We start from the raw sequence: 57,640 nt of genomic DNA on the forward strand, positions 1-57,640 counted from the left end.
TCGGCGATGTTGTCGTTGACGTAACGGGCTTCGCGGGGGTCGATCTCCGTCGCCTCGTGCAACGCGGCGCCGATGCCCCAGATCATGCCGCCCATGTACTGGCTATGCGCCGTCAGCGGATTGACGATGGTGCCGGAGGCGAAGGCCCCGACGGCGCGTGGCACCCGCACCTCCCGCGTCCTCGCATGCACCCGGACCTCGACGAATTGCGCGCCGAAGGCATAGGTGATCGCGTCTTCACGCCCATGGCCGCGCGACATCGCCATCTGGCCCTGGTAGATCTTGCCCATGGCGTCGGGCGGTACGCCCTTCGGGAGGTTCTCGGCATAGACTTCCAGCACGCCGCTGGCGGCGCGGCCCAATGCCTTCTGGATCTCCTCGCTCTGCCCCGCCGGGCCGCGCAGCATGCCCGCCGATAGCACCAGCGAAGCAGGGTCCAGCCCAGCCATGGGGCCGTCATTGCTGAGCACCGCCGCCTCCGCCAGCCGGGCGCGGATGCCCTCGCATGCCTTTGCCACGGCATGGCTGATGCCGGCCGTGTGGCTGGAGCCGGCGGCCAGGCCGGCGGCCGGCAGGTCTGTATCCCCCATCTCGACCACCACCTGGCCAAGCTCCAGCCCCAGCCGGTCCGCGGCGGTGATGGCGACGACGGTGTAGGCGCCGGTGCCGATGTCGTGCGCGGCGATCTGCACCCGGGCGCGGCCCTCCGGCGAGAGCGTCACGCGGGCCGCGGCGGGGCCGATATTGGCCGGGTAGGCCGCCGTGGCGCAGCCCCAGCCGACCAGCCACTCCCCATCCCGCATCGTGCCGGGGCGCGCGTCGCGCCGCTGCCAGCCAAATCGCGCCGCACCCTCGTCGTAGCAGCGCATCAGGCAGCGTGAACTGTAGGGCTTGCCAGTGGCAGGGTCGGTCTGCGTGTCGTTGATCCGGCGCAGTTCGATCGGGTCCATGTTCAGCGCCGCTGCCAGTTCGTCCATCGCCGATTCCAGCGGGAACATGTAGGGCGTATCGGGCGGCGCGCGCATGAAGCCCGGCGTGTTGCGGTCGGCATGGACCAGGTTCACTTTGGTCAGGATGTTCGGGCAGGCATAGATGCGCGCCGTCGTCTCCGTACCCGACACGTTGTATTGTGAGGGGCGGGACGTCACTTCCCAACCTTCATGGCGGAATGAGGTCAGTTTCCCGTCCGGCGTGGCGCCGAGCTGGATGTGGTGCCGCGTCTCCGCCCGGTAGGTTGCAATGGTGAAGCCCTGGTCGCGCGTTGGCACCAGCTTCACGGGCCGGTTCAACCGCCGTGCCGCGATGGCGATCCAGGCCGTGCGGGCGGTGATGCCGCCCTTGGAGCCGAAGGCGCCGCCAACGAAGCGCGACACGACATGGATATCGCCCGGCTCCATCCGCAGTTGCTTGGCCAGGCTGCCACGCAAGCCGTAGACGAACTGGCTCGGCTCGTAGACCGTCAACTTGCCGTCGCGCCATTCGCAGGTGGTAGTAAACAGCTCGATCGCATTGTGGTGCTGCGTGGGCGTGCCGTAGCGTGCGTCGATCGTCACCTCCGCTGCGGCGAAGGCGGCTTCGGCATCGCCGACCTGGTAGTCCTTGTGCTCGCCGGCCTCGCGTACCTCCTCCTCCGCGCCCGGGCTATCGAAGCTGGCGGAGGCCTGCTGAACCTCATAGTCCACGCGCACTTTATGGGCGGCTTCACGCGCGGCCTCAAAGCTCTCAGCCACGACGATGCCAATGATCTGGCCGTCATGGCAGATCTGGTCAGATTCCAGCGTGGGCGTGGTGCTGCCACCGGACATTGGCTGCGGCTTCTCCGCCTCGCCCCCGACATTGTCGTGCGTCAGGATATCAAGCAGGCCGGGAACGGCCCGTGCCTCCTGCAAGTCGAAGCCCCGGATGCGCCCGCGTGCGATGGCACTGGTGACCAGAAAGGCCCAGGCCGGATTGGCCACCACCTCGTCCGACGGGTAACGGGCCCGGCCGGTCACCTTGGCGCGGCCGTCGATGCGGATGGCCGGCTGGCCAAACAGCTTGCCGTCAGGCATTGGGCTGGATCTCCATCGTCGCGGCCTGCAGCAAGGCACGCATCAGGGTGCGGCGGCCGAGCTCCGGTTTGAAGGCGTTCTCGCCATGGGTCACGGCATCGCGGAAGGCGGCTTCGGCCGCGGCGTGCGCCAGGGCTTCATCCAGGCGCTGGCCCTGCAATACGGCTTCCGCCGCATGCGACCGCCAGGGCTTCGTCGCGACGCCACCCAGACCGATGCGGGCCTGTTGGATTGTGCCATCCACAACCGCCAGCGCCACGGCGGCCGAAGCCTGCGCGAAGTCATAGGATTCGCGGTCCCGGATCTTGAGGTAGAGCGAACGGCGCGTCCACGGCCCGGCAGGGACGTGGAAGCCGAGGATGAGCTCGCCGGGGTGCAGGTTCGTCTCCTGGTGCGGCGTATCGCCAGGCAGGCGGTGCAATTCCTCAAAAAGGATGCGTCGCGTCGTACCCTCCGGCGATAGCAGCGTCACTTCGGCGCCCAGGGCCGCCAGGGCATTGGCGAAGTCGCCCGGATAGTGGGCGATGCAATGCGCGCTGGTGCCCAGCACGGCGAGGCGGCGGTTGACGCCATCCATCGCCGCGCAGCCGGTGCCCGGGTCGCGCTTGTTGCAGGCGTGCCAGCTTGGGTCGCGGAAGTAGTTGCAACGGGTCCGCTGCAACACGTTGCCGCCCAGCGTCGCCATGTTGCGCAGCTGCTGGCTGGCGGCGAGTTGCAGGGATTGGGCGATGACGGGGTAGTCACGCAGCACGTCCGGGTGCTCGGCCGCTTCCGCCATGCGGACCAGAGCGCCCAGATGCAGTCCATCCGCGTCGACGGAAATGCTCGCATGGTCCGCCCGCAGCGGGCCGATATCGACCAGTGCCACCGGCTTCGCCACACCAATCTTCATCAGGTCCAGCAGGTTGGTGCCGCCTGCGAGATACTGCGCTGATGCGCCGCGGTTGGCCGTCATACGCAGCGCGGCACTGCTGTCGCCAGCCTGTTCATAAGCGAAAGGGCGCATCTCAGCGCCCTTTCATCAACGGCTTGGCCTGTTGCACCGCCGCGACGATCTTCGGGTAGGCGGCGCAGCGGCATAGATTACCGCTCATGTACTCACGGATCTCATCCGCCGAGTTGGCGTGGCCTTCCTTCACGCAGGCGATCGCGGAGATGATCTGCCCCGGCGTGCAGTAGCCGCATTGATAGGCATCCTGTTCCAGGAAGGCCTGTTGCATCGGGTGCAGCGGGTCATGCTCGCCCGCCAGGCCCTCGATCGTGGTCACTTCGGCACCCTGTGCCGCCACGGCCAGGGTGAGGCAGGAGAGGACGCGCCGCCCATCCATCAACACCGTGCAGGCGCCGCATTGGCCGAGGTCGCAGCCCTTCTTGCTGCCGGTCAGGTCCAACCGCTCGCGCAGCGCATCCAGCAAAGTGGTGCGCACGTCCACGGCCAGGCGGTGCTGGCCGCCGTTCACTGTCAGCATGATGTCCGTAGCCATGCCATTGCCTCCGCAATTGGGTTAGTAACGCCGGCCGGTCAGCCGCCGGGCCGCAACTCGACCTTGACCCAGCCGTGGCGGCGCTGGTCGAACTGCTTGTAGGCCTCGATGACATCAGTCATCGGTTCGATCTGCGTGATGATGGAGGTCGGGTCGACGCTGCCGGTGTTCACCATGTCCACAAGGCGCGGGATGTAGCTGCGGTGGTTGCAGTTTCCCATCTTCACCGTCAGGTTCTTGTTCATCGCGGCGCCAATCGGGAAGAACTGGTCGGTCTGCGGATAGACGCCGATGATGCCGAGCGAACCTGCCTTCGCCAGGGTCTGCACCGCCCAGGTGATGGCCTGGGACGGGCCGTCCCCCGGCTTCCACAACGTACCCTGCGGCTTGGCATCCGGCGCGATCTTGCTGACCTGCTGGTCGAACTCCCTGGCCTGTTCGCCGCTGACGGCGGCGGGACCTTGCTTTGGCCGCTCTGAATCGATGCCCACGGCGTCGACGGCACGGTCCGGGCCGATGCCGCGAGTTAGTTCCTTGATGACCTCGACGGGATCTTCCTCGTTGAAGTTGATCGTCTCGGCGCCCAGTTCACGGGCCTTGTCCAACCGGTCGGCGTGGCCGTCGATGGCGATGACGCGGTGTGCGCCCATCTGGAAGGCGCTGATGATGGCAAACAACCCAACAGGCCCGCAGCCCCAGACGGCGACAACATCGCCTTCCGTGACCTCGGCAAGGTCGGCGCCGAAATAGCCGGTGGGATAGATGTCGGAGAGCAGGATCGCCTGGTCGTCCGTCACGTCGCCGGGCAGGCGGATCAGGTTGTGGTGGGCGAAGGGAATGCGCGCGTATTCCGCCTGCAGCCCGTCGAACGGCCCTGTCGGCTCCGGCCCGCCAAAGAAGGCGGTACCGGCCGTCGGGCCGTTGGGGTTGGCGTCATCGCACTGGGCGGAGTAGCCGGAGCGGCAGTAGGAGCAATTGCCGCAGCCAATGGTGGATGGCACCACCACGCGGTCGCCACGGCGCAGGTTGCGGATGCCGCGCCCGACTTCCTCGACAATGCCGACGCCTTCATGGCCCAGAATGGTGCCGGGCTTCATGCCGGGGAAGGTGCCACGGATCATATGCAGATCCGTTCCGCAGATCGCACTGGAAGTCAGGCGGATGATGGCGTCGGTCGCGTGCTGGATCTTGGGTTCCGACACGGTGTCGAGCCGGATATCACCGATCCCGTGGAAGACGACGGCCTTCATGCGACATTCCCTCTGCTCAATCTGCCGAGGATTAATCGTCGTGGCGCGTGATGGCTGCGTGGAGGACGGTCAGAATTTTGTGCTTAACCATAAGGTTAGGCATAACTCGATCGGATTTCTGGCTGTCCGATGCTGGAGACTTCGCACATATGGCAAAGCTGCTGTTCTATGCAAGATAGTGGTAATCCATCAGCCAAAACATCAGCTCGGCCATCCGCCCGTCAGGCCGTAGCCGGCTGCTGATCCGCCATCAGTGTGCGAATACACTCGGCATCGGCGCTGGTGACGGGGTTATAGACGATCATACCAAGGTCAGGCCGGCCGTCGATCGCGAAGCCAGAATATTCCAGCGTGATCACGCCCATGGCCGGGTGGTGCAGGCGCTTGATGCCTTCGCCGTGGTAGCGCACATCGTGCTCCCGCCAGAAGGCCGCGAAATCGGCGCTGGTGCGGCAGAGTTCCTCGGCCAGCCGGTCAATCTCGGCCACCGCGCCAGCGCGCGCCGCATCGGCGCGGAAGGCGCCGACCACGTGCCGGGCCATCGCCTGCCAATCCTCCTGCGCCGCGCGGATGCGGGGTTTCTGGAACACCAGCCGCAGGATATTGCGCTCCGCCGGCGGCAGGGCACCGTAGTCGGTCAGCACCGCCGCGGCGGCACGGTTCCAGGCCAGCACGTCCCAGGTGGCGGTCTTGATGATGGCGGGGCTGACCTCCAGCGTATCCAGCAGCCGTTGCAGGCGCGGTGTCACGCCCTGGGCGGCGCGGTAGCGCACCTGTGGCGGGTGGCCCAGCCCCAGCATGAAGAGATGCTCGCGCTCGGTCTCCGTCAACATCAGGCCGTGGGCCAGGCGGTCGAGCACATCGGCCGAGGGCGCGCCCCCACGTCCCTGTTCCAGCCAGGTGTACCAGGCGGGGCTGATATTGGCCCGCTGCGCCACCTCCTCCCGCCGTAGCCCGGGTGTGCGCCGCCGGGGGCCGGAAAGGCCAAGGGACGCCGGGTCCAGCCGCGCGCGCCGGTCCTTCAGATAGGCGCCCAGTCTGTTGTCGGGCTGTGCGGGCATGCGGATCCTGTTAGTGCTTATCATAGGATGCGGTCACGTCTTCACCCCGTCACCGCCGGCATCGATACCACCGTCCAAGCCATCACGGAGATATCGATCATGCGCGTTTTCCTCACCGGCGCCACCGGCTTCATCGGTTCCGCCATCATTCCGGAACTCATGGGCGCCGGGCACCAGGTGCTGGGCCTCACGCGGTCCGATGCCGGGGCGCTGGCCCTGGCCGCCGCCGGCGCCGAGGCGCACCGGGGCGATATCCAGGACCTGGAAAGCCTGCGCCAGGGCGCCGCCGCGTGCGACGGCGTCATCCACACCGCCTTCGACCACGACTTCGCCCATTTCGCCCATAACTGCCAGAAGGACGGGCGGGCGATCGAGGCCTTGGGCGACGCCCTGGTGGGTTCGGACCGGCCGCTCGTCATCACCTCCAGCACCGCCATGGGTGCGCCGGCGCCGGGCGAGCGGGCGCTGGAAACGCATTTCGACCCCGGCCACCCCAATCCACGCGTCGCGTCCGAACTGGCGGGGCAGGCGGCGGCGGCGCGGGGCGTCAATATCTCGGTGGTACGGCTGTCGCAGATCCATGACGTGGCAAAGCAAGGCCTCGTCACCAGCATGATCGAACTGGCCGGCCGGACAGGCGTCTCGGCGTATGGGGCGGGGGATCGCAATGGCTGGTCGGCCGCGCATATCTCGGATACGGCGCGGCTGTACCGGCTGGTGCTGGAGGCAGGCACGCCGGGCGCCCGCTACCACGCCACCGCCGAGGAGACGATCCCGTTCCGGGACATCGCCGCCGCCGTGGGCCGCCGCATCGGCGTCCCGGTCGTGGAACTGCCGGCGGCGGAGGTGGCGGGCCATTTCGGCTGGCTGGCCACGTTCGTCAGCAAGGACCTGTCGGCCTCCAGCGCCTGGACCCAGGCGGCGCTGGGCTGGTCCCCGCGCGGCCCCGGATTGCTGGCGGATATCGACAGCAAGCAGCGCCAGGAAGCTGACCGTTCCTTAGCGCTTCGCGGGGAAGGGTCCGGCACCGCATTGCCCAAGCGTGATGCCTTCGGCCAGGCCCAAGGCCGCCCAGGCAGGAATTTCTCCGATTCATCCAGATGCGCGCGAATAAACTGCCTCGCCACCTGGTCTTTGAAGCATCTTCGGCCTGGCCATGGACGGTGAGACGGATGCGAATGGGGCGGCTGAGGCGGGAGAGGCGCGTCCCGGGTCCGACGTGGCCGGGTGGATGGCTTCCACAGGAGCGGGTGGGCCGCGCGGGAAGGCACTGGCCTGAACCGCTGGGGGCGTGGCTTCGGCCTGCACAGGCGGATGAGGCCCAGGCGTGAAATGGCGCGGCCGGCCCCAACCCGGACGGCGCGAGGATGCCGCACGGCCGGAATTCGAGGACGTCGTGCTCACGCATCTGGACGCCGCTTACGGCCTCGCCCGCTGGCTGGTGCGAGACCCCAATCTGGCGGAGGACGTCGTGCAGGAAGCGGTGCTGCGGGGCATCAACTACTTTGCCTCCTTCCGGGGGGAGGATGGCCGCGCCTGGCTCATGCGGATCGTCCGCAACACGGCTTACACGATGCTTGCCGCCCGCCAGCAGGCGGGGCGGATCGAGGCCGGGGATTCCGACGCGGTGCTGGACGTGCCGGACCCGGATGACGGGCCGGAACTCGCCCTGTCCCGCCAGGATGACGCGGCGCGGCTGGAGCGTGCCCTGGCGGCACTGCCGATTGAATTAAGGGAATGTCTTGTTCTCAAGGAGATTGAAGAACTTTCGTATAAGGAAATCGCTCATATCACCGGGGTACCCATCGGCACCGTCATGTCCCGTCTCTGGCGGGCGCGCCGGGCGCTGATGGTGGCGGAAGGAGCGGCCGACGATGAGCAGTAATCATTGCCAGGAGATGCGGCTGCTCCTGCAAGCGGACGTCGATGGCGAATTGCAGGCGGCCGAGGCCGCGCGCGTCGCCGCCCATCTCGACTCCTGCCCGGATTGTTCACGCCTGCAGCAGCAATTGCTGGCGCTCTCCGCCACCCTGCGGGACACGCTGCCGAAGCACAGTGCACCGGAGCATCTGCGCCAGGCGGTGCGGGCGCGCCTGCGAGGCGCCCCAGGGCGTCAGGCGGCGGCGCGGCGCTGGCCGGTCGGCATTGCCTCCGCCCTGGTGGGCATCGCGGCCAGCCTGGCCTTGTTCGCCGTGTTGCCGATGCGGGGGGCGGATGGCATGCAGGACTGGGTGGTGGCCGCGCATGTGCGCGCGTTGCAGCCGCAGCACCTGCTCGATGTCGCCTCGACGGACCGGCATACGGTCAAGCCGTGGTTCGCCGGGCGCCTGTCCTTCTCCCCTCCGGTGCGGGACCTGGCGGCAGACGGCTTCCCGCTGATCGGCGCGCGGCTAGACTCCCTGCCGGGCAGCGAGGCGGCGGTACTGGTCTACCGGCGGCGGGAACACGTCATCAACCTGTTCATCTGGCCGGCGACGGCGGAGGGCGAGACGGCCGAAGGCAGCCGCGACGGCTACAACTTCGTCCACTGGGCGGCGGACGGCATGACGTTCTGGGCGGTCTCCGACCTCAATGCGCAGGAGCTGCTGGAATTCGCTGGCCGCGTGCGTTGAGGGCGGCGGAATTTTTCATGCAAAGCCAGTGAAACACCGCCCGGACCGCGAATAAACCGCCGCCCGGGATGGTCTTTGATGAGCCGCTACGAGGAGGGGCTCATGTCGAAGGCATCGAGGCATTCCGGGCTGGGGAGGTACGCCCCGGGACCGGGCGCCGCCCCGGCTGGCCGCATCCAGGAGCACCGCCGGTGAGCGCGACGTTGACCGCGCTGATGATCGGCATCGGGGTCGGCCTGACCGTCGCGGCGCCCATCGGGCCCGCCGCCATGCTGTGCATCGAGCGGACGCTCTCCGCCGGCGTCACGCGCGGCATCGCCACCGGCTGCGGGGTGGCCACCGTGCACCTCGTCTACGGCGCCCTGGCGGTGGCCGGCAGCATCGGCCTGGCACAGGCCTGGCTGCAGACGGCGCTGGTCCCGTTCGCGTCCGGCCTCATCCTGCTGTGGTTCGCCGCCCGCGTGCTCCGGCGTACCACCGTCATGGCCGTCGGCTCCGGCGTGCCGCCGACGCTGGTTTCCTCCTATTGCGGCGCGGTCGGGTTCGGCTTCCTCAACCCGACGACTCCGGTGCTGTTCGCCGCCATGGCGCCGACGCTGATCGGCCAGGGGCCGGCCACGCTGGCACCGGCATTGATCACCGGCGTCTTCGTCGGCTCGCTGGCATGGTGGTGCGTGCTGAGCGGCGGCATCTCCCTGCTGCGCAGCCGGATGACGAGCCGCGCGCTCGGCCTGCTGAACAAGGGCGCCGGCATGGCACTCGCCGGCCTGGCGGTGGCCATGCTGGTCCGTGCCTGGAACGGCTGAGCCGGCTTAGCGCGCGCGCCGGCGGGGCTCCGGCGCGCGCAGCCGCTCCAGGATGATGCCGGCGCCGTAGCGCATGTCCTGCACCACCAGGTCGCCGGCCTCGTAGGGGGAGCGACGGCGCAGCGCGTCGATGATCTGACCGTGCAGCGCGGAATCGGACGCGCGGTACAGCATCCCGGCATATTGCCGGCTGACCAGCGGGCCGGTGAGCAGCCACAGGCTCTCGATGGTCCGCACCAGCACCTCGTTGCCGGAGGAGCGGTAGATGCGGAAGTGGAGGGCGCGGTTGCAATCCATCGCCGTCTTCCACGCGTGGGCCTGCTCCGCCTCGGTGAACTGGGCGTCCAGCGCCTCCAGCTCCGCCAGCATCTCCTCGGTCACGTGCATGGTGGCCAGCACGGTGGCCATGCGTTCCAGCGGCACGCGCACCTCCAGGATGCGCATGTAGTGCTCGGGCGAAAGGATGGTGACGCGTGGCTGGTGGCCGGGCTTCAGCTCCAGCGCCCCCTCCCGCACCAGTTGCATGATGGCTTCGCGCACCGGGGTGGGGGAGGTCTGGCTGAGCTGCGACAGCTTGCGGATGTTCAGCTTGTCGCCCGGCTCATAGTGGCCGGACATCAGGGCGACGCGCAGCTGGGTGTAGATCTTCTCCGACAGGCTGCTGCGTTCGATGAGGTCCGGCTCGGGCAGTTCATCGGACATGGGCGGCCTCCGGTCGGGTCTGGGCGGATGGTAGCAGGTTTCGGCGGCGGGCCAGATGGCCGGTCGGCAGGCTCAGCCGGCGCTGTCCCCCAGCCGCCGCAGGTACTCCACCAGGTCGCGCCCGCCTTCCAACAGGTCGGCCCGCAGGGCGGCGCGGGAGGCGGCGGCATCGTGGGCGCGCAGCGCGTCCAGGATATCCAGGTGCCGGTGGCGGCCGGGGTAGGACGGCGGCGCGTGCGGGTAGTGGAAGGCGTGCACCGGGCCGTTGCGCAGCCAGATATTGTCGATGATCGCCATGAGCTGCGGCATGCCGGCGGCGGCGTAGAGGCCGCGATGGAACGCCCAGTTGGCCCTGTTCGCCTCCACCCCGTCGCCTGCCGCCTCGGCGGCGACCAGGCGCTCATGCGCCTCCGCCAGCGCGGCGATGCCGGCTGCGTCGATGCGGCCGGCGGCCGTCTCCGCCGCCAGCCCCTCCAGCTCCAGCCGGATAGTCCGCAGCTCCAGGTAACTGTCGTGGTCGAGGCCGGAGACGGTGATGGAGCGCGCGGCCTCGATCCGCACGGCGCCGGTCCGGGCCAGCTGCATGATTGCCTCCCGGATCGGCGTTTCCGAGACGCCCATGGTGGCCGCCAGGTCCCGTACCTTCAGCCGCTGGCCGGGGTGGAGGCGGCCTTCGAAGAGGGCTGCCTCCAGCTCCGCATAGACCCGCATGGTGAGGCTTGAACGCTTGACCGGCATCACTTCAGGCGTGGCCGCCACCATTCCGCTCCATAACCAGTGTCAGAGGGCGGCTCCTTAGCACGCCGGGCTGCCGCGCCAAGCCGTGTAGGCCGTCACGGCTGCGCCTCCGCCCCGCCCCACAGGCCGGCGATGCGGGCGGCGGCGTCCATCTGCCCCTCCAACATGGCGCGGCCGGCGATCACGCGGCAGCCGCGTGCCTGCGCCGCCGCCATCAGCGGCGTGACGGAGGGGGTCATGATGACCTCCGCCACGATGCAGTCCGGGGTCAGCGCCTCGGTCGGCAAGGGCAGCGCGTCGCCTGGCTGCATGCCGAGGGAGGTGGTATTGACCACCAGCCCGAAGCCCGCCGGATTGGCCGGCCCGGCCTCGCAAGTGCAGGCGGGGTAGGCGGCCTGCACCGCCGCCGCCAGCTCCGCCGCCTTCTCCACCGACCGGTTGGCGATGCGCAGATGCCGCACCCCGGCTGCGGCCAGGGCGAAGGCGATGGCCCGCCCCGCACCCCCGGCACCCACCTGCAGCACGGACAAGCCCGCCGGGTCGACGCCGCCCTGGCGCAGGCCGGCGATGAAGCCGATGCCGTCGATATTGTCGCCATGCAGCCGGCCATCGGCGCCGCGGCCGACGAAGTTGACGGCGCCGACGGCGCGCGCCCGCTCCGTCACCGCATCCAGCAGCGGCACCACCGCGATCTTGTGCGGAATGGTGACGCCGAAGCCCGCCACATTATGCAGCCGACGCAAGCCTTGCAGCACCGTCTCCAGCTCCGGCGGCCGTACATGCAGCGGAGCGACCACCGCATCCACGCCTTGCCGCTGGAAGAAGTCGGTCAGCAGGGCCGAGCCCCGGACGTGCTCGACCGGATCGGCGAGGATGAACAGGATGCGCGTCTGCCCGGTGACGGTCGCGGTCCGCAGTGTCTGGTCCAATGCGCCGTTCCTCAAACCGCCAGGGGCGGGCGGTGCTGCGCCCAGGGTGCCGCGGCCTCGAACGCCGCCGACATCTGCAGCACGCCGAGGTCGTCGAAGCGCCGGCCGACGATCTGCAGGCCCACCGGCAGCCCGGCGCTGGTGAAGCCGCAGGGAATGGAGGCCGCCGGGTTCTGGGAAAGGTTGAACGGGTAGGAGAATTCCGCCCAGCTCATCCAGTCCCACGGATGTTGCGGCCAGTGCGGCGGCTGCAGCAGCTCCGCCGGGAAGGCGGCGACCGAGACGGCCGGGGTCAGCAGGAAGTCCCAGTCCTCGAAGAAATGATGGATCTCGGCGCAGTAGGCGTACTTCACCAGCCGCATCGTCTGGTACTCGGCCAGGGTGATGTGCTGCCCGGCCTCGATGCAGGCGATGAAGCCAGGGTCCATCTGGTCCCGCATCTCCGGCACGCGGTCGGCGTAGCGGCTGAAATGGGCGGGCCAGAAGAAGCGCGCCAGGTCCGGCCCACGCGGGCCCCAGGGGGTGGCGGGCTGTTCCACCGGCAGGTCCAGCGCCGTCTCGAAGCGGGCGACGGCCTGGCGGACCAGCTCGGCCACTTCCGGGTCCACGCGGGCATGGCCCAGGTCGGGGCTGTAGGCGATGCGCGGCCGGCCCGGCCGCTGCCCCAGCAGGCGCGGATAGTCGGCCGGCTGCGCCTCCAGGCTGGACTGGTCGTCCGGGTGCGGGCCGCTCATCACCTTCAACATCAGCGCCGCATCGGCGACGGTCCGGGTCAGCGGCCCCAGATGCACGGTGTAGTCGCTGGCCGCCATCGGCGATTGCGGGATGCGGCCGTAGCTGGGCTTCAGCCCGTAGACGCCGCAGAAATGCGCCGGCATGCGGACGGAGCCGGCGCCGTCGCTGCCCTGGTGCAGCGGCCCATAGCCCGCCGCCGCGCCGACGCCCGCGCCGGCCGAGGACGCGCCGGCGTTGTAGCCGTGCTTCCACGGATTATGCGTGATGCCGGTGAGGGGGCTCTGGCTCACCCCCTTCCAGCCGAATTCGGGCGAGGTGGTCTTGCCGAGGATGATGGCCCCCGCCTGCCGCAGGCGGGAGACCGTCACGTTATCCGCTGCCGGCACATGGCCGCGGCGCAGCGCCGTGCCGTGCTCCATCGGCATCCCGGCCACCGCCTCATGATCCTTGATGGTGACGGGGATGCCGTGCAGGGGGCCGAGAGTCGCCCCCTTCATCACCGCCGCGTCGGCGGCCTCGGCGGCGGCGAGCGCCTCCTCGGCCGCCAGGTAGGCGAAGGCGTTCAGCTGCGGCTCCAGCGCCTCGATACGCCGCAGCACGGCGCGTGTGGCCTCGCTGGGGGAGACACGCTTCGCGCGGATGGCGTCCGACAGCTCGGTCGCCGGCATGAAGCAGAGATCGGTATCATCCATGGTGCGGCATTAGGCCTGTTTGCGGAGATTGTGGAACAGCGGCATACCCTTGAGGACGCCGCTGAGGGATTTGCGATAGGCCGTGGTCTGGTAGAACAGGCCAAGCGGGATGTAGGGGATGTCCTCGAAAGCCTGTTGCTGGATCTCGCGGCAGATCCGCTTCTGCTCCGCCTCGTCATCGCTGGCGATCCAGGCCTCGCGCAGTTCCTCGATGCGCGGGCTGCGCGGCCAGCCGAACAGCGCGGCATCGCCGGCGCCACGCAGGTAGGAATGCGCGGCGGGGGTGCGGCAGCCGAAGCCGGCGGCGTAGTTGCAGTTGATGCTCCAGCCGCCCTGCTCCAGCGGCGCGCGCGAATTCAGCTTCTGCGACACCGTCGCCCAGTCCAATGACTGGTAGTCGAGGTTCATTCCCAGCTTGCGGAAGATGTCGCCCGCCACTTCGCTCATCGCGTTCAGCACGGGGAAGTCAGCGGGCGCGGCCAGCACCACGCGCTCGCCCTTGTAGCCGGCCTCCTTCAGCGCGGCGCGGGCTTTGTCGAGATCACGGGGGCCGGTCAGCGCCGCCATGCCGACATCGTTGGCCATCGGCGAATCCGGCTGGAAGAAGCCGATCTTGTCCTTCCACATGGTGGCGTCGGTACCGGCCACGGCGGTCATGAAATCCGCCTGGTTGATGGCGCCCAGCACCGCGCGGCGGATGGCGGGATTATCGAAGGGCGGATGCAGGTGGTTGAAGCGCATCACGCACATCAGTCCGGCGGTATCCATCACCTCCACATTGATGTTGCGGTTGCGCTTCAGCAGGTCAATGAAATCGCCCGGCGGCTGTTCCCACCAGTCGATCTCGCCGGACTGCAACGCGGCTGCCGCCGTCGCCGCATCCGGGATGGTGTGCCATTCCACGCGATCCACATGCGCCGCCTTACCGCCGGCCCAGAAGCTGGCGGCACCCTGGCGCGGGCGATAGCCGTCCCAGCGCTCGTACACCGCGCGCGCGCCCGGCACCCGTTCCGACGCCAGGAAGCGGAAGGGGCCGGAGCCGACGACTTCCGGCACCTGGTCCGTGATCGGCGTGGCGGCGTGCCGTTCCTGCATGATCACCGGCAGTTGCGGCGCCGGCTTGCCCAGGACGTCCGGCAACAGGCGGAACGGCTTCTTCAATTGGAAGCGCACCGCCTTGTCGGACGAGGGCGTCAGGGATTCGACCTGCGCGAACAGCGTGCGCGCATAAGTATCGCGCTGCCCCCAGCGGTTGAGGCTGGCGACGACATCCTGCGGTGTGACCTTCTTGCCATCCTGGAAGGACAGGCCGTCCCGCAGCGTCAGCACCCATTCCAGCTTGTTGTCGCTGACGACGAAGCCTTCCAGCATCTGCGGCAGCGGCCTGTACTCGTCATCCACGCCGAACAGCGTGTCGTACACCATGGCGGCGTGGTTGCGGGTGACGTAGGCGTTGCTCTGGATCGGGTCGATCGAGGCGAGGTCCGCCTGCGGCGAGAAGCGCAGCACGGATTTCGGGTCGGCCGCGCGGGCCAGGCGTGGGGCGGCGAGGGCGGCTGCCGCCACGCCGAGCATCAGGTCACGACGTTGCATCGGTGGTCCTCCAGGTGGGTGTGAACAGCATCCCTGCGTCTTTTTTTCTTGGCTCAGAGCGAGGCGACGGCGGCGAAGCCGTGTTCGGCCGCGGCGAGTGCCGTATCGATATCGGCTTCGGTATGCGCGGCGGAGAGGAACATGTTATGGCGCGGATGAAAGTAGACGCCATGCGCCAGCATGGCGACGCAGAACGCATCGCCCTTGCGGCTGCCGATATCGTCGTCGAACAGCACCAATGGCATCTGCGGTGGGCCGCTCTGCCGCAGCGCGATGCCATGCCGTTGCGCGCCCGCCGCCAGCCCGTCCCGCAGCCGCTGGCCAAGGCGGGCAAGCTGGCCCGGCACGTCGTCCCGCAGCACCACGCCCAGCGTTGCCAGCGCCGCCGCCATCGGCACCGCGCCGCACCAGAAGGAGCCGGTGACGAACAGGCGTGAGGCAGCCTCCCGCAGCCACTCCGCCCCCGTGACGGCGGAGATGGGGTAGCCGTTGCCGATGGCCTTGCTCCAGGCGCTGAGGTCGGGCCGGACGCCCAGGGTTTCCCAGCTGCCGCCCGCATGCAGGCGGAAGCCGGCGCGCACCTCGTCCAGGATCAGCGCGGCGCCCTTGGCATCGCAGGCATCGCGCACGGCACGGGCGAAGGCGGGGGAAGGCAGTTCCTGGTCCTGCGCCAGGTCGTGGCGGAACGCCGAGGCGATGATGCCGGCCAGGTCGTCGCCCGCCTCGGCCACCGCCTGCGCCAGGCTGTCCAGGTCATTGAACCGGTAATGCACCAGATGCGCCCGGTCCTCGCTGGTCACGCCGACCAGGGAGGGGGAGCACCAGGGCACGGCGCCATGATAGGCGCCGCGCGCGACCAGCAGCTTGCGCCGGCCGGTGGCGGCGCGCGCGAGGGTGGCGCAGGTGGTGGTGGCATCCGTGCCGTTCTTCTGGAACATCGCCCAGGCGGCGGCGGGCAGGGTTTCCACCAGCCGTTCGGCCAGTTCCACCATGACGGGGGCTGGCCCGTTCAGGCAGTCGCCCATGCGGCGCTGGCGCTCGGCCGCTTCCTCCACCTCCTGGTTCTGGTGGCCAAGCAGGTTGGGGCCCCAACTGCACATGAAGTCCAGGTAGCGATGGCCATCCACGTCCCACAGATGCGCGCCTTCGCCACGGGCGAAGAATTGCGGGTAGCCTTCCGGCAGCTTGGCGGCGTGCAGATGGCCCCACATGCCGGAGGGAACCACCCGCAGCGCCCGTTGGCGGAGGGCGGTGTCTTCGGAGTTGATCAAATGGTCCAACGCAGGCTTCCCTTTGCCGTCAGACGATATATCATCGACCATATCGGTAGCTTGCAAGGGTTTTCGTCATGGCTTCCAGCTTGATCCTCGCGGCCCTCGCGGATGACTTTACCGGCGCGGTCGAACTCGCGGCCATGCTGCGCAGCGGCGGCGCCCGGACCCGACTGGTCGTGGGGCCCGCAGCAATACCAGAGAATATCGGCGACGATCAGGCGCTGGTCGTGGCCCTGCGCAGCCGGGTAGCGCCACCCGGGGAAGCTGTGGCGGCGGCCGAGGAAGCGGTGGAGCACCTGCGTCCTCACCAGCCCCGCATGCTGTTTTTGAAATACTGCGCGAGCTTCGACAGCCTGGACACCGGCAATATCGGCAACGTCGCCGAAGTGCTGCACCGGCAGGGTGCGCCCGCGCCGGTGCTGTTCTGCCCCAGCTTCCCGGAAGCCGGACGCACCGTGTTCCGCTCCCACCTGTTCGTCCATGACCAGTTGCTGGCGGAATCGCCCAAGCGGCTGGACCCGCTGACGCCGATGACGCAATCCGACCTGCGGCGCATCCTGGCACCGCAGACCTCCCTCGGCGTCGGGGCGCTGCCTTATGAACGGGTGCTGGAGGGGCCGGACGCCATCCGCCGCCATGCCCTGGCCGAGCAGGCGGCGGGCCGGCCCTTCATCATCGCCGATGCCATCACCGAAGCCGATCTGCGCAGCCTGGCGGCGGCAGCGTGCGAGTGGCCGGTGCTGACCGGCGGGTCCTCCATCGCGGCCTGGCTGCCGCAGGCGTGGGTGACAAAGGGTTGGATGCAGGCGAACCGGCCGCCCTCCCTGCCGCCCATCCACGGCCCGGCCGCCGTGCTGGCAGGGAGTTGCGCCGACCGCACGCGGGAACAGGTGGTGGAATTCGCCCGCCGGCACCCGGTGCTGCAACTGGACCCGCTGGCGCCGGAAGCGGAGAGCCTGGCCCACGCCCTGGCCTGGGCGGCGCCGCGGCTGGAGCAGGGGCCGATCTGCATCACCACCTCCGCCGACCCGGAGCGGGTGGCGGCAGCACAGGCGGCGTTGGGCGCCATTCCCGCCGGCCGCCGGGCGGAGGCGCTGTTGGCCGCGCTGGCGGAAGCGCTGGTGCGGCAGGGCGTGCGGCGCCTGCTGGTCGCGGGCGGCGAGACCTCGGGCGCCGTGGTCGGTGCGCTGGGCATCCGCGACCTGCAGGTGGCGCCGTACCGGGAGATCGGCGTCGGCATCTGCCACGCAGCGGGGGCGGTGCCGCTGGCACTGTGCCTGAAATCCGGCAAGCTGGGCGCCGTCGACATGTTCCAGCGCACTCTTGAGGAAATGGAGACGTCCCTGTGAGCAACGAGCACGCCGAGACCCTGGCCTGGCTATATGGCGAGTTGGCGCGGCTGAACCTGAACTACGGCAGCACCGGCAATGTCAGTTGCCGCCAGGGCGACCACCTGCTGATCAGCCCGACCGGCGCCACGGCGGCGTCGCTGCGGCCGGAGCAGATGGTGCGGGTGAAGCTGGGCGGCAAGCCGGAGACCGGGACGTCGCCATCGAGCGAATGGGCCATGCATGCCGCTGTGTATGAAAGCTGCCCGGATGCCGAATGGGTGGTGCACACCCACGCCGATGCCTGCACCGCCCTGGCCTGCCTGGGCGAGCCGCTGCCGGCCTTCCACTACATCGTGCTGGGTTTTGGTGGGCATGAGGTGCCCTGCGCGCCCTACGCCACCTTCGGTACCCCGGCGCTGGCGGATTCCGTGCGGCGGACGCTGCCCGGCTACAAGGCCTGCCTGCTGGAGAACCACGGCATGATCTGCCATGGCCGGGACGCGGCCGGCGCGCTGGCCGCCGCCGTGCGGCTGGAGACGCTGGCGCGGCAATACATGCTGGCCCGCGCCGCTGGCCGTCCCCGCCTGCTGACGGAGCCGGAGATCGCCGACGCCCGTCTGCGCTACCGCAGCTACGGCCAGCCTGTCTCAGCCTGAGCCGAGGGGCGGGGCGGACACGCAGGCCTGAAGAGGTGGCGGGCCGCATTTGGGCCGCCGCCGCGCGCCCTCCGGCGTTAGGCCTGAACCACACCAGTGTTCAGGAGGCTGAGACATGGCCATCACGCAGGACAATTCAGGGCCGATGCCGGTGCCGGGCACTCGCGTCGTCATCACCGGCGCTTCCAGCGGCATCGGCGCGGCGACGGCGCTGGCCTTTGCCCGGCAGGGCTGCCGCCTGGTACTCGGCGCCCGGGGCGAGGAGGGGCTGGAGGATATCGCCCGCCGCTGCCGCGAGGCCGGTGGCATGGCGGAGGCCCGGCCGGTCGACGTGACCGATGCCGCCGCCGTCGCCAGCTTCGCCGCCGAGGCGCGTGGCATCCTGGGCGGGATCGATGTGTGGTTCAGCAATGTCGGCATCGGCGTCGTCGGCAAGTATCAGGACGTGCCGATGGCGGACCACCGCCGCGTCATCGAGGCCAACCTGATCGGCCACATGAACGACGCGCATGCGGTGCTGCCGATCTTCCTGGAGCAGGACCACGGCACCTGGATCAACATGATCTCGATCGGCGGCTTCCTCGCCTCGCCCTATGCCGCCGCCTACGCCGCCAGCAAGTTCGGCCTGCGCGGCTTCAGCGAGGCGTTGCGGGCGGAGGTCTCCCGCCACCCCCGCATCCATGTCTGCGACGTCTACCCGACCTTCGTCGATACGCCGGCGATCGGCCATGCCGGCAACTATACCGGCGCAAGGCTGACCTTCCCGCCCGGGTCGCTGGCGCCGGAGACGGTGGCGCAGGCGGTGGTGGCGCTGGCGGCGCGGCCGCGCAACACCACGGCGGTCGGCGCACCGGCCATGGCCTTCAAGCTCGGCCAGTTCGCTGCGCCCCATCTCAGCGCGTCGCTGATGAACCGCTTCATGGACTGGTGGTCCGCGCGCGCCGAGCGTGGCGACGACACGACCGGCTCGCTCTACGCCCCGCCCGCTGGCATCAGCGGCGTGGAAGGCGGGAACCGCCGGCAGGCCCAGACAACCCCGGTGACCAAGATGGCGATGGCGGCGGGCGGCCTCGTCCTCGCCGTCATGATGCTGCACCGGCGGCGCTGACCGGGCCGCCGGGCGCCGCGTTCAGTCGGCGCCCGGCTGCGCGGCCAGGCCGTGCGCCACGGTGGGTTCCGCGTGCGCCCCGGAAGCTGCCGGGCGCACGCGGAACCAGATGGCGTAGAGCGCCGGCAGGAAGACCAGGATCAGTACCGTGCCCACCGCCGTGCCGCCGATCAGCGTATAGGCCATCGAGCCCCAGAACACCGAGTGCGTCAGCGGCACGAAGGCCAGCACCGCTGCCAGGGCGGTCAGGATGACGGGGCGGGAGCGCTGCACCGTCGCCTCCACCAGTGCATGATAGGGGTCCAGCCCCGCTTCCTCGTTGTCGTGGATCTGGCCGATCAGGATCAGCGTATTGCGCATCAGGATACCCGCCAGCCCGATCAACCCGAGGATGGCATTGAAGCCGAAGGGCTGGCCGAACAGCAACAGCACCGGCACCACGCCAACCAGCCCCAGCGGCGCCGTCAGCACCACCATGGTCATCGCGGCGAAGGACCGGACCTGCAGCATGATCACCAGCAGCGTCAGCGCGAACATCACCGGGAATACCGCGGCAAGCGCGGCATTGGCCTTGCCTGCTTCCTCGATGCTCGCTGCGGCCTCGATCCGATAGCCCGGCGGCAGCGTGGCGCGCAGCGGCGCCAGTGCCTCGATCAGTTCCTTGGAGACTTCCGGCGGCTGCATCGTCTCGTCGATGTCGCCGCGTACGGTGATGGTGGGCAGGCGGTCGCGGCGGCGTTGCAGCGGCGTTTCCATCCGCACCTCCAGCCGGCCGATCTGGCTCAGCGGAATGATGGCGCCGTCGCGGGAGGTGAGCGTCAGCGCATTCAGCCGCGCCGGGTCCAGCCGCGTCTCGCCGGCACTGCGGGCGACGACGTCGACGGTGCGGATATCCTCGCGCATCTGCGTCACGGTCACGCCGCTGAGCAGGAACTGCAGCTGCTGCGCCGCCTCGGCCGGGGAGAGGCCGATCAGCCGCAGCCGGTCCTGGTCCAGCACGAAATGCGCGGTCGGGCTGCGCGGGCCCCAGTCCCGGTTCACCTGCCGCATGTGGCGGTTGTCGCGCATCACCGCCTCCGCCTGGTCGGCGATGCGCAGCACCTCCGCCTCCTGCGGGCCGGTGACGCGGAAGGCGACGGGGAAAGGCGAGTAGGGGCCAAAGACCAGCTGGGTGACGCGCAGCTGCGCTTCGGGCGCAAGGCCGGCGGCGATGCGCTCCCGCATCCGGTCCCGCAGCGTGTCCCGCGCGGCCGGGCCGGGCGTCAGCACGACGATCTTGGCGAAGGCGGGGTCCGGCAACTCCGGCGACATCGCCAGGTAGAAGCGCGGCGCGCCCTGGCCGAGATAGCTGGTGACGATGCGCGCTTCCGGCTGTTCCCGCAGCCAGGCTTCGACCTTCTCCACGGCGTTGCCGGTCGCGCCGATGCTGGTGCCTTCCGGCATGCGGACTTCCACCAGCAGTTCCGGCCGGTCGGATGCCGGGAAGAATTGCTGCTTCACCCCGCCCATGCCTGCCACCGCCAGCGCGAAGACGCCCAGCACCAGCGCGGCGACGAGGAACTTGCGCCGCACCGACCACGCGACCAGCGCGCGCAGCTTGCGGTAGCCGGGCGTGTCGTACATCGCCGCATGGCCGCCCGCGACGGGCTTGACCTCAGGCAGCATGACGACGCCGAGATAGGGCGTGAAGGCGACGGCGACGATCCAGGACGCCATCAGCGCGAAGCCGACGATCCAGAAGATGTTGCCGGCATACTCGCCGGCGGTGGAGCGGGCGAAGCCGACCGGCATCAGCCCGATCACCGTCACCACGGTGCCGGAGAGCATCGGCGCGGCCGTGTGGCTCCAGGCAAAGGCGGCGGCGCTGATGCGGTCCATCCCCTCCTCCATCTTCACCACCATCACCTCGATTGCGATGATGGCATCGTCCACCAGCAGGCCGAGCGAGAGGATCAGCGCGCCGAGGGTGATGCGGTCGAACACCCGGCCCGTCGCCATCATGATCAGGAACACCAGCGCCAGCGTCAGCGGCACAGCCGCCGCCACGATCAGCCCGGCGCGCCAGCCCAGGCTGAGCAGGCTGACCAGCAGCACGACGCCGAGCGCCATGAAGAACTTCAGCATGAACTCGCCGACCGCCTCGTCGATATTGACGGCCTGGTCGCTGATCTTGCTGAGCGTCACGCCGAGCGGCAGTTCCTGCTGGATGCGCGCCGTCTCCTGCTCCAGCGCCCGGCCGAGGTCGAGGCCGTTCCAGCCCTCCTGCATCACCACGCTGAGCGCCATCGCCGGTTCGCCATTATGGCGGATCAGGAAGCTGGCGGGGTCCTCGTAGCCCCTGCGGATCTCGGCCACGTCGGAGAGCCGCAGGTTGCGCCCGCGGGCGACCAGCGGCGTCGCGGCGATGGTCTCCACGTCGTCATAGGCGCCATCCAGGCGCAGTTGCACCTGCGGCCCGCTGGTCTCGATGGAGCCGGCGGGCGAGACGGCGTTCTGCCGCTGCAGCGCCGCGAAGATGTCCTGCGCGCTGATGCCAAGCGTGGCCAGGCGCGGATAGGAGAACTCTACGAAGATCCGCTCCGGCCGCTCGCCCAGGATGTCCACTTTCTTCACGCCGGGCACGTGCAGCAGGCGCTGGCGGATCGTCTCCGCCTGGCGCGCCAGCAGGCGCGGCGGCAGGCCGGGCGCCTTCAGCGCGTACAGGCCGAAGGTGACGTCGGAATACTCGTCGTTGACGAAGGGGCCGAAGGCGCCGGCGGGCAGGCGCCGTGCCTCGTCGGCCAGCTTCTTGCGGGCCTGGTAGAACTGTTCCTGCACCGTGGCCGGGGGCGTGTCGTCCCGCAGCGTCAGCGTCAGGAACGCCAGGCCCGGGCGCGTCACCGTCTCCACCCGGTCGTACCAGCGCAGTTCCTGCAGGCGCTTCTCCAGCGGCTCGGCCACCAGATCCTGCATTTCCTGCGCGGTGGCACCGGGCCAGGCGGCCTGCACCGTCAGCACCTTGATGGTGAAGGCCGGGTCCTCGGCCCGCCCGAGCTGGAAGAAGGCCAAGGCGCCGGCCAGGGCGATGCCCAGGATGAGGAACAGCGTGACCGAGCGCTCCCGCACCGCCAGCGCGGACAGATTGAGGCGGCTCACCGCGAGGCCTCCAGCGTGGCGAGGCGAATGGCCTGGCCGTCATGCAGCAGATGGGCGCCCAGCGCCGCGACCTGCTCGCCCATGGCGACGCCTTCCACCAGCGCTTCCTCCGCGCCCAGCTGCCGTACCTGGACCGGGCGGAACCGCACGACCGCCCCGGCCGGGTCCAGCACCCAGACGCCGGTGCGGCGTCCGTCGTCATGCAGAGCACCAAGCGGCACGGCCACGCTGCCCGTGGCCGCCACCGCGCGCAGGCGCAGCGTGACGGTGCTGCCAAGCGGTGCCTGCGCGGCCGCGCCCTCCAGCACGAAGCGGGCTTCGTAGGTACGGCTCGCCGGGTCGGCGGCGTCCGAGAGCTGGCGCAGCCGGGCTGGAGAGCCGACGGCCGTGCTGCCATAGACCGTGGCCAGGGCAGGGGTGCCCAGCGGCGGGCGGAGATCCTCCGGCAGGTTCACCGCCGCCTCGCGCGGGCCGGCCTGGGCCAGGCGGATCACCGGCTGGCCGGCGGCGACGACGGCGCCCGGCTCGGCCAGCACCTGCATCACCACGCCATCGGCATCGGCGCGCAGCACGGCGTAGTCGGCCTCGTTGCTGGCCACCTGGGCCTGGGCCTCGGCGGCGGCCAGCGCGGCGCGGGCGGTCTCCAGCGCCGCGCGGGCGGCCTCATAGCGCTGGCGGGACACCCAGCCCTGGGCCAGCAACTGACGATAGCGGGTCTCGTCCGCCGCCGCCTGCACCGCCGTGGCGCGCGCACTGGCCACGGCATTGCGGCGGGCCACCAGCGCCAGGCCGAGGTCCTTCTCGTCCAGCCGGGCGAGGGGATCGCCCCGGCGCACCGTCTGCCCGGCATCGACCAGCCGGGCCGTGACCTTGCCGGCGACGCGGAAGGCGAGGTCGCTCTGCACCCGGGCGCTGACGGAGCCGGTGAAAGCGCGTTCCTCCTCCGCCGCCGGCCGGGCCGTGGCCAGTAGAACCAGCGGCGGTGCCTGCCGTGGGTCGGAAGCCTCGCCCGGCTTGGCAGCGCGCAGGGGCAGTGGGCCGAAGCCGCCGGAGAGGGTGACGAAGCCCGCGGCCAAGGCCACGAGCACCCCGGCCAGGGCGAAACCGAGTGTCTTCTTCCGCATCAGGGAGCTTCCCGGCCCATTGGCCTATAAGGTGCATATACATGTATTTGGGTGGCGTACCGCAGTCGCGCCCGCGCGTCAGGTGGGGGCGATGGCATCGAGGGCCTCCCACATGCCGGGCAGGGCGGCGGCGGGGATGTCCCGCTTCACCGCCTCATTGGTCGCGCGCCAGCGCTGCGCCGCCTGGGCCAGCAGGCTGCGGCCTGGGTCGGTCAGCGCCACCCGCTTCACGCGGCCATCCCGCGTATCCGGCTGGATGGCCAGCAGGCCACGGCGTTCCAGCACCCGCAGGTTACGGGTCATCGTCGTCCGGTCCATGGCCATCTGCGTCGCCATGTCGTTGACGCTGGGCGCTTCCGTGCTCGCCAGCCACATCAGCAAGGTGAACTGCCAGTTGTTCAGCTTCAGGTCGCGGAAGGCCTGGTCGAACCTGCGGCCGATGGCGCGGCCCGCCCGCTGCACGCGCATGCAGACGCAGGACGCTCCCACTTCGCGGATCAGATTCGGGTCAAGCACTGGAGTATCAGCCATGAGCCTATAATGGTGCATATGCACGTATATGCAAGGGATAGCTGCGACGGGGGCGGTGTCCTGTCCCGCCATAGGCCGCCGTGGCATACCCGCCTGGCCAGAATACGAGACAGGCCATGCTTGAAGATCACGAGTTGCCAGCGCTGCGCATCCGCACCACCGCCGAGGTGCCGGACGTCATCCCCCTCGTCGCGGAGCGGATCTGGGCGGCGTGGTGGCATGACGATGGCTACCCGCTGCAGGCGATCGCGGAGCGGCTGGCGGAGAGCCTGCATCCGGATGCGGTGCCAACCACCCTGGTCGCTTCGCGTGGCGCTGACTTCGCCGGTACCGTCTCGCTGATTGAATGCGACATGGAAGAACGGCCGGAATACAGCCCGTGGCTGGCCGCGCTGTGGGTCGAGCCCGCGCACCGTCGGCAGGGCGTAGCGGAGGCGCTGATGGAATCCGTGCTCGCGCTGGCGGCTGCGGGCAGCATCGGCACTGTCTATCTCTGCGCTACGCCAGACAATACGCCGTACTACGCGAAGCGTGGCTGGCGGCCGGTAGAGCAGGATGTCGCCGGCATGGATATCCTGTGCCGGTCTTCACCGGGGGTCCCACCCCACACCTAAGGCTGGGTTGGCTTTGGGTGACGTGGCTACCTAGGGTGGCGGCATCGCTTGGCAATGGGGAGACGGCGCGATGGCGGCAAGCAAGCATGTCCGGTCGCTGATCGGTGGCCATTTCGAGTTCCAGGGCGAACTCGGCTCCATCGCCCGGCTGGATGCCGATGAATTGCCGATCCTGAACCGGCTGTCCATCAAGCGGTTGCTGTTGGCCGAAGGCGCGATCAGGGAGCCGCACTGGCACGCCAACGCGACCGAGCTGAGCTATTGCGTCGCCGGCCAGGCACTGGTCAGCGTGCTTGGCAACGGCAGTGCCTTTTCATCCTTCCTGGTCGGGCCAGGACAGATGTTCCACGTGCCGTCCTGCGTGGTGCATCACATCGAGACTATCGGGCCCGGCACGGCCGAGTTCATCATCGCCTTCCGGCATGAGAGGCCGGAGGATTTCTCGATACGCGCGGCGTTTGGGGCGATGACAGACGCGGTGCTCGGCAACACTTACGATCTTCCCGGCGCCGCCTTCGCGGCGATCCCGCGCAGGACGGAGAGCGCCTTCATCGTCGCGCGGCAGGGGCCTGCCACGGTACCGGCGGCCGCCGCCTTCAATAGCCCGCATCAATTCGACATCGAGGCGCAGAACCCGCTGCTGGCCTCGCCCGCCGGTACGGCGCGCTTTGCCCGGGAGCAGTTCTGGCCGGCCTTGCGCGATATCTCGATGTACTCGCTACGGATCACGGACAAGGGGATGCGGGAGCCGCACTGGCATCCGCAGACCGCCGAGATGGGCTATGTCCTGCACGGCCAAGCGCGGATGACGGTGCTGGACCCGGATGGCAGCACCGAGACCTATGCGCTGCAGCCAGGCGACGTCTATTTCATCCCGCGCGCCTACCCGCACCATATCGAGCAACTGGGCAACGACGAGGTCCATTTCCTCATCTTCTTCGACCAACCGACACCCGGCGATATCGGCTACCGCGCGACAGCCTCTGCTTTCTCCCGCAGCGTGCTGGCGGCAACGCTGGGGGTGACGGAGGCAGTGCTGCCGCCATTGCCCTTCACGCCGTCCGACCCGCTGGTGGTGGGCCGGGTGAATCCGCGCGATGCGTGACTGAGGCGTGGCGGCCTCAGCCGGGTGTCGCCGCTGACCCCGCCAGAAGGCCGCCATCGATCGTCACTTCCGTCCCCGTCATGTAGCTGGCTTCGTCCGAGGCCAGCATGGCGGCGACCGCGGCCACTTCCTCGGGCATGCCGAAGCGGCGCAACGGTGTATCGGCGACCAGCGCGGCCATGCGGTCCTCCCGGCCCGGGTCTGGCCCCAGCATGGGCTCCCAGATCGGCGTCAGGATGGCGGCGGGGTGGATCGAGTTGCAGCGGATCGCCCATCCCTGTTGGGCGCAGTACAGCGCGACGGTCTTGCTGTGGTTGCGGATGGCTGCCTTGGAGGACGCATAGGCGGCAGCCGCCGGAATGCCGACCAGGCCGGAGCGCGAGGAGATGTTGATGATGGACCCCTTCGCCCGCGCCTTCATCGCCCCAATGGCGTAGCGGCAGCCGAGGAAGGTGCCATCCAGATTAACGCGGTGCACGGCGTGCCAGTCATCCAGGCTGGCATGTTCCGGGTCGTGCGGCACCGGCCCGTTCTCGAACCCCGTGATGCCGGCATTGTTGACGACGACATCGACGGTGGGAACCAGCGCCGCCAGCCGCAGCCAGTCGGCCTCGTCGCCAACATCCAGCCGGATGAAGCGCGCGCCGATCTCGGCCGCGGTGGCCATGCCCGCGGCCTCGTCCACATCGGTCACGATGACCGTGGCGCCTTCCAGGCCGAAGCGGATGGCGATGGCGCGGCCGATGCCACGCGCCGCGCCGGTGATGACGCAGAGCTTCTCGTTCAACCGTTGCATGGGCACCCCGCAGGCAAAATGTGATGGGCAGGGCAGGGGATCAGCGAACCCTCCGCCAGCGGCCTAGCCCGCCGTAATCAGTTCCTGGATGCGGCTCGCCAGCGCTTCCATCGCGAAGGGCTTGGTCACAACGTGCATGCCAGGCTCCAGGTGCCCGTTGCCGACCACGGCGTTCTCCGCATAGCCGGTGATGAACAGCACCTTCAGATCGGGGCGGCTGACCCGGGCCATGTCCGCCATCTGCCGGCCGCTCATGCCGCCGGGCAGGCCCACATCCGTCACCAACAGGTCCACCCGGGCGCCCGACCGCAACACGGCGAGGCCGGAGGCACCGTCCGCCGCCTCGATCGCCGCATAGCCCAGCTCCTCCAGGATCTCCATCACCAGCATGCGGACCGTCGGCTCGTCATCGACCACCAGCACCGTCTCGCCCGCCCGTGCGCGGGGCGCGGCGGAGAGCTCCGGCTCCGCATCGGGCTCGTCCGCCGTGCCGAGGTGGCGGGGCAGGTAGATGCGCATCGTCGTGCCCTGGCCCAGCTCGGAATAGATGCGGACCTGGCCGCCCGACTGCCGGGCGAAGCCGTAGATCATGGAGAGGCCGAGGCCGGTGCCCTGGCCGAGCGGCTTGGTTGTGAAGAAGGGCTCGAACGCCTTGACCACGATCTCGGGCGGCATCCCCGTTCCGGTATCGGTCACGCTGATCGCCACGTACTGGCCGGCGGCCATGTCGCGCTCCCGCGCCGCACGGGTATCCACCCAGGTATTCGTCGTCTCGATGGTCAGGCGTCCGCCATCCGGCATCGCGTCCCGCGCATTGATGCAGAGGTTGAGCAGCGCGTTCTCCAGCTGGTTGGGGTCCACCAGCGTCGGCCACAGCCCGGCGGCGGCGACCACCTCCACCTCGATCGCCGGACCCACCGTCCGCCGCACCAGTTCCTCCATCCCGGAGACGAGGCGGTTGGTGTCGGTCGGCCTTGGGTCGAGCGTCTGCTGGCGGGAGAAAGCGAGCAGCCGGTGCGTCAGCGCCGCCGCGCGCCGGGCGGAGCCCTGCGCCGCGAGGACGTAGCGGTCCACATCGTTGTAGCGCCCCTGGGCGATGCGCGTGGCCAGCAGCTCCAGCGACCCGGTGATGCCGGTCAGGAGGTTGTTGAAGTCATGCGCCAGCCCACCGGTCAGCTGCCCGACGGCTTCCATCTTCTGGCTTTGGCGCAACTGCTCCTCGGCCAGCATCAGGTCGGCCGTGCGCTCGGCCACGCGCTGCTCCAGCGTCTCGTTCAGCGCGCGCAGCGCGGCGGCGGCGCGGTCGCGCTCGGCTTCCACCGCGCGGCGTTCCTCGACGTCGATGAGCACGCCGGGGAAGCTCAGCGGCGTGCCATCCGGCGCCAGGTCGACACGGCCATTCGCCTCGATCCAGTAGTAGTTCCCGTCGGCACGGCGCACACGGTACTGGTGGGCATAGGCGCCGCCGCGCGCGATGACCTCGCTGATGGCATTCGCCAGGCCCGGCTTGTCGTCCGGGTGCACGGTCTCCACCACCTGTCGCAGGCTGAGGCCCGTGCGGCCAATTGCGGGGTCCAGGCCGAAGGCGCGCGCGAAGGCCTCGTCCACCGTGAACTGGTCGGTCGGCAGGTCCCACAGCCAGGTGCCGACGATGGCCCCGGCGGCGAGCGCCAGCTGCACGCGCTGCACATTCTCCCGCGCCAGCGCCTCGCTGGCACGCAAATCGGCTTCCGCCTGTCGCCGCGCCGTGACATCGCGGAACATGACAGAGACCTGGCGCCGGCTGGGCGGCTCGATCCGTGCGGCGGAGACGTCGATATGCCGCCCGGCGGCGATGAAGTGGCGCTCGAACCGCGCGGCCTCGCCGGTGCGCAGCACGTTGCCGTACAGCTCCAACCAGCCATCCGCCTCGGCCGGCGCGATGTCGCGCAGCGTCTTGCCGACGACATCCTTGATGCCGGTGTGCCGCTCGTAGCCCGGGTTCGCCTCGACATGGACGTAGTCGCTCATCGGGCCGTGCGGACCGTCGATGAATTCGATAATGCAGAAGCCGTCGTCGATCGCCTCGAACAGCGCGCGGTAGCGTTCCTCGCTCCGCGTCAGCGCATCCAGCGTCCGCCGCTGGTCGGTGATGTCGCGCACCACGCCAAACACGCGCAACGTCCGCCCGCTGTCGTCGCGCTCGATCTCGGCGCGGCGGGAGAGCCAGCGCTGCGCGCCATCCCCAGCGCGGCGGATGCGGTACTCCACGTCGGACGGTGCACCGGCGGACAGGCTCATGGCGGTGCTGGAGACAAGGAAGGCGTCCTCGTGCAGGACAAGGCACTCCACCTCCGCCGCCGGGATGCGGTCCCGCGGCGGCAGGCCGTGCAGCCGGCAGAACTCGGCGGTGACCTTCAGCATGTTGTCCCGCACGTCGAGCGAGAACACGCCGACGCCGCCGGCGACCTGCGCGCGCTGCAGCGAGGCCTCGGCCTCCCGCAACGCCTGCTCGGCCTCGTACTCCGCCGTGCGGTCCCGCAACATGCGCAGGTAGCCGACATGGGCGCCGCGTTCGTCCCGCAGCGCCATCATCTCGTCCGACGCCCAGAAGCGGGAGCCGTCCTTGCGCTGGTGCCAGCGCTCGTCATTAGCCCGGTCCCGCTGCAGCGCCTGCCGCATCTCCGCCTCGGGCACCCCGGCCTGCCGGTCGTCCGCAGTGAAGAACTCGTTCGCCGGCTGGCCGAGCATCTCGGCCTCCGACCAGCCGAGGATATTCTGCGCCCCGCTGTTCCAGCCGGTGACGCGGCCTTCCAGGTCGGTGGAGATAATGGCGAGTTCGACGGCGCTGTTGAGCGTCTGGCGGCGGAGGGAGTCCGAGCGATCGCGCTCGGCCAGGGCGCGGCGGAGGGCGATCTGGCTGCTGGCCTGGGAGGCCAGCGCCTTCAGGGCGTAACGCTGGCGTTCGTCCAGCCCCGCGCGTGGCTTGGTGTCGATGACGCATAACGCGCCGACCGGCAGGCCCTCCGACATCAGCGGCACGCCCGCGTAGAAGCGGATGCCCGGACCACCGGTCACCAGGGGGTTGTCGGCGAAGCGCGGGTCCTTGCTCGCATCGGGCACCACCAGCCCTTCGGCATCCAGCATCGCGGTGGGGCAGAAGGCGATGTCGCGCGGGATATGGCGGGTGCCGAGGCCGATCTCGGCCTTGCCCCACTGCCGGTCCTCGGCCACGAGATGGACGCCGGCCATCGGCACCCCGATCAGCTCGGCGGCCAGGCGTACCAGGTCGTCATAGGCCTGTTCCGGCGCGGTATCGAGCAGGCCGGTGCGGTAGAGGGCGGCGAGGCGCTCCTCCTCCGTCCAGCTGGCCGGGGGGTTTGGCTCCGTCATGACGCTCAGCCTCTCCGCGCGGCCATGGGGGCCGAAGGCGCGGGACGGCACGGAAGGACGGGCCCGGTGGCCGGGCGGCGCTGCGCGGGGACCGGCCGCACCCTGTCGATGCGTCGCAGGCCAGGAGCGGAAGAGGCGGTCACGGCGGCGCAGAAGGGCATGGGGACGGCTTTAGCAGGGGCGGGGGCGGGGGCAAAATGCTTATCCCCCGGGCCCGCCCCGCTTATGCCGGCGGGTGGGAAGCGGTTCTGCCAAGCCCTGGCTGGCAGCCCGTCCGCCGCTGTAAGCCGCGCAGCGCCACGCCTCTAAGGGGCACGTTCAACCCGCACGGAAACCGGGCCGGGCCGTTCGAAGATGGCGGCGTCTCCCGTCAGTCGTCCGAGGATGGCGATGCCGGGATCGGGCACGCGGCCATCGCGGTAGTAGATGACAAAATGGTCAGGCCCCCAGAGGCCAAGCATGCCGGTGGAGAAATCCCGCTGCCGGGGCGCGGCAGGCAGCGGCGAGGGCAGGTCGCCGGTCTTCTCCTGGCGCAGATGGTCGCGCATCTCGATGGTGAACGGCAGCATCTGCAGCAGTAAGCGGGCGGCCGCGTTGTCGGCCAGTTCGGCACTGACCTGGCCCCAAGGGGCGGTGATGGTGATGCGCTCCTGCGCCAGCGCCGGCAGGGCCAGGCCCTGTGCGACAAGAAGGACACCCAGCAAAAGCCTCATCGGTCATATCCCTCCCAGGCCGCGCTACGATGGAAGCGGACGGCGCCGCGACTGGCCGCGGCCGTGCCGGCGCGGAAGGCAGGCGGCCGTTCTTCAGGGCCTAAGTGGCCCAGCTGGTGCCCGCCCGCCGCCCTACACCCGGAACCGTGGCGACATGGCGTAGACCGTACATCCCGCGGATGTCCGCCGTGAGCCTGGGAAAACTTCATGCCGCGGTGAGCAGTGCTCACTAAAGCCAGGGTAGGACGCAAAGGTTATTGCCCTCTATATCTCGGGTAAGGCGCAGTCATGATGAGCAAGGCTCATCGTCGCATCCAATCACCCGCTCCTATCACCCCTTGGTCGCGCCGGTTATCTGGCCCGTATCGCATTCCACACATGTCCGGCCCGCCCGCCCTGAATGAGAGGCGGGCGCCTGGCATTCCGGCGTCGCGCCAGCTGGCCGCCACTCCAGGCCGCCGCCACGCGCGACCGCTGCAAATCTGAGGTAACTCGACATGGCCACAGACGCATGCACCTCATTCGCCGAGGCCGGCAGCCCGCCCGCATCCTGGGGCGCGGTGTTCGCCCTCTCGCTCGGCGCCTTCGCGCTGGTGGCTTCGGAATTCATGCCCGTCAGCCTGCTGACGCCGATCGCCTCCGAACTGCGTGTGACCGAGGGCCAGGCCGGGCAGGCCATCGCGGTCTCCGGCGCCTTCGCGGTGCTGACCAGCCTGTTCATCGCCTCCTGGGCCGGGCGGCTCGACCGGAAGATACTGCTGCTCGCGCTGACCGGGTTGATGGTCGTGTCCGGTACCATCGTGGCGGTCGCGCCGAACTACGTGACCTTCATGGCCGGGCGCGCCCTGATTGGCGTGGCGATCGGCGGCTTCTGGTCGATGTCCGCCGCGACCGCCATGCGGCTGGTGCCGGAGGCGCAGGTGCCGCGCGCCCTGGCCATCCTGAACGGCGGCAATGCCCTGGCCACGGTGGTCGCGGCGCCATTGGGCAGCTTCCTGGGCGGGCTGATCGGCTGGCGCGGCGCGTTCTTCTGCGTGGTGCCGGTCGCGCTGGTGGTACTGGCCTGGCAGATGATGAGCCTGCCGCCGATGCAGGCGGGGGAGCGGGCGGCAGGCTCGGTCTTCCGGCTGCTGCGCCGGCCGGTGGTCGTGCTGGGCATGGCGGCGGTCAGCCTGTTCTTCATGGGCCAGTTCGCATTGTTCACGTATCTGCGGCCGTTCCTGGAGACGGTCGGGCACGTCAGCGTGCCGACGCTGTCAATGATGCTGCTGATCCTGGGCGTGGCGGGGTTCATCGGCACCGTGCTCATCGGCGGGCTTCTGAAGAATGGCCTGTACGCCACGCTGATCGTGATTCCGGTCCTGATGGCGGTCATTGCCGTGGCGCTGGTGGCCTTCGGCGGCGGCGTGGTGGCGACGGCCATCCTGCTGGGGCTGTGGGGCTTGTTCGCCACCTCGGCGCCGGTCGGCTGGTGGACCTGGCTGGCGCGGACCCTGCCGGAGGATGCCGAGGCCGGCGGCGGGCTGATGGTGGCGGTCGTGCAGCTGGCGATCACGCTGGGCGCCGTGGTCGGCGGCCTGCTGTTCGACTTCAGCGGCTACCGGGCCACCTTCGGCATCAGCGCGGCGTTGTTGCTGGCGGCCGCATTCCTGGCCGTGCTGACCGCCCGCATCGGTCGCGCCGCCTGATTCCCGGCCAAGGGCCGGCAGCGATGCGCTGCCGGCCTACAGGCCGAGGGGCCGGGCTTCGCGGATCAGGCTGACCAGCGCCTTCAGCCCCATCGGCACCTGCCGGCGGCCGGAATAATAGATGTGGTACCCTTCGCCCGGGCTGGCCCAGTCCTGCAACACCAGCCGTAATTCGCCCGACGCAATATAGGGCTGGAACACCGGCTCGGGCCCATAGAGCAGACCCACGCCGGCCAGGACGAAGGCGTTGGCGGCACGGCTCTCATCGATCGTCACCGTACCTGGCACATCGACCACGATCTGCTCTTCGCCCCGCTCGAACTCCCAGCGATAGATGCGGTCATCGCCCAGGCGAATGCGCAGGCAGCGGTGCTGGCGCAACTCGTCCGGATGCGCGGGCTCGCCGAAGCGGTCGAGATAGGCGGGCGCGCCCGCTACCACCCAGCGGATATCGGGGGAGAGCCTTTGCGCCACCATGTCCTTCGGCACGGTGCCGCCATAGCGGATGCCGGCGTCGAAGCCTTCGTCGACGATGTCGACCATGCGGTTGGTGACGACGATATCCAGTTGCACTTCGGGGAAGCGGTCGACAAACGACGCCAGCACCGGTGCCAGCAACAGGGGCGCGGCATCGCCGACCACGTTCAGGCGGATACGCCCGGCCGGCGCGTCGCGGAACCGGTTCAGATCCTCCGCCGCGCCATGGATCGCCTCGAACGGCGCGCGGATGGACACTTCCAGAGATTCACCAGCCGCCGTCAGCGTCACGCTGCGATTGGTGCGGTTGAGCAGCCTGACGCCCAGCCGGCTCTCCAGCCCCTTCAGCGAATGGCTCAGGGCGGACGCGCTGACGCCCAACTCCAGCCCGGCACGGCGGAAGTTGCGGTGCTTCGCGATGGCGAGGAAGTAAGCGAAGTCGGTCAGGTCGGATCGGAGGAGCGGCATGGATCGATGATGTCCTTGCCCTGGGCGATCATCAAGCATCGCCGGCGGGGCCGCGAGACGGAAGCGCGAACGAGCGGGGAAGGGGCCACCACGGCCCCTTCCCCTGTCGGTCAGCTCACGGCCGGCAGGCGGTCGAGATACTTGTCCAGCGTCACCGGATAATCGCGGATGCGCACGCCCGTTGCGTTGTACACGGCGTTGGCCACCGCGGCACCGACGCCGCAAAGCCCCAGCTCGCCGATGCCCTTGGCCTTCATCGGCGAAACCTTCTCATCCGCCTCGTCGAGGAAGATGACGTCCTGGTGCGGGATGTCGGCATGCACAGGGACTTCGTAGCCAGCGAGGTCATGGTTGACGAAGAAGCCGCGCCGGTGGTCGAGCGCCAGCTCTTCCATCAGCGCGCCGCCGACGCCCATGGTCATGGCGCCGATCACCTGGCTGCGCGCCGTTTGCGGGTTGAGGATACGGCCGGCGGCGCAGACCGCCAGCATGCGGCGCACCCGCGTCTCGCCGGTGAAGCTGTCCACCGCCACCTCGACGAAATGGGCGCCGAAGGTGGATTGCTGGTAGGTCCTGCTCAGGTCGCCCCATTCGATCCGGTCCTCGGCCACGATCTCGCCCTCCTGCGCGCCATCCCGCAGCCTGGCAACCCGGTTGCCGGCGCGTACCTCGCCATCGGCGAACACCGTGTCCGACGCATTGAAGCCGAGGCGCTGGGCCACTTGCTCCCGCAGCTTGACGCAGGCCGCGTACACGCCGGACGTGGCGCTGTTGGCACCGAACTGTCCGCCGGAGCCGGCTGAGACCGGATAGGCGGAGTCGCCCAGCCTGACGGTCACCTGGTCCAGCCGCAGGCCCAGCATCTCCGCCGCCGTCTGGGCGATGATGGTGTAGCTGCCGGTGCCGATATCGGTCATGTCGGTCTCGACGATCAGCGTGCCATCGCCGCGCAGGCGGACACGGGCGCCGGAAGGCAGGTTCAGGTTGTTGCGGAACGCCGCGGCGACGCCCATTCCGACCAGCCAGCGGCCATCGCGGACGCTGGCGGGGGTGGCGTTGCGCCGGTTCCACCCGAAGCGCTCGGCGCCATCGCGCAGGCAGCGCGCAAGCTGGCGGAGGGAGAATGGCCGGTCCGGGTGTTCCGGGTCCACCTGGGTGTCGTTGAGGATGCGGAACTCGACCGGATCGATGCCGAGCTTCTCGGCCATCTCGTCCATGGCGACTTCCAGCGCCATCAGCCCCGGCGCCTCGCCCGGCGCGCGCATGGCATTGCCTTCCGGCAGGTCCATCACCGCAAGGCGGTTGCGCGTCATCCGGTTCGCGCCCGCGTACAGGAAGCGGCTCTGCACCACAGCCGGTTCCATCGAGCCGCCCGGCTGGTTGCCGTTCAGCGTCTCGTGTCCAAACGCGGTGATCTTGCCGTCACGCGAAGCGCCGATGCGAATGCGCTGGATGGTGGCTGGCCGGTGCGTCGTGTTGTTGGGCACCAGCGGGCGCGGCATGGCGACCTTCACGGGCCGCCGTGCCTCACGCGCGCCCAACGCCGCCAGCACGGCATCAGCGCGCAGGAACAACTTACCGCCGAAGCCACCGCCGATGAACGGCGAGAGCAGGCGGATATCCTCCTTTTGCATGCCGAGCGTGGTGGCCAGGTCGGTCCGGGTCCAGTCGATCATCTGGTTGGAGGTCCAGACCGTCAGCTTGCCATCCTGCCATGCCGCCATCGAGGCATGCGGCTCCATCGCCGCATGGCTCTGCGCGGGGGTCGTGTAGGTCGCGTCCAGCGTCACCGGCGACGCCTGGAAGGCCGCGGCGAAATCGCCGGTATCGGTATCCGGCCTGCCGCCGGCACCGTCATTCTCCGGCACGATGGCGCGGGATTGCTCGGCCTTCAGGTCGAAGCGGCCTTCGCTTTCGGCGTAGTCCACCTTGACCAGGCTGGCCGCCGCGCGGGCCTGCTCGAAGGTCTCGGCGACGACGAGGGCGATGGCCTGATGGTAATGGTCCACCTCCGGCCCGCCGAGCAGCTTCACGGTGTTGAACATGCCCTTGCCCAGCGTGCCGGCATTCTCCGCCGTCACGATAGCCACCACGCCCGGCGCGCGCCGCGCGGCCGACAGGTCCATCGCGCGGATGCGGCCCTTGGCGATGCCGGCGCCGACGATGGAGCCGTAAGCCGCGTTGTTGACGGCATCGTGGTGCTCATAGGCATAGGGCGCCATGCCGGCGGTCTTCAGCGCGCCATCGATACGGTTATGCGCTTTGCCAACGACCTTCATCTGGTCGATGGGGTTGGTGCCGGCCGGTGTGTCGAACTTCATGAGGCCCTCGCTTCGTGGATGACGGATGCCAGGGCGCGCTCGGCCAGCGGCACCTTGAAGCCGTTCTCGGGGGTAGGCCGGGCACCGGTGAACAGGCGCTCGGCGACGGCCTTGGCACCGCGTGGCAACTGCGCATCGGCTTCGTCGATCCGCCACGGCTTGTGCGCCACGCCCCCGACCGCGACACGCCCAGTGCCATCCGGCTGGATGACCGCGGCGACAGAGATCAGCGCGAAGGCATAGGAGGCACGATCCCGCACCTTGCGGTATAAGTGCTGGCCACCCGCAGGGGCCGGCAGGGTGACAGCGGTAATCAACTCGCCCGGTGCCAGCGTCGTCTCGATATGCGGCGTGGCTTCGGGCAGGCGGTGGAATTCCGCTATCGGGATGTTGCGCGCCTGGCCCTGCGCGTTCACGGTTTCCACCGTGGCGTCGAGCACGCGCATCGCGACCGCCATGTCGGACGGATGCGTGGCGATGCAGGCTTCGCTGCTGCCGATGACGGCAAGCTGCCGGCTGAAGCCACCGATGGCGGCGCAGCCAGAGCCCGGCTGCCGTTTGTTGCAGGGCTGGTTGGTGTCGTAGAAATAAGGGCACCTTGTCCGTTGCAACAGATTGCCGGCGGTGGTCGCCTTGTTCCGCAACTGGCCACTGGCGCCGGCCAGCAGCGCACGGCTGAGTACACCGTAGCTGCGGCGCACCCTGGCATCGGCGGCGAGCGCGGTGTTGTTGACCAGCGCACCGATGCGCAGGCCGCCATCGGCCGTGTCCTCGATCTTGTCGAAGCCCAGGCCGTTGACGTCGATCAGGTGACGCGGGGCCTCGATCTCCAGCTTCATCAGGTCGAGCAGATTGGTGCCGCCCGCGATGAACTTGGCACCCGGAATGGATACGGCTTTGGAAGCGGCGTCCGGCGCCGAAGTGGCGCGCTCATAGGTGAAGGATTTCATGCGTCCCTGCCTGCGATCTCGGCCATGGCGTCGAGGATGTTGGAATAGGCGCCGCAGCGGCAGATATTGCCGCTCATCCGTTCGCGCATCTCGGCATTCGTCACTTGCGGTGCTTCCGTCAGGCTGGCGGAGGCGTGGCTGGGAATGCCGCGCTTGATCTCGTCCAGCACGGCGACGGCGGAGCAGATCTGCCCCGGCGTGCAGTAGCCGCACTGGAAGCCATCATGCTTGACGAAAGCGGCCTGCATCGGGTGCGGGCTCTCGGCCGTGCCGAGGCCCTCGACCGTGGTGATGCGGCTGCCCTCATGCATGACCGCGAGGGTGAGGCAGGAATTGATGCGCATCCCGTCGACAATGACGGTGCAGGCACCGCACTGGCCGTGGTCGCAGCCCTTCTTGGTGCCCGTCAGGTGCAGGTGCTCGCGCAGCGCATCCAGCAGCGTGGTGCGCGGGTCGAGCGACAGGCGCTGTTGCGTGCCGTTGACGTCGAACGTCACCGGCATGGCGGCGTCCGGCGCGGCTGGTGCCGGTTGCGCGATGGCACGGCCAGCGCCGGATACGATGGCGCCGGCTGTGCCGGACGCGATGAGGCAGCGGCGTGACATCTCTAATTCACCTGGCTCAGTCATGCCGAGGGAGTCCTTTTCATCGGGCCAGGCAGCGGCTGCGGTCTTGCAGGGCGGAGCCGCGGGGCAGGGAAGTGGCAGGGACACAAAAGGGGAGGCATGTCCCTATCTGGCGCCGAGCCGCGTCCTTAAGCAGAGCAGATCCACTCATTGCCGCGATGAGCACGGCTCATCGTAATCAGCATTGGCTCAATGACGTATGGCTACCGGCCGCGCTCGCCGCAGGCCATAGCGCGGCACGTGCGCTCCGCGACGGCGCGGAGGGCGCGGCGGAAGAGGCCTGTGAACATACAGGCCGCCAGGTCAGCGGCAAGCCATCGCAGCGACCGGTGCAAGAGCTGCGCTCTGAGGTCACACGCAGGCGGATGTTACCGCGACCGGCAAGCCGGTGACGAAGGTGGCTGCGCAGCCCACGACCGCCGAGGTCAGGCTGAGGCGTCGTTCCAACCCGGAAGGTGCCGCCTTCGCCAACCAGATCAGCGCCGCACCGCCGGCACACAGCAGCAGCCAACTGGCCACCATCACCCAGCGGAACAGGTTGCCGCCGCCGACCTCCGTGCTGGGCCAGCCATAGGCACAGCCAATTCCGTGCAGCCCATACAGCACGGAGAAGCCGAAGGCCCAGAAGATCAGTCCCGCGCTCGCACGTGCCAAAAGCATCATGCCAGCACCAGCGGCGCCAGGACGCAGGCCAGGATCAGCCATGTCGCCAGACCTGCATAATCGCCAAAGAGCTGCGCCACCGATGTCTCTAGCACCCGTCCTTTCCTGATATGGCCCGAGGCGATGCGCGCCCGGATGAAGGCGGCGCAGAGCAGGGCGATGAAGGCATGCAGCACGCCATAGGCGATCATCGCCCAGGAGGATGCCGCGTAGGCGTGGCCGGTAGGTGCCGGGAGCTCGGCCAGGCCCAGCCACAGCAATGCCGCGATAACGACGGCCTGGGCACCTACGGCGAGACTGGCCCAGCGAGACGAAGCGGCGTTGTTCCCCGCCACGCCAGCCGATGCCGCCAACCGTGTCAGCACCGTGCCGGCCAACGCCGCCAATGCGGCCACGGCGCCTTGCGGCAACCCGGCCGCGATCAGCTCCGGCGGCGGCCAGTTGGGCGCCACGACCCACAGGAAGGCGTAGCCGAACAGCAGCGAACCCAGCAGCGTGCCATCCGCCACCAGCAGGAAGACGCTGCCCCACCAGCCGGGCGCGCCGGCGGCCTCCCGGTGCGTCAGCGCGGTCTCTCCGGCACCGATCGGCACGGGCCCGATCTCCTCCCGCCAGCCCAGCGTCCAGGCCCAGCGCCACCCAAGCACGGTGACGGCGACAAGGGGCAACGGCGCCAGCCAGTAGAAGCCGAACAGCAGCGCCAGGAAGAAGCATCCGGTCGCCAGCGCGGTGATGATGGGCAGGCGGGTGTTGCCCGGCAGGATGATGACGTGGTCCACCGCGCCGGTGGTGACATCGACGGCCATCGTCTCCCGCCAGCCATGGCGGATCTCGGCCAGGTAGCCTTCGCCGCGGGCCAGGCGCAGCGGCAGGTCCGGGTCGGCCGCCAGCGGCTCACCATCGGCGACGCGCGGCTGACTGGCGAAGTTGTAGGCGGGGGCGGGCAGCGGCATGGCCCATTCCAGCGTGTGTGCACCCCAGGGATTGCGGCGCGCTCGGCGGGAGAGGAAAATCTGCAGCGCGACATCGACGGCGAACATCGCGAAGCCGAAGGCCATGATGAAGCTGCCGACCGAGGACAGCAGGTTCAGCCATGTCCAGCCCATATCGGACGGATAAGTGTAGATCCGGCGCGGCATGCCCAGCAGGCCGGTCAAATGCATCAGGAAGAACGTGAGGTTGAAGCCGATCAGGATCAGCCAGAAAGCGGCCTCGCCCAGCAGCGGAATGCGCGCGCGGCCGGTGAAGTGCGGCAGCCAGTAATAGGCGCCTGCCAGCATCGGGAAAACGAAGCCGCCGACCAGCACGTAGTGCAGATGCGCGACCACGAAGTGCGTGTCATGCGCCTGCCAGTCGAACGGCACCATCGCCAGCATCACGCCGGTCAGCCCGCCGAGTACGAAGATGACGAAGAAGCCCAGCAGGTACAGCATGGGCAGCTTCAGCTCCGGCCGCCCTTTCCACAACGTGCCGATCCACGCGAAGATCTGCAGCGCGGTCGGCACCGCGACCAGCGCGGAGGCGGCGGAGAAGAAGCCGAGCGCCATGTGCGGGATGCCGGTGGTGAACATATGGTGCACCCAGAGCCCGAAGCTCAGGAACGCCAGTGCCAGCAGGGCCGCGACGATCCAGCCATAACCCAGGATGCGCGTGCGGGCCATCACCGGCAGCACGGTGGAGACCACGCCGGCGGCGGGCAGGAAGATGATGTAGACCTCGGGGTGGCCGAACAGCCAGAACAGATGCTGCCACAGCAACGGGCTTCCGCCGCGCAACGGGTCGAAGAACGGCCACCCGAAGGCGCGCTCTACCTCCAGCAGGATCGAGCCGAGGATCAGCGGCGGGAAGGCGACCACCATCATCAGGGCGGTGACCAGCAGGTACCATGCCAGCAGCGGCATCCGGTCCAGCCGCATGCCCGGCGCCCGCAGCCGCAGGATCGAGACCGTGATCTCGATGGCGGCGCTGACGGCAGAAATCTCGACGAAGGTGATGCCGAGCAGCCAGACATCGGCATTGATGCCCGGCGTATAGGCCTTGGAGGAGAGCGGCGTGTACATGAACCAGCCGCTATCCGGCGCGACGCCCAATGCCAGCGCGGCGATCAGGATGCTGCCGCCGAAGACGTAGCACCACCAGCCATAGGCGGAGAGGCGCGGGAAGGCCATGTCGCGGCTGCCCAGCATCTTCGGCAGCAGGTAGAGCGCCAGCCCCTCGAACATCGGGATGGCGAACAGGAACATCATGATGCTGCCATGCATCGTGAAGAGCTGGTTGTAGATCTCGGGGCCGACGAAGGCGCTGCCTGGCGTGGCCAGCTGCGCGCGGATCAGCATGGCCAGCACGCCGCCGATGGCGAAGAAGGCAAAGGCGGCCAGAATGAAGCGCCTGCCGATATCGGAATGGTTTACCGAGCTGACGGTGCCGCGCCAGCCGCGTGGGGAGCCCCAGATGGCGGTCAACGCCCGGTGGCGGGACAGCGCGCTCATGGCTGTTCTCCCCGCTGGAACGCGGTCCATCCGGCGGCGTCGTGGGCCACGACGCGGAAGCGGTGCCCCGCATGCCCCAGGCCGCAGAACTCGGCGCACTGACCCTCGAAGCGCCCGGGCTCCTTGGCATCGATGCGGATGACGTTCACATGGCCAGGAATGGCGTCCATCTTGCCGGCTAGGCGCGGCACCCAGAAGCTGTGGATCACGTCATGGGCCTCCAGCCGCAGATCGACAGGGCGGCCGGCGGGGATGTGCAGCACGTCGCGCGTCACGATCTCGCCCGCCATGCCGGGATGGCGGAAATCCCAGTACCACTGGTGCGCGCTGGCCTCGACCACCACGACACCCGCAGCCTTGCGTGCGATGGTCTGCTCCCCCAACGCCAGCGCGAAGCCGAGGAGGACGAGAAGCACCGTGCTGGGCATTGCGACGCCGAGCCCGCCGATCCACAATCTGGTCCCGCCTGGTGCCGGCGTCGGACGGCGGCGGAACGCTAGGGCCAGCAGCGTCATGACCAGTACCGTCAGGATAGCGGCACCCGCCAGCATCGCCCACCACAGCGTCGCGATGGAGGCGGCGGCGGACCCGGCGGTGTCGAGCGTGGAAAGCGGGCCGGAGCAACCGCCGACAGCCAGTGCCGTTGTCGTCAGGCGTAGCCATTTCAGCATAGGGCGATGGCCTTGGATTCCAAAAGTTCCGAACATTCCGGGGGCGACGGCGCGCTGGTCGATCCCATCGCCTCTCACCCGCATTTCCATCGCACGGAATCGCGCATCGCCGTGGCGGGGCATCCGATCCACGCGATGCTGGTGGCCTTCCCCATCGCGCTGGCCATGAGCACGCTGGGCGCGGATGCGCTGTACTGGTGGACAGGCGACCCCTTCTGGGCCCGTGCTGCCCTGTGGGCGAGCGGCGGTGCCTTCCTGATGGGCGTGGCCGCCGGCATCTCCGGCACTGTGGAGCTGCTGATGGTGCGCGGCATCCGCATCCGCGCGGCCAGTTGGACGCATTTCGTCCTGGCGGTGATGCTGCTCTCCATCCTCGGCGCCAATTGGGGCTTCCGACTGACGGGTTACGAGCAGGCCGTGCTGCCCTGGGGCATTCTGCTGTCCTGCTTCGCGGCGGTGTTCACCGGGATGACGGGCTGGCATGGCGGGAAGCTGGTGTTCGACTATCACCTGGGCACCGCACCGATCGGCAAGGACTGACCGAGCGGTTCCCGCAGCCAGGCCGGGGCCAGCCCGTCCCGCAGCACTGGCTTGGCCAGCACCAGAACCAGGATCGCCGTCATCGCCAGCAGAGAGGCGCCGACCAGCGGGCCGCCGGCGGGCACATCGTAATTGCCCTTCTGCTCGCCGATCTGCAGCGTCACATGGCCCATCCAGGCATGGATCGTAACCAGCACGCCCACCACGACGAGCTTGGCGAACATCCACGGGATGAAGACATCCCGCAGGAAGATCAGCGCCGTCCCCGCCGTGATGGCGATGACGGCGGCGGGCGTGACCAGACGGATGTAGAAATTATGCGTCACCAGCCGCCTGCGCGCGAAATCCAGCTGGTCGTCGCCGGGGCCGTACCGCGCCAGCAGCAGCGGCAGCCCGACCAGGCCGGCGCACCAGACGGACAGCGCCGCGATATGCAGGAACTTCAGGGCGGTGATCATGCCGCTGCTGCAGCCCGGGCCCAGGTGCGGCGGGCCAGCACCGCCACCGCCAGCGCGTAGGGCACGATGCCAGGCACCCACATGACCAGGCCGGCCAATTGCTGGTCCACCACCTGGTCCAGTCCCCAGGGCAAGGTGGTGCCGATATGCGTGGCATAGAGCGGTGTGGTCGCGAAGGTCAGCAGCGCGCCCAGCATACCCATCTGCGCCATCCCCAGGATGGCCATCAGCACGCCGGTGACAGGCGGGGCGGCGAACATGGCCTGCCAGAACCAGAAGGCGCTGGCCAGCAACGTGGCCTGCATGAGCCAATAGAGTGCCGTGCCCGCCAGCGCGGCGTCATAGAAGGACGGCAGGTGCCACGCCCACAGCACCGCCGTGGCCACCACGAAGGCAAGGCCGGGCAGCATCGGCCGCCGTGCCGTGAACGCCATCGCCAGCAGGGGCGCCGCAACCGCGACCACCAGCAGGTGGTGCACGGCGCGTGCGGAGAACAAGGAGACGCTGAGCGCGCAGAGCGGCGATACGAAGGCCAGCGCCAGCACGCCGATGGCCGCCAGTGCCGGCTTCGGGTGGCGGGACCGCCACGCCACCAGCGCCCCGGCGCCGAGGGCCAGCAGCAGGATAGGGTCCAGGTTCCAGCTTCTCATCAGGTCCGCGGGGTCTGGCGGGGCGCCGCAATAGCTGGTCATGCGCTGGGTACCTTAGTGTTGCCGGCCGACAGGTCCGGGATGGCACGCACGGCCGAAGCGGCTGTGCGCGCATCCCCCTCTCGTTGACGTTTGGCCGCGTCGGCGGTTTCCCTCGCCGAGCGAAACAGCGCCGAGCGGATCCAGCCGCTGCCGATGAAGGATGCACGATAAGAGAGGGGCCTTTGGGACGCGGCAACACCTGCCTCTGCAGCGCTCCGGCGCAGTGCGAAAAGCAGAGAGGCGGGTTGCTCGGCGTATTGGCGACGGAATGTTCCAGGCCCGTGGCGACACGCGGGTCACCACCGGCACGACATACCCGGCCGTTCCCCAACGCTCAGTGCCTAATGCGCCCGGCCGTCTAAAGTTGCCGAAAGTTCATTTTTTATAACGTGCCGAAACCTCGGTCGAACCGCAGCGGCCCGGCCGCGGCATCCCCGCCGCCGTGCTTTAGCGGAAGCGTTCCGCGCGGAACGCCTCCGGGGCGATGAACGGTGTCTCGCCGCCCATCATCTCCGCCAGCATCCGGCCCGTGGTCGGACCCAGGGTCAGGCCCTGGTGGGCATGGCCGAACGCCCCCCACAGTGTTACCCGCCCGGGGATGCGGCCGATCACCGGCAGCATGTCCGGCGTACAGGGGCGGGTGCCCAGCCAGGGCTTGTCCTCCACCTTGTCGGCCAGTGGCAGCAGGGTGCGGGCGATGGGCTCGGCCCGGGTGAGCTGGATCGGCGTCTCCGGCGCATCGGGGCGGGCGAACTCGGCTCCGGTGGTCAAGCGGATGCCGGCGCGCATCGGCACCAGGCAGAAGCCACTTTCCTCATCGATCACCGGGCGGTTCAGCACGGCGTTGCCCTGCAGGCCGAAATGGTAGTGGTAGCCCCGCTTGCCGAACAGCGGCGGCGCGTAGCCGAAGCGGCGCGTCAGCATCCCGGCGGCAGCGCCCAACGCCACGACGGCCTGGGCCGCTTCCACCGGGCCGTCCGCGGTCTGCACGCGCCAGCCGCCGCCGGCTTCCCGCAGCGTCTGCGCATCCCCGATGGCGATACGGCCGCCCTTGGCCTCGAACAGCCGGGCATAGGACAGGGTCAGGGCATGCGGGTCACTGACGGAATACGGGTCGGTCCAGTGCAGCGCCCCGGCACGTTGCACCAGCAAATGCGGCTCCGCCGCCGCCAGCTCCTGCCCGTCCAGCATGCGGTAGCCGACGCCGTAGTCGCGATGCGCGGCCTCGGCCTCCTTCCGCACCTCCTCCAGCTTCGCCTCGTCGCCGAACAGGCGCATCCAACCGATAGGCCGCAGCAACTCGGCCGAGCCGGCCTCCCGCGCCACCACCATGTGCTCATCGAGGCAGGTGAGGATGAGGCTGGCATAGGCCCGCGCCACGGCCTCGTACCGCGCCGGCGCCGAATGCCACCAGTAGCGCAGCAGGGGCGACACCAGGCCGGGCAGCGCGCCGGGATGGTACACCGCGTCGATCGAGCGGTTGCGGGCGATGCGGGCGATTTCCGAGAGCTGGCGCGGGAAGGCGTGCGGATGCACCGCTTCCCGCTGGATCAGCCCGGCATTGCCAAAGGAGGCACCTTCGCCCGGACCGCGCCGGTCCACCAGCACCACGTCCCACCCCCGCTGCCGCAGATGCAACGCGGTGGAGACACCCACCATGCCGGCGCCCAGAACGATCGCGGATTTGCTCATCGATAGACCCTTGCGGCTGACCGGTACGGTGTTGCTGCTGTCGCTCCGCGCCTGGCAGGCATCGCCGCGCGGCCCGGGGCCCGTTGCCGCCGGCCAACACTCCGGCTTCGGGCGAAGCGTGGGCCGGGATGCGCCGTCGCCGCATGGGGCACCGGACAACCGACGCGCGCGGTGGGAGCGAAAGGTGGCTGGCGTGCGGGGGCTTGGGACGTCTCGATCATCTCGGCGCTTTGACGGAACGGCGGCTACCCTAGAGCAGAACCGACATCGGCCCTAGGGCATGATGCGTTCACATTCATTCCGATACCATGCTCCATGCCATTGTCTGGTCGTGTGATTCAGGCGTTCGGTGATTCCAGATCCAGCCATCACTCTCTTAGGGGCCGGATACGAGTTTGCGGCCATAGCGATAGCGCGTGGTACCTCCGGCAACGCAAAAGGGCCGCGCCACGCGGCACGGCCCTGATGGAATGCAGCCTATGCCGCTCTAGGCACTCGGCGGCGGTAGCGGTGCCGGGTCGGCGAAGCGCCGGACGATGTTGACGACCAACCGCGCGGCGACGTTGTCATACCCATCCACCGGCAACGCGCCGATGAAGTTCATCGAGCCCACCGAGAACACCGCGCCGCCATTCGGTGTCTCGAAGAAGGTGAGGTCGGAGCGGATGATGTCCTCCCGCTTCGCCGGCCAGGTGTGGTCGCGGCGCTCCTCGTTCACCGGCTGGTAGGTCGGGTCCGTCAGCACCGCTCGGCCGATGATCAGCGCGTGGCGCGGGGTGCCCAGCAACGTATCGGCACGGTCCAGCTCATGGCCCGCCGCGCCGCCGCCCATCAGGCCGCGCTCGCCCAGGCTGGCACCGGGCGATGCCAACTCCGGCATGCCGTCACGCATGAAGGCCACGCGCGGGTCCAGGATGTCGTCGAGGAACTGGTAGGGGTAGCCGCGATATTCGCCCTGCGTGCTGAAGCCGACACCCACCAGCTGCTGCGGCGGCCGCCCCAGCCGGCGCCACAGCCCACCATAGCTCCCATCATGCGCGTGGTAGCTCTCGCCGGGCAGTGTCTCCCACAGGCGGATGCCGCCTTCGGCGCGGCGCAACTCGAAGCTCCAGGGGCCGGTGCCGTGCGGTACCACCTTCCAGTAGAAGCCATTGCCGCCAAGATACATGAACCGCCCGCCCTGGCCGAGATAGGCCGCCAGCGCATCCAGCGTTTCCACCGTGTGGTACTCGGGGTGCTGGCCGGTCAGCACCACATTGTACTGGGACAGCAAGCCGACGCCTTCCGCATGCACATCGTGGTCGGTGATGACCTCGTATTCGATGCCGTTGCGCGTCAGCATGTCGGTGACATAGCTGTCGGCGGAGATCCAGTAGAGGCCGGAGCCGCCCTCGCTGGGGTCGACCAGATGGATCTGGTTGACGCGCTTGTCGATCAACGGCCGCCGCAGGGTGGACATCACCACGCCGCTGCCATCGGAATGGAAGTTGTAGGGAGAGACGCCGTACTCCGGGTGCCCGTCCGGCGCTTGCGGCAACGCGCCCCATTCCAGCGAGCGCGGCGTGATCATCGCCTGCCGCCCGGCCTTCTGGAACTGGCCGTACACGGTGTAGCTGAAAGTCGGCGCCAGGAACGCCACCTTGGCCTGGGAGCCGGGAATCTTCGCGCGCACGTGGAAGACGATGTTGTCCCGCACCGTCCTTCCGTCGCGCTCCACCTCCAGGTGCAGCGCGTAGACGCCGCTTTTCCACGTATCCGGCACCACGAAGCTGAGGGAGGGCTGCCAGCCGGCATCGCCGATATCGTCGTCGTGGAAATGGATGGCGCCGTACTGGCTGGGGTCCTCGGTCCACCGGTGCACGTCGCCGCGCCAGTCGGAACCGGTCATGGCCCGCGTCGGCAGGTTGTGCAGGATGCCGTGCGCGCCCGACGGCCCGATATCCTCGATCCGGTCGGTCTGCATGGCACGGGAGAGATCCCATGCCGCCAACACTTCGCCCGGCGCGGTGGCCGAGCGGCCGCCGGAGAGGATGCGCGGCTGCTCCACCTTGCCGTTGAAATGCGCCCGGGCCAGGCCATCGCTGCAATCGGCGGCGATGGAGACGGCACCGGGGCCGGAGAGGCCGCCACTAGCAGGCGCCGAGGCCTCCGCCGTCTCGTCCCGGTCCAGGCGGGGCCGCAGGGGCTGCTGCCGCAGATGCAGCCGGCCCTGGTCATCCAGCAGGCAGACCAATGCGTGCCAGGACCGTTCCGTCAGCGCGACGCCGGTCCGCAGCGCGGTGGTGCCCGCCGGCGTCACCAGCCGGCACCAGGCACCATCGGCGTCGAGGCCGAGGGTCAGCGAGCCCGCCTCGCCATGCCAGCACAGCACCGCCTGCTCGCCGGCGGCCAGGCGCGTCGGCCATACCGTGGCGGCCAGGGCGACGGCGCCGGCGGGCATCGAAACCGCCGGCACCTCCCCCCAGGACCCCAGATGGATATCCTGCTGCTCGCCCTGGTGCTCGCCTTCCAGCGGCCACGGTGCCGGTACCTCACGATAGCCCGGGCCCCGCGGGTTGGGGTCACCGCAGATGATCTGCGCCACCCGGGCGCGATAGGCCCCGCCGCCCTGCACGGAGATCATCACATTCAGCGTCTCGCCGGGGCGGACGCTCCAGCGTTCGACATAGCCGGTAATCGGAAGCATGGATCAGAGCCTCAGCCGCGACGGAGATGCCAGAACAGGGGCAGGCCCTTCAGCATGCCAGTCAATTCCTTCTTGTAGGCCGTTGGCTGGTAGAACAGCCCCAGCGGCACGTAGGGGACGTCGATGAAAGCCTGGCGCTGCGCCTTGATGCCGATCTCCCGCTGCGCCGCCGCGTCGGGCGCGGTGAACCAGCTGTCACGCAGCGCCTCCAGCTCCGGGCTGCGGGACCAGCCGAAGGTCGCACGGTCGCCGCTGCCGCGCAGGAAGTTGTGCGCGGAGGGATTGAGCTGGGTGACGCCGGCCGAATAGGTGCAGAAGACGCTGTAGCCGCCCTGGTCGAGCCCGTTGCGGTTGCCCATGCGGGTCAGCATGCTGCCCCAGTCCATCAACTGGTAGTCGGTGTTGATATCCAGCCGCCGGAACAGGTCGGCCATCACCTCGCTCATCGCCTTGATCGAGGGGAAGTCGGACGGCGCCATCAGCAGCACGCGCTCGCCCTTGTAGCCCGCTTCCTTCAGCGCCTTCTTGGAATCCTCGATGCTGCGGCTGCCGTCCAGCGCGCTCATGCCCTCTGTGTTCGCCATGGTGCCGCCGGGGGCGAAGAAGCCGATGCCGTCCTTCCACAGACTCTGGTCCTCGCCGGCGATGGCGGTCATGAAGTCGCTCTGCTTGATCGCGCCGAGGATGGCGCGGCGGATCGCCGGATTATCGAAGGGCGGCTGGGTGTGGTTGAAGCGCAGCACGCCGATGGCGCCGTAGGGGTCGAGCACCTCCACGTTGAGGTTGCGGTTGCGCTTCAGCGTCGGCAGCAGGTCGTAGATGGGCTGTTCCCACCAATCGATCTCGCCGCGCTGCAGGGCGGCGGCGGCGGTGCTGGCATCCGGCATCACCTGCCATTCCACCCGGTCGAACCCCGCCTGCTTCGGCCCGGCCAGCAGGCTGGCGGTGCCGGACGGGCGCGGCACGTAGCCCGCGAACCGCTCATAGACGAGGCGGGAGCCGGAGACATGCTGGTCGGCGCGGAAGCGGAAGGGGCCGCTGCCCACCAGCTCCTTCACCGGCGGCACAGGATCGTTGGCGGAGGCCAGGCGCTCCGGCATGATGAAGGCGACGATGGCGCCTACCTTGCCGAGCGCCTCCGGCAGCATGGGGAAGGGGGATTTCAGCCGCCATCGCACCGTGCGGTCATCCGGCGCGGCCAGTTCGTCCACCACCGCCATCAGGGAATTGCCGAAGGCATCCCGGTGCGCCCAGCGCCGCAGGCTGGCCACCACGTCCCGCGCCCGCACCGGCTCCCCATCATGGAAGCGCAGGCCTTCGCGTAGCGTCATGGTCACCAGCTTGCCGCCGTCCTCGACGGTGTGGCCCTCGACCATCTGCGGCTGCGTCACGCCCTGCTCGTCGATGCCGTAGAGCGTGTCGAAGATCAGGAAGCCGTGGTTGCGGTTGACCAGCCCGGTGGTGATGGTCGGGTCCAGGATGGCGGCATCGGCCTGCGGCACGAAGATCAGCGTCTTCGCCGCGGCGCTTTGCGCGCCGGCCAGGCGAGGCGCGCCGAGCGTGGCGCCGGCGGCACCGAGGGCGAGGGAGTTGCGGAACAGGTCACGGCGGAGCATGGCAGGTCCTCCTCAGGAGACGTGGCGGCGCTGGCTATTCCCGTGCAGTCGTCTTCTTGCTTGCGCCCGGCCTTACTCGGCGGCGGCGGTATGCGGTTGGGCCAGCCCGGCTTCCACGCTGGCCAGGGTGCGGCCGAAGAGATCGAGAATCTCATCCACGCCCGCCGCGTCGATGATCAGCGGCGGGCAAAGGCCGATCGTGTCGCCCATCGCGCGGATCACCAGGCCGTTGCGCAGCGCTTCGGCGTCGAAGCGCGCGCCGATCTTCAGCGCCGGGTCGAAGGCGGTGCGGCTGGCGGGCTCGGCCACCAGTTCCACGCCGATCATCAGCCCGGCGCCCCGCACCTGGCCGACGATGCGCGATTGCGCCGCCAGCGCATCCAGCCCCGCCCGCAGCCGCGCGCCCATGGCGCGGACATGCGGCACGACGTCCATTTCCTCGTAGATACGGATCGTCTCCAGCGCCACGGCGACGCCGACGGGGTGGCCGGAATTGGTGAAGCCGTGGCCAAAGATCTCGCCACCCTTGTTCATCTCCGCCAGCGCATCCTGGATCGGCTTGCCGAGGATCACGGCCGAGATGGGGAAGTAGGAGGAGGAGATACCCTTCGCCAGCGCCACCATGTCCGGCTGCATGCCGACCGTCTGGCTGCCCCACATCTCACCAGTGCGGCCGAAGCCGCAAACGACTTCGTCGCCCAGCACCAGGATATCGTGCCGGCGCAGCACCGCCTCGATGGCCGGGAAGTAGCCTGCGGGCGGCACGATGATGCCGCCGCCGGCATTGATCGGCTCCGCGATGAAGGCGGCGATGGTGTCCGCGCCCTCGCGCAGGATCAGTTCTTCGAGTGTGGCGGCCAGGCGGATGACGAAGGCGGCCTCGTCTTCGCCCGGCTGCATGCCGTGATAGGCATCGGGGCACAGCGTGTGCAGGAAGCCCGGCAGCGGCAGGCCGAACTCGCGGTGCATGCGCGGCATGCCGCACATCGAGGCCGCGACGATGGTGGAGCCATGGAAGCCACGGTCGCGCGAGATGATCTTGCGCTTGCCCGGCTTGCCGCGAACCGTGTGGTACACCCAGGCCAGCTTGACCATGGTCTCCGTCGCCTCGGAGCCCGAGGTGGCGAAATAGGCCTGCGCCTGCGGGATGGGGCTGAGGGCGACCAGCTTCTCCGCCAGGTCGATCGTCGCGGCCGGGGTCTTGTGGTTGAAGGTGTGGTAGAAGCCGAACTTGTCGTAGGCCTCCGCCGCCGCGCGCTTCAGCCGTGCTTCGGAAAAACCCAGGGACGTGCACCAGAGTCCCGCCATCGCCTCGACATACCGCTTGCCCTGGCTGTCGAAGACATGGATGCCCTCGCCCCGTTCCATGATCAGCGGGCCGTTGGCGGCGTGCGCCTGGGCGTTGGTCTGGGAATGCAGGTGGAACATCACGTCCCGGGCTTCCGCGGAATTCGGGGTAGGGGTCGACATGCGGGTGCTCCTGACCAGGGGAGACAAATTGGCCTGACCAATTTGGCCTGGCCACTGTCATATTGGCCGCCCAGCTTGTCAAACCCTTAAATAGGATGCTTGAAGCCCGCCATGCTCCCCGCCGCCCCCGCCACACCCGTCATGCGCAGCTTCGAAACCGTCGCCCGGCAGATCGCGGCGCTGGTACAGCAGGACCATCAGGTCGGCCAGCGCCTGCCGGCGGAGCGAGAACTGGCGAAGCGCTTCGGCGTCTCCCGCCCCACCATCCGGGAGGCCATCCTCTCCCTGCAGATGGCGGGGATGCTGGAGGTGCGGAAGAACAGCGGGGCGTATGTCATCAGCCGGCAGGAAGCGCCGGAGCTGAAGGGCCTCTCCGGCTTCGGGCCTTTCGAGAACCTGCAGGCGCGGCGGATGATCGAGCCGCAGATCGCGGCGCTGGCCGCCCAGCACGCGACGCCGCTGCAGCTGGCCGCCATGGCCGGCACGCTGGCCGACATGCGCGCCGAGCACGCGCGCGGCGCGGAGGCCGACGCCGCCGACCATCGCTTCCATATCCTGCTGGCGGAGGCCAGCGGCAACGGCGTGCTGGTGCCGATCGCGGACCAGCTCTGGCGTGGGCAGATCGACAGCGGCATCTGGCAGGACATCCACCGCTACATGCCGATGGAGCGCTACCGCACCACCTGGCTGCGCGACCACGAGGCCATCTTCCGCGCGGTGGAGGAGGGCAAGCCGCGTGGTGCCTCCCTGGCCATGACGCGGCATCTGGCGAATATCCACGCGGCGCTGATGGAAACCACCGGCCGTGGGGCCATGTCCGGCGAGGCCGACCATGACGGCGGCGCGGAATGAGGAGACGACCATGTCCGGCTTGCCCTATCGCAGCGCCCTGATCATCGGTGCCGGCGCCGGTATCAGCGCCTCCGTCGCCCGCATGCTGAGTACGGCGGGGCTGAAGGTGGCCCTGGCGGCGCGGAATACGGGGAAGCTGGCGGAACTCGCGGCCGAAACCGGGGCCGAGACCTTCGCCGCCGATGCCGCCGACCCCGCCTCGGTCGAGGCGCTGTTCCAGGCGGTGGATGCGCGGATCGGCGCGCCCGAGGTGGTCATCTACAACGCCAGCTTACGCGCCTCCGGCCCCCTGGCGGAGCTGGACCCCGAGACGGTGCGCCGGGCAGTGGAGATCACCGGCTTCGGTGGCTTTCTGGCGGTGCGTCAGGCAGCGAAGCGCATGGGGCCGAAGGGCCACGGCGCCATCCTGCTGACCGGCGCGACGGCCAGCGTGAAGGGCTTTTCCGGCTCCGCCGCCTTCGCCATGGGCAAGTTCGCCCTGCGCGGCCTGGCGCAGAGCGCGGCGCGGGAGCTGGGTCCGCAGGGCATCCATGTCGCCCACATCGTCGTCGATGGCGGCGTGCGGAGCGAGAAGCGGCCGGAGCCGGCGGACCGGCCGGACAGTCTGCTGAGCCCGGACGGCGTCGCCCAGACCTACCTGGACCTGCTACGCCAGCCGCGCAGTGCCTGGTCCCTGGAAGTTGAGCTGCGCCCCTGGGTGGAGCACTTCTGACTCAGGCGCCGGACCCACCGCCCGGCATGATCCGCCGCAGATAGGCGGCGATCGCCACGCTGTCGGTCGCGGAGCACGCGACATAGCCATCCGGGCGCACCAGCCACAGCGCATCCGGCTGCACGGGCGGCCGGGGCATGGGCTCCAGCAACTGCGGGAACACGCCGATCAGGTCGTCCACCGCGCCGCTGGGCTGCGCGAACAATGCAAAGCGCGGCGTGGCACCGGTGCCGGGTGGTGCCTGCCCCACTGTGGGCGGCAGGCGCGCGCCCGGTCGGGGCCCGTCGCCGGGCAGGGCGGGGCCGTTCAGCGGGCTGTCGGGGTAGCCGGTCGCCAGTTCGGTAAGGGTCTCGGCCACCGCGTGCTGGACCGGGCCGAGGCCGAGCACGAGGTGGGCGATCAGGTTCCGCGCACCCTGGGCGATGGGGTTCCGCAGCGTGGCGACGGTGGTCAGCCGGTCCGCCGCCTTCAGCACCGCGTCGCCCACCGCGCTGCGTTCCGGGCCGTAGCTGTCCAGCAGCCGGTCGGCGCAGGTGCCATGGATCACCAGGGCCAGTTTCCAGGCCAGGTTGAACGCGTCCTGCATGCCGGTGTTCATGCCCTGGCCGCCGGCGGGGCTGTGGATATGCGCCGCGTCGCCGGCCAGGAACGCGCGGCCCCAGCGATAGCGCGCGACCTTGCGGCCGTTGATGTTGAAGCCTGCCAGCCAGACCGGGTCATGCGCCACCAGGCCCGGCGGCCCGCGGCGTTGCATCACCGCTTGCACCTGCTCCAGCGTCGGGGCGGGTGAGCGCGCCAGACCGGATGGCGGCAGATCGGCGAGCACCCTGGAGCGGCCGGGCGAGATGGGGAAAACGACGAGCACGCCATCCCGGTGCCAGTAGACGGCGGCTTCCGAATCCGGAAACGGGTAGCCGTGCAGATGCACGTCGGCCAGCATCCAGTTGCTGTCCATCGTCTTGCCGGCGAAGGTCGCGCCAACGCCGTGGCGCACCGCGCTATGGGCGCCGTCGCACCCCACCAGCCAACCAGCCCTGAGGCTTTCCTGCCGCCCGTCGGGGTGCCGCAGCACGGCCTGGACATCATCCTCGCCCTGGGTGAAGGATTCCAGTTCCACCTGCCGCTCGACGGTGACGCCCTGCGCGGCCAGGCCAGCTTCCAGCAGGCGCTCGGTCTCCGATTGCGGCAGCATCAGGCCGTAGGGATAGGGGCTGCCGACGCCATCCATGCGGATGCGGCCGACAACCGCATCGCCCGCGACGATGTTGACCCCATGCAGCTTGCATCCGGCCGCGACAAACGGCGCCGCGCCGATGCCGCGGTCCAGCAGCTCCAGCGTCCGGCTCCACAGGACCAGGGCCTTGGAGGTCTCGCTGCGCCCGGCGGCCTTGTCGACGATGCGGACGGGAATGCCGTAGCGGGCCAGCTCTGCCGCCAGGGTCAGGCCGACCGGCCCAGCCCCGGCAATCAGGACGAGGCCCTTGGCGGGCGCGGCGGTCTCGGGCGGCATCGCGGCATTCTCCTGCACTGGCTGGGGCGCCGTAGCGCGGCGGGCGCCGTTGCCGGGACGCTAGGCGAAAGGTGCGGCGGGAGTCCCGCACAACATCCGAAAATGCCGAAGCCTGGGGGTGACAGGCTTTGCGCCGGCCGCGCACTCAGCCAATGGTCAGCCGCGCGCTACCCAGGATGGCGGGAGACGCAGCGGCCGAACGGTGCCGCGGGAAGCGGTGCGTACCCTGCCGAAGACGTCCCTTGGCCGGCGGCGAGGACGCTTGGGAATACATCTCGTAAGCCGCACCGCCTGGACGTGGCCTCGCCCCGAGCCAGCCATCCCGGCGCGTCAGCGTCAATTCGCCCAGAACGCGCCTTCGAACGGCATGGCGGCGAAGCGGCGGTTGATCTCCGCCAGGCTGTCCCCCGCTTCCATGCGGGGGAACAGGTCGGGACGCAACCAGTGTGCCATGGCCTGCAAGGCCACGATGCCCAGCGGCCCGTCGCTGAAGTAGTTCCACAGCGCATGCACCCGCCCGTTCCGGACGGCGGACAGCGTATCGAGCCCCGGCGCGTGCGTCACCCGCGCCAACTCCGCCGCCGCCCGTTCCGGCGCCACGCCGGGCCCGACCGAGATGCCGCCCGCGGCGCCGGCCCGCGGCGTACCGGTGGCGACATAGACCTCCGGGTCGGCGGCGATGACGAATTCCAGGTTCAGCGTGCCGCCCGCCGGGCCGGGGAAGGCCCCCATGCCAATATTGCGACCACCGAGCAGGCCGAGATACTCGCCCACCCCGCCGCTGCCCACGGACCAGCAGCAGGGCCAGCGCCCCGCATGCGCCTGCAACAGCACGGAAGGCCCGGGCGGTGCCCCCGCCATGGTCTGGCGAATGGCGTCCAGGCGCGTCGCGTGGACCCGGATGAAGGCTTCGGCCTGATCCCGTACGCCGAGCCAGTCACCCAGCAGGCGCAGGCTGGGGGCGGTGTTGTCCAGCGGCCGCAGGAAGAAATCGACGAAGGCTACCGGCACGCCAGCTTCCTCCAGCGCCCGTAGCAGCGCCTGGTTCTCGGTGGAGCTGGCCTGCCAGGCGCTGAACAACACCAGGTCCGGTGCCACCGCCAGCATCCGCTCGGCCGAGATGCTGCTGCCGGCGGTGCCGCCGATCGCCGGCACGGCATCCAGCGCCGGGAAGCGGCGGCGGTAGGCGGCGTGCAGGTCCACATCCAGCGTCTGCAGATTGGTCGCCCAGCCGGCCAGCAGGGAGACCGGGTCCGGATGCAGCAGGGACAGCGCGATCAGCAGGAAGCCGTCCCCCAGCACCACGCGGCGCGGCGGCGCCGGCGGCGGGCGCACCGGCCGGCCCAGCAGGTCCGTCGCCGCCCGCGCGCCACCTGTGGTGCCAAGCAGGAAGGGGGCGGCCAGCAGGCCGCGCCGGGGCAGGATCACCAGCGGTACTTCAGCGCCGCCAGTACCGTGCGGCGGGTGCCCCAGTAGCAGCCATTGGCGCTGATGCAGGTGCTGACATACTCCTTGTCGAACAGGTTCAGCGCGTTGACCGAAAGCTGCACGCCCTGCATCGACGGCAGTGCGCGCCCCAGATCGTAGCGCAGCGCCATGTCCGCCAGCGTCACGCCCTGGGTGCGGTAGACATTGTTGGCATCGCCATAAGAACCGCCGATGTAGCGTACGCCGCCGCCGATGGTCAGCCCGGCCACCGCGCTATCCAGGAAGGTGTAGTCCGCCCAGGCGGCCGCCTGGTGGTTCGGCGCGAAGGGCAATTGCTTACCCAGCGTGCTGGCACCCGCCGCGTTGCGGTTGGCACGCGTCACCTCGCTTTCCGTATAGGCGTAGGAGAGGGTGAGGTTCAGCGCGTCCGACAGGCTCGCCTTGCCTTCCAGCTCCAGCCCCCGCACCCGGGCCTCGCCGGCCTGGGTGCTGAAACTGGTGTTCAGCGGGTCCGGCGTCAGCACGTTCTGCTGCGTCACGTGGTAGGCGGAGAGGGCGACGAAGCTGTTGATGCCGTCCGGCTGGTAGCGGATGCCGGCTTCGTACTGCGTGCCGGTGGTCGGGCTGAAGGGCGTGCCGGTCCGGTCGGTACCCGAGGTCGGCTGGAAGGACGTGGAGTAGCTGACATAGGGCGCGAAGCCGTTGTCGAAGCGATAGACCAGACCGACGCGGCCGGTGAACTCGCCATCCTCCTGCTTCACCACCGCCGTGCGGCCTGTGGCGACGGTATAGGTGTTGGTGCGCGCATCCGCCCAGTCGTAGCGTCCGCCGACCGTCAGTACCCAGCGGTCGACCCGCACCTCGTCCTGCGCGTACAGGCCGGTCTGGTTGCGGCCCTGGCTGATCCGCGTCGCCATCGGCGGGCGGGAGACGGGGGTGCCGTAGACCGGGTTGAACACATTGAAGGCGGGCAGCAGGGTGAGGTTGCTTTCCTCGTAGGTCGAGTCCTCCCGCTGGTAATCCAGCCCGACCAGCAACCGGTGGCGCAGCGCGCCGGTGGTGAAGTCCGCCTGCATCTGGTTGTCGACGGTGAAGCTGTCCGAGATCTCCGGGAAGGCCCAGGCGTAGCGGATCAGGTCCCGCTGGTTGGCCAGCAGCTGCGCCGCCTGCACGCGCTGGGAGTCGGTATCGACATGGGCGTAGCGGAAGTTCTGGCGGAACTGCCACACGCTGTCGAAGCGCCGCTCGAAGGTGTAGCCGGCCATGATCTGCTCGTTGGTGAAGCGGTCATAGCCCGGCTCGCTAAGCGAGCGGCTGGTGGGCAGGCGGCCATTCGGGTTGAACCACAGCGTACCGGGCGCCGGCAGCGCCTGCGGCGCGCCGCCGCCGTCGGAGGAGATGCGCTGGTACTGCGCCAGCAGCGTCAGGCTGGTCTGCGCATCCGGCCGCCAGGTCAGGGCAGGGGCGATGAAGATACGGCGTTCATCGAGGAAGTCGGTCTCCGTGTCCGCCTGCCGGTAGAGGCCGGTCAGGCGATAGGAGAACGCGCCCGCCTCATCCAGCGGCCCGCCGAAATCGAACGCGCCTTGCAGCAGGTCGTGGCTGCCAGCCTGGAGCTGCACTTCGTGCACCGGCGTCAGGCTCGGGCGGCGGCTGACCATGTTCAGCAGGCCGCCGGGCGAGCTCTGCCCGTACAGGGCGGAGGCCGGGCCCTTCAGTAGCTCCAGCCGTTCCAGCCCGAAGGATTCGATGCGGGGCTGCGCGTAGCCACGCGCGCCGAAGGGCAGGCGCAGCCCGTCCAGGTAGCGGATCGGCGGCGTGAAGCCGCGCACCGTCAGCCAGTCGTAGCGCAGGTCGGTGGCGCCATACTGGCTGATGACGCCTGGGGTGTAGCGCAGCGCGTCCGTGACGCTCTGCGAGCCCTGCGCATCCATCTCCGCCCGGGTGACGACATTCAGCGCCTGCGGGGTATCCAGCAGGGGCGTATCGATCTTGGTGGCGGCCGCGCTCTCCTCCGGCACGAAGCCCTGGGAGGCCCAGCGGCCGCCGCCCGTGCCGGCGGAGGCCTCGACATTCACCGTCGGCAGCACCACGGCGCCATCCTGGGCGGCGGCGCGCGGTGGCTCCGGCGCCAGCCGTACCGTGCCGGCCTCGATCCGCCCGACCAATCCGGTGCCGGCCAGCAACTGCCGCAGAGCTTGGGCGGCGGAGAGATTGCCGCTGGCACCGGGCGAGTTGCGCCCTTCCAGCAGCGTGGCCGGCGCGCTGGCCTGCAGCCCGGTGGCGCGGGAGAACTGCACGAGCGCGACGGAGAGCGGCTGCGGCGCGATGGCGAAGCTGACCACGGCACTGGCGGGCGCTTCCTGCGCCATCACGGGCGCGGCGGCACCCAGCATGGCCGTCACGGCCAGGGCCGAGACCGACCACCGCATCGGCCGCCAGGACGTGCGCTTCCCCGAAGAACTGGACACCACTGAAGAACCCCTCGATCCGGTGGCGCGACGGCGCCCCATGCCCCCATGACGGGATGGGCAGCGCCGATCCGACACCGGTTACGAAATTTTTTGCTCAGGCCGCGCTCAGCCGGGTCAGCAGCCCGGCATGGTGCTGCACGCGCACCGGCAGGGTCTGGGCCAGTGCTTCCAGCACCTGCGCCGGGCGGGTGAAGCGGAAACGGCCGGAGACACGCAGCCCCGCCACCGCATCGCTGACCAGCAGGGCACCTGGCAGGTAGCGGGACAGTTCCTCCGCCACCAACGCCAGGGGGGTGTCGGCGAACAGCCGCCAGGCTTCGGCGAAGCCTTCCACCCGGTCGGTCTCCGCCAGGGTCAACCGGTGGGGCGGGGCGGCACCCAGCCTGCCCCAGGCGAGGCCGAAGCCCGGCCCGACCGTGCCGCCCGCCATACGGGCCGCGCCGCGCAGCACCGCCACCTCATCCGCCTCTGCGCGCCGCAGGGCGAGGATGCTGCCCGGCGCCACCTGCCATTGGCCCCAGCGGCCCTGCAACTGCAGCGGCGGCGCGGTGTCCGGCAGGTCCAGCCGCAGGGCGCCGGCGGCCAGCCGCACCAGGCCCGGGCCGGGCAGGTCCACGGCGCTGGCGGTATCCAGCAACAGGCGGCCGCCGCCGACCAGTGAGGGAAGGGCGCGGATCTCGCCTGGGGCGGTGGCCGCGTCGGCCATGGCGCGGCCCAGCGGCGCGCGGCCCAGCCAGGCGCCGAA

Annotated in this window: 46 protein-coding genes and 1 pseudogene (1 of these 47 cut by a window edge); 13 read left to right on the forward strand and 34 right to left on the reverse strand. The window is 69.5% G+C overall.

The features are described from left to right. From IBL26_RS00970 to IBL26_RS00990, 5 genes are all read right to left on the reverse strand, one after another. Positions 1-2,051, reverse strand: the 5' portion of a protein-coding gene (locus tag IBL26_RS00970; RefSeq protein WP_187782560.1) for a xanthine dehydrogenase family protein molybdopterin-binding subunit. 205 nt of this gene lie to the left of the window's left edge; only the first 2,051 of its 2,256 coding nucleotides appear in the window; its start codon is at positions 2,049-2,051; its stop codon lies beyond the left edge, outside the window. Beyond that, positions 2,044-3,057 (reverse strand): FAD binding domain-containing protein, encoded by a 1,014-nt coding sequence (locus IBL26_RS00975; RefSeq protein WP_187782561.1) that lies wholly within the window; start codon positions 3,055-3,057, stop codon positions 2,044-2,046. Before IBL26_RS00975 ends, IBL26_RS00970 begins: the two co-directional genes overlap by 8 nt. A gap of 1 nt (position 3,058) precedes the next feature. Then, entirely contained in the window at positions 3,059-3,535 is a 477-nt protein-coding gene (locus IBL26_RS00980) for a (2Fe-2S)-binding protein (protein WP_187782562.1), read from the reverse strand. 38 nt (positions 3,536-3,573) lie between these two features. Continuing rightward, positions 3,574-4,785, reverse strand: coding sequence for a zinc-dependent alcohol dehydrogenase (locus IBL26_RS00985; protein ID WP_187782563.1), 1,212 nt, complete (start codon positions 4,783-4,785; stop codon positions 3,574-3,576). 221 nt (positions 4,786-5,006) lie between these two features. Then, positions 5,007-5,846 carry a helix-turn-helix transcriptional regulator gene (locus IBL26_RS00990; protein WP_187782564.1) on the reverse strand — a complete coding sequence of 280 codons (840 nt, stop codon included), beginning with the start codon at positions 5,844-5,846 and terminating at the stop codon, positions 5,007-5,009. Positions 5,847-5,945: 99 nt separating this feature from the next. On the opposite strand from IBL26_RS00990, the gene IBL26_RS00995 reads away from it, so the two are divergent. From IBL26_RS00995 to IBL26_RS01010, 4 genes are all read left to right on the forward strand, one after another. Then, positions 5,946-7,013, forward strand: coding sequence for an SDR family oxidoreductase (locus tag IBL26_RS00995; protein ID WP_187782565.1), 1,068 nt, complete (start codon positions 5,946-5,948; stop codon positions 7,011-7,013). Positions 7,014-7,173: 160 nt separating this feature from the next. Then, the gene (locus IBL26_RS01000; RefSeq protein WP_187782566.1) at positions 7,174-7,731 is read left to right on the forward strand and encodes a sigma-70 family RNA polymerase sigma factor; all 558 of its coding nucleotides are present in this window, start codon (positions 7,174-7,176) and stop codon (positions 7,729-7,731) included. Continuing rightward, positions 7,721-8,458: an anti-sigma factor family protein gene (locus IBL26_RS01005; protein ID WP_187782567.1), complete on the forward strand. Its 738-nt coding sequence runs from the start codon at positions 7,721-7,723 to the stop codon at positions 8,456-8,458. Before IBL26_RS01000 ends, IBL26_RS01005 begins: the two co-directional genes overlap by 11 nt. 191 nt (positions 8,459-8,649) lie before the next feature. After that, a complete protein-coding gene (locus IBL26_RS01010; RefSeq protein ID WP_187782568.1) occupies positions 8,650-9,264 on the forward strand; it encodes a LysE family translocator in 615 nt (204 codons plus the stop codon). Between the two features lie 6 nt (positions 9,265-9,270). Here the strand turns inward: IBL26_RS01010 and IBL26_RS01015 are convergent, their stop codons facing one another. The 6 genes from IBL26_RS01015 to IBL26_RS01040 all read right to left on the reverse strand — a co-directional run bounded on the left by IBL26_RS01015 (position 9,271) and on the right by IBL26_RS01040 (position 15,933). Continuing rightward, a complete protein-coding gene (locus IBL26_RS01015; protein WP_187782569.1) occupies positions 9,271-9,966 on the reverse strand; it encodes a GntR family transcriptional regulator in 696 nt (231 codons plus the stop codon). A 72-nt stretch (positions 9,967-10,038) separates the two neighbouring features. Beyond that, on the reverse strand, positions 10,039-10,725 hold the full coding sequence (locus IBL26_RS01020; protein WP_206684110.1) for a GntR family transcriptional regulator: 687 nt from the start codon (positions 10,723-10,725) through the stop codon (positions 10,039-10,041). 74 nt (positions 10,726-10,799) lie between these two features. Continuing rightward, complete coding sequence (locus tag IBL26_RS01025) at positions 10,800-11,633, reverse strand: shikimate dehydrogenase family protein (protein ID WP_206684111.1); 834 nt, start codon at positions 11,631-11,633, stop codon at positions 10,800-10,802. An 11-nt stretch (positions 11,634-11,644) separates the two neighbouring features. Continuing rightward, positions 11,645-13,060: an amidase gene (locus IBL26_RS01030; protein WP_187782571.1), complete on the reverse strand. Its 1,416-nt coding sequence runs from the start codon at positions 13,058-13,060 to the stop codon at positions 11,645-11,647. A gap of 9 nt (positions 13,061-13,069) precedes the next feature. Beyond that, the gene (locus IBL26_RS01035; RefSeq protein ID WP_187782572.1) at positions 13,070-14,653 is read right to left on the reverse strand and encodes an ABC transporter substrate-binding protein; all 1,584 of its coding nucleotides are present in this window, start codon (positions 14,651-14,653) and stop codon (positions 13,070-13,072) included. Between the two features lie 53 nt (positions 14,654-14,706). Then, on the reverse strand, positions 14,707-15,933 hold the full coding sequence (locus IBL26_RS01040; RefSeq protein ID WP_241748819.1) for an aminotransferase class III-fold pyridoxal phosphate-dependent enzyme: 1,227 nt from the start codon (positions 15,931-15,933) through the stop codon (positions 14,707-14,709). Positions 15,934-16,001: 68 nt separating this feature from the next. On the opposite strand from IBL26_RS01040, the gene otnK reads away from it, so the two are divergent. From otnK to IBL26_RS01055, 3 genes are all read left to right on the forward strand, one after another. After that, positions 16,002-17,276, forward strand: a complete 1,275-nt coding sequence (gene otnK, locus IBL26_RS01045) for a 3-oxo-tetronate kinase (RefSeq protein ID WP_187782574.1) — start codon at positions 16,002-16,004, stop codon at positions 17,274-17,276. After that, positions 17,273-17,914: a class II aldolase/adducin family protein gene (locus IBL26_RS01050; RefSeq protein WP_187782575.1), complete on the forward strand. Its 642-nt coding sequence runs from the start codon at positions 17,273-17,275 to the stop codon at positions 17,912-17,914. Before otnK ends, IBL26_RS01050 begins: the two co-directional genes overlap by 4 nt. Positions 17,915-18,029: 115 nt before the next feature. Continuing rightward, the gene (locus IBL26_RS01055; protein WP_241748821.1) at positions 18,030-19,022 is read left to right on the forward strand and encodes an SDR family oxidoreductase; all 993 of its coding nucleotides are present in this window, start codon (positions 18,030-18,032) and stop codon (positions 19,020-19,022) included. A 21-nt stretch (positions 19,023-19,043) separates the two neighbouring features. Here the strand turns inward: IBL26_RS01055 and IBL26_RS01060 are convergent, their stop codons facing one another. The 3 genes from IBL26_RS01060 to IBL26_RS01070 form a co-directional block, all read right to left on the reverse strand. Continuing rightward, positions 19,044-22,157 carry an efflux RND transporter permease subunit gene (locus tag IBL26_RS01060; protein ID WP_187782576.1) on the reverse strand — a complete coding sequence of 1,038 codons (3,114 nt, stop codon included), beginning with the start codon at positions 22,155-22,157 and terminating at the stop codon, positions 19,044-19,046. Next, positions 22,154-23,281, reverse strand: coding sequence for an efflux RND transporter periplasmic adaptor subunit (locus IBL26_RS01065; RefSeq protein WP_187782577.1), 1,128 nt, complete (start codon positions 23,279-23,281; stop codon positions 22,154-22,156). The genes IBL26_RS01060 and IBL26_RS01065 overlap by 4 nt, the downstream gene beginning before the upstream one ends. 78 nt (positions 23,282-23,359) lie before the next feature. Further along, positions 23,360-23,797: a MarR family winged helix-turn-helix transcriptional regulator gene (locus IBL26_RS01070; protein WP_187782578.1), complete on the reverse strand. Its 438-nt coding sequence runs from the start codon at positions 23,795-23,797 to the stop codon at positions 23,360-23,362. A 131-nt stretch (positions 23,798-23,928) separates the two neighbouring features. Between IBL26_RS01070 and IBL26_RS01075 the strand changes: the two genes are divergently transcribed. Both IBL26_RS01075 and IBL26_RS01080 read left to right on the forward strand, forming a co-directional pair. Continuing rightward, positions 23,929-24,426 (forward strand): GNAT family N-acetyltransferase, encoded by a 498-nt coding sequence (locus IBL26_RS01075; protein WP_187782579.1) that lies wholly within the window; start codon positions 23,929-23,931, stop codon positions 24,424-24,426. A 70-nt stretch (positions 24,427-24,496) separates the two neighbouring features. Next, complete coding sequence (locus tag IBL26_RS01080) at positions 24,497-25,531, forward strand: cupin domain-containing protein (RefSeq protein ID WP_187782580.1); 1,035 nt, start codon at positions 24,497-24,499, stop codon at positions 25,529-25,531. A 16-nt stretch (positions 25,532-25,547) separates the two neighbouring features. Here the strand turns inward: IBL26_RS01080 and IBL26_RS01085 are convergent, their stop codons facing one another. The 3 genes from IBL26_RS01085 to IBL26_RS01095 all read right to left on the reverse strand — a co-directional run bounded on the left by IBL26_RS01085 (position 25,548) and on the right by IBL26_RS01095 (position 30,412). Further along, on the reverse strand, positions 25,548-26,327 hold the full coding sequence (locus IBL26_RS01085) for an SDR family oxidoreductase (RefSeq protein ID WP_187782581.1): 780 nt from the start codon (positions 26,325-26,327) through the stop codon (positions 25,548-25,550). 63 nt (positions 26,328-26,390) lie between these two features. Next, entirely contained in the window at positions 26,391-29,699 is a 3,309-nt protein-coding gene (locus IBL26_RS01090) for a PAS domain S-box protein (protein WP_187782582.1), read from the reverse strand. 305 nt (positions 29,700-30,004) lie between these two features. Further along, entirely contained in the window at positions 30,005-30,412 is a 408-nt protein-coding gene (locus tag IBL26_RS01095; protein WP_187782583.1) for a cyclophilin-like fold protein, read from the reverse strand. Positions 30,413-30,909: 497 nt separating this feature from the next. Here IBL26_RS01095 and IBL26_RS01100 point away from each other — a divergent pair, with 497 nt between their 5' ends. Next, a complete protein-coding gene (locus tag IBL26_RS01100) occupies positions 30,910-32,100 on the forward strand; it encodes an MFS transporter (protein ID WP_187782584.1) in 1,191 nt (396 codons plus the stop codon). A 36-nt stretch (positions 32,101-32,136) separates the two neighbouring features. Here the strand turns inward: IBL26_RS01100 and IBL26_RS01105 are convergent, their stop codons facing one another. The 7 genes from IBL26_RS01105 to coxB form a co-directional block, all read right to left on the reverse strand. Next, on the reverse strand, positions 32,137-33,045 hold the full coding sequence (locus IBL26_RS01105; protein WP_187782585.1) for a LysR family transcriptional regulator: 909 nt from the start codon (positions 33,043-33,045) through the stop codon (positions 32,137-32,139). Positions 33,046-33,155: 110 nt separating this feature from the next. Continuing rightward, entirely contained in the window at positions 33,156-35,366 is a 2,211-nt protein-coding gene (gene paoC, locus IBL26_RS01110) for an aldehyde oxidoreductase molybdenum-binding subunit PaoC (protein ID WP_187782586.1), read from the reverse strand. Further along, positions 35,363-36,316, reverse strand: coding sequence for an FAD binding domain-containing protein (locus IBL26_RS01115; RefSeq protein WP_187782587.1), 954 nt, complete (start codon positions 36,314-36,316; stop codon positions 35,363-35,365). Before IBL26_RS01115 ends, paoC begins: the two co-directional genes overlap by 4 nt. Continuing rightward, complete coding sequence (paoA, locus tag IBL26_RS01120) at positions 36,313-36,945, reverse strand: aldehyde dehydrogenase iron-sulfur subunit PaoA (RefSeq protein WP_187782588.1); 633 nt, start codon at positions 36,943-36,945, stop codon at positions 36,313-36,315. The genes IBL26_RS01115 and paoA overlap by 4 nt, the downstream gene beginning before the upstream one ends. A 348-nt stretch (positions 36,946-37,293) precedes the next feature. After that, the gene (locus IBL26_RS01125) at positions 37,294-37,605 is read right to left on the reverse strand and encodes a hypothetical protein (protein WP_187782589.1); all 312 of its coding nucleotides are present in this window, start codon (positions 37,603-37,605) and stop codon (positions 37,294-37,296) included. Beyond that, positions 37,602-40,094, reverse strand: coding sequence for a cytochrome c oxidase subunit I (ctaD, locus tag IBL26_RS01130; RefSeq protein ID WP_187782590.1), 2,493 nt, complete (start codon positions 40,092-40,094; stop codon positions 37,602-37,604). The genes IBL26_RS01125 and ctaD overlap by 4 nt, the downstream gene beginning before the upstream one ends. Further along, positions 40,091-40,765 (reverse strand): cytochrome c oxidase subunit II, encoded by a 675-nt coding sequence (gene coxB, locus IBL26_RS01135; protein ID WP_206684114.1) that lies wholly within the window; start codon positions 40,763-40,765, stop codon positions 40,091-40,093. Before coxB ends, ctaD begins: the two co-directional genes overlap by 4 nt. Positions 40,766-40,771: 6 nt before the next feature. Between coxB and IBL26_RS01140 the strand changes: the two genes are divergently transcribed. Next, complete coding sequence (locus IBL26_RS01140) at positions 40,772-41,305, forward strand: DUF2231 domain-containing protein (RefSeq protein ID WP_187782592.1); 534 nt, start codon at positions 40,772-40,774, stop codon at positions 41,303-41,305. On the opposite strand, the gene IBL26_RS01145 is transcribed toward IBL26_RS01140, so the two are convergent. The 6 genes from IBL26_RS01145 to IBL26_RS01170 form a co-directional block, all read right to left on the reverse strand. Continuing rightward, on the reverse strand, positions 41,272-41,763 hold the full coding sequence (locus IBL26_RS01145; RefSeq protein ID WP_187782593.1) for a CopD family protein: 492 nt from the start codon (positions 41,761-41,763) through the stop codon (positions 41,272-41,274). The genes IBL26_RS01140 and IBL26_RS01145 overlap by 34 nt on opposite strands. Continuing rightward, the gene (locus IBL26_RS01150; protein WP_187782594.1) at positions 41,760-42,455 is read right to left on the reverse strand and encodes a cytochrome c oxidase assembly protein; all 696 of its coding nucleotides are present in this window, start codon (positions 42,453-42,455) and stop codon (positions 41,760-41,762) included. Before IBL26_RS01150 ends, IBL26_RS01145 begins: the two co-directional genes overlap by 4 nt. Before the next feature lie 447 nt (positions 42,456-42,902). Next, a complete protein-coding gene (locus tag IBL26_RS01155) occupies positions 42,903-44,147 on the reverse strand; it encodes an NAD(P)/FAD-dependent oxidoreductase (RefSeq protein WP_187782595.1) in 1,245 nt (414 codons plus the stop codon). A 487-nt stretch (positions 44,148-44,634) separates the two neighbouring features. Further along, a complete protein-coding gene (locus IBL26_RS01160) occupies positions 44,635-46,833 on the reverse strand; it encodes a N,N-dimethylformamidase beta subunit family domain-containing protein (protein ID WP_187782596.1) in 2,199 nt (732 codons plus the stop codon). 11 nt (positions 46,834-46,844) lie between these two features. After that, positions 46,845-48,449, reverse strand: coding sequence for an ABC transporter substrate-binding protein (locus IBL26_RS01165; protein ID WP_187782597.1), 1,605 nt, complete (start codon positions 48,447-48,449; stop codon positions 46,845-46,847). Between the two features lie 72 nt (positions 48,450-48,521). After that, positions 48,522-49,919, reverse strand: a complete 1,398-nt coding sequence (locus IBL26_RS01170) for an aminotransferase (RefSeq protein ID WP_187782598.1) — start codon at positions 49,917-49,919, stop codon at positions 48,522-48,524. Between the two features lie 111 nt (positions 49,920-50,030). Between IBL26_RS01170 and IBL26_RS01175 the strand changes: the two genes are divergently transcribed. Both IBL26_RS01175 and IBL26_RS01180 read left to right on the forward strand, forming a co-directional pair. Then, on the forward strand, positions 50,031-50,771 hold the full coding sequence (locus IBL26_RS01175; RefSeq protein WP_187782599.1) for a FadR/GntR family transcriptional regulator: 741 nt from the start codon (positions 50,031-50,033) through the stop codon (positions 50,769-50,771). Positions 50,772-50,781: 10 nt separating this feature from the next. After that, positions 50,782-51,483: an SDR family NAD(P)-dependent oxidoreductase gene (locus tag IBL26_RS01180; protein ID WP_187782600.1), complete on the forward strand. Its 702-nt coding sequence runs from the start codon at positions 50,782-50,784 to the stop codon at positions 51,481-51,483. 1 nt (position 51,484) lies between these two features. On the opposite strand, the gene IBL26_RS01185 is transcribed toward IBL26_RS01180, so the two are convergent. The 4 genes and pseudogenes from IBL26_RS01185 to IBL26_RS01200 form a co-directional block, all read right to left on the reverse strand. Continuing rightward, entirely contained in the window at positions 51,485-52,993 is a 1,509-nt protein-coding gene (locus IBL26_RS01185; RefSeq protein WP_187782601.1) for an FAD-dependent monooxygenase, read from the reverse strand. 336 nt (positions 52,994-53,329) lie between these two features. Continuing rightward, a complete protein-coding gene (locus IBL26_RS01190) occupies positions 53,330-54,421 on the reverse strand; it encodes an ABC transporter substrate-binding protein (protein ID WP_367615339.1) in 1,092 nt (363 codons plus the stop codon). Further along, a complete protein-coding gene (locus IBL26_RS01195) occupies positions 54,418-56,892 on the reverse strand; it encodes a TonB-dependent siderophore receptor (RefSeq protein WP_367615340.1) in 2,475 nt (824 codons plus the stop codon). The genes IBL26_RS01190 and IBL26_RS01195 overlap by 4 nt, the downstream gene beginning before the upstream one ends. A 97-nt stretch (positions 56,893-56,989) precedes the next feature. After that, positions 56,990-57,640, reverse strand: a pseudogene (locus tag IBL26_RS01200) (hypothetical protein); the annotation flags it as partial.

The sequence above is a fragment of the Teichococcus aerophilus genome, from assembly GCF_014490485.1.
GTDB classification, from domain to species: domain Bacteria; phylum Pseudomonadota; class Alphaproteobacteria; order Acetobacterales; family Acetobacteraceae; genus Pseudoroseomonas; species Pseudoroseomonas aerophila.

Coding starts and splice junctions, on each gene's coding strand:
- coxB (WP_206684114.1), bottom strand. CDS start 40,765: ATGCTGAAATGGCTACGCCTGACGACAACGGCACTGGCTGTCGGCGGT.
- IBL26_RS01125 (WP_187782589.1), bottom strand. CDS start 37,605: ATGATGCTTTTGGCACGTGCGAGCGCGGGACTGATCTTCTGGGCCTTC.
- IBL26_RS01100 (WP_187782584.1), top strand. CDS start 30,910: ATGGCCACAGACGCATGCACCTCATTCGCCGAGGCCGGCAGCCCGCCC.
- ctaD (WP_187782590.1), bottom strand. CDS start 40,094: ATGAGCGCGCTGTCCCGCCACCGGGCGTTGACCGCCATCTGGGGCTCC.
- IBL26_RS00995 (WP_187782565.1), top strand. CDS start 5,946: ATGCGCGTTTTCCTCACCGGCGCCACCGGCTTCATCGGTTCCGCCATC.
- IBL26_RS01145 (WP_187782593.1), bottom strand. CDS start 41,763: ATGATCACCGCCCTGAAGTTCCTGCATATCGCGGCGCTGTCCGTCTGG.
- IBL26_RS01005 (WP_187782567.1), top strand. CDS start 7,721: ATGAGCAGTAATCATTGCCAGGAGATGCGGCTGCTCCTGCAAGCGGAC.
- IBL26_RS01090 (WP_187782582.1), bottom strand. CDS start 29,699: ATGACGGAGCCAAACCCCCCGGCCAGCTGGACGGAGGAGGAGCGCCTC.
- IBL26_RS01075 (WP_187782579.1), top strand. CDS start 23,929: ATGCTTGAAGATCACGAGTTGCCAGCGCTGCGCATCCGCACCACCGCC.
- IBL26_RS00975 (WP_187782561.1), bottom strand. CDS start 3,057: ATGCGCCCTTTCGCTTATGAACAGGCTGGCGACAGCAGTGCCGCGCTG.
- IBL26_RS01170 (WP_187782598.1), bottom strand. CDS start 49,919: ATGTCGACCCCTACCCCGAATTCCGCGGAAGCCCGGGACGTGATGTTC.
- IBL26_RS01165 (WP_187782597.1), bottom strand. CDS start 48,449: ATGCTCCGCCGTGACCTGTTCCGCAACTCCCTCGCCCTCGGTGCCGCC.
- IBL26_RS01185 (WP_187782601.1), bottom strand. CDS start 52,993: ATGCCGCCCGAGACCGCCGCGCCCGCCAAGGGCCTCGTCCTGATTGCC.
- IBL26_RS01030 (WP_187782571.1), bottom strand. CDS start 13,060: ATGGATGATACCGATCTCTGCTTCATGCCGGCGACCGAGCTGTCGGAC.
- IBL26_RS01015 (WP_187782569.1), bottom strand. CDS start 9,966: ATGTCCGATGAACTGCCCGAGCCGGACCTCATCGAACGCAGCAGCCTG.
- paoC (WP_187782586.1), bottom strand. CDS start 35,366: ATGAAGTTCGACACACCGGCCGGCACCAACCCCATCGACCAGATGAAG.
- paoA (WP_187782588.1), bottom strand. CDS start 36,945: ATGACTGAGCCAGGTGAATTAGAGATGTCACGCCGCTGCCTCATCGCG.
- IBL26_RS01085 (WP_187782581.1), bottom strand. CDS start 26,327: ATGCAACGGTTGAACGAGAAGCTCTGCGTCATCACCGGCGCGGCGCGT.
- IBL26_RS00985 (WP_187782563.1), bottom strand. CDS start 4,785: ATGAAGGCCGTCGTCTTCCACGGGATCGGTGATATCCGGCTCGACACC.
- IBL26_RS01150 (WP_187782594.1), bottom strand. CDS start 42,455: ATGACCAGCTATTGCGGCGCCCCGCCAGACCCCGCGGACCTGATGAGA.
- IBL26_RS01055 (WP_241748821.1), top strand. CDS start 18,030: ATGGCCATCACGCAGGACAATTCAGGGCCGATGCCGGTGCCGGGCACT.
- IBL26_RS01095 (WP_187782583.1), bottom strand. CDS start 30,412: ATGAGGCTTTTGCTGGGTGTCCTTCTTGTCGCACAGGGCCTGGCCCTG.
- IBL26_RS01065 (WP_187782577.1), bottom strand. CDS start 23,281: ATGCGGAAGAAGACACTCGGTTTCGCCCTGGCCGGGGTGCTCGTGGCC.
- IBL26_RS01160 (WP_187782596.1), bottom strand. CDS start 46,833: ATGCTTCCGATTACCGGCTATGTCGAACGCTGGAGCGTCCGCCCCGGC.
- IBL26_RS00980 (WP_187782562.1), bottom strand. CDS start 3,535: ATGGCTACGGACATCATGCTGACAGTGAACGGCGGCCAGCACCGCCTG.
- IBL26_RS01180 (WP_187782600.1), top strand. CDS start 50,782: ATGTCCGGCTTGCCCTATCGCAGCGCCCTGATCATCGGTGCCGGCGCC.
- IBL26_RS01035 (WP_187782572.1), bottom strand. CDS start 14,653: ATGCAACGTCGTGACCTGATGCTCGGCGTGGCGGCAGCCGCCCTCGCC.
- IBL26_RS01140 (WP_187782592.1), top strand. CDS start 40,772: ATGGCCTTGGATTCCAAAAGTTCCGAACATTCCGGGGGCGACGGCGCG.
- IBL26_RS00990 (WP_187782564.1), bottom strand. CDS start 5,846: ATGCCCGCACAGCCCGACAACAGACTGGGCGCCTATCTGAAGGACCGG.
- IBL26_RS01105 (WP_187782585.1), bottom strand. CDS start 33,045: ATGCCGCTCCTCCGATCCGACCTGACCGACTTCGCTTACTTCCTCGCC.
- IBL26_RS01115 (WP_187782587.1), bottom strand. CDS start 36,316: ATGAAATCCTTCACCTATGAGCGCGCCACTTCGGCGCCGGACGCCGCT.
- IBL26_RS01080 (WP_187782580.1), top strand. CDS start 24,497: ATGGCGGCAAGCAAGCATGTCCGGTCGCTGATCGGTGGCCATTTCGAG.
- IBL26_RS01155 (WP_187782595.1), bottom strand. CDS start 44,147: ATGAGCAAATCCGCGATCGTTCTGGGCGCCGGCATGGTGGGTGTCTCC.
- otnK (WP_187782574.1), top strand. CDS start 16,002: ATGGCTTCCAGCTTGATCCTCGCGGCCCTCGCGGATGACTTTACCGGC.
- IBL26_RS01175 (WP_187782599.1), top strand. CDS start 50,031: ATGCTCCCCGCCGCCCCCGCCACACCCGTCATGCGCAGCTTCGAAACC.